Annotated in this window: 49 protein-coding genes (2 of these 49 cut by a window edge); 20 read left to right on the forward strand and 29 right to left on the reverse strand. The window is 62.7% G+C overall.

What is annotated here, in order from left to right; all coding sequences use genetic code 11:
• The 3 genes in view from lpxA to lpxB are tightly spaced (each overlapping or abutting the next) and all read left to right on the forward strand, a layout consistent with a single transcriptional unit that may run on beyond the window.
• On the forward strand, positions 1–441 hold the 3' portion of the coding sequence (gene lpxA, locus AC3CCE_RS18360) for an acyl-ACP--UDP-N-acetylglucosamine O-acyltransferase (RefSeq protein ID WP_352459336.1). The gene continues 393 nt to the left of window position 1, outside the view; the window shows 441 of its 834 coding nt (coding positions 394–834); the start codon falls outside the window, past its left edge; its stop codon occupies positions 439–441.
• The gene (locus tag AC3CCE_RS18365) at positions 428–1,330 is read left to right on the forward strand and encodes an LpxI family protein (RefSeq protein WP_023824869.1); all 903 of its coding nucleotides are present in this window, start codon (positions 428–430) and stop codon (positions 1,328–1,330) included. Before lpxA ends, AC3CCE_RS18365 begins: the two co-directional genes overlap by 14 nt.
• Positions 1,320–2,498 (forward strand): lipid-A-disaccharide synthase, encoded by a 1,179-nt coding sequence (gene lpxB, locus AC3CCE_RS18370; RefSeq protein WP_352459335.1) that lies wholly within the window; start codon positions 1,320–1,322, stop codon positions 2,496–2,498. Before AC3CCE_RS18365 ends, lpxB begins: the two co-directional genes overlap by 11 nt.
• Positions 2,499–2,613: 115 nt before the next feature.
• Here the strand turns inward: lpxB and gltA are convergent, their stop codons facing one another.
• Positions 2,614–3,945 (reverse strand): citrate synthase, encoded by a 1,332-nt coding sequence (gene gltA, locus AC3CCE_RS18375; RefSeq protein ID WP_023671037.1) that lies wholly within the window; start codon positions 3,943–3,945, stop codon positions 2,614–2,616.
• A 181-nt stretch (positions 3,946–4,126) separates the two neighbouring features.
• Positions 4,127–5,551, reverse strand: coding sequence for a glutamate--tRNA ligase (gene gltX / locus AC3CCE_RS18380; protein WP_352513707.1), 1,425 nt, complete (start codon positions 5,549–5,551; stop codon positions 4,127–4,129).
• 462 nt (positions 5,552–6,013) lie between these two features.
• Here gltX and arr point away from each other — a divergent pair, with 462 nt between their 5' ends.
• Together arr and AC3CCE_RS18390 are read left to right on the forward strand one after the other, a co-directional pair.
• The gene (arr, locus tag AC3CCE_RS18385; RefSeq protein ID WP_023696562.1) at positions 6,014–6,430 is read left to right on the forward strand and encodes an NAD(+)--rifampin ADP-ribosyltransferase; all 417 of its coding nucleotides are present in this window, start codon (positions 6,014–6,016) and stop codon (positions 6,428–6,430) included.
• 106 nt (positions 6,431–6,536) lie between these two features.
• A complete protein-coding gene (locus AC3CCE_RS18390) occupies positions 6,537–8,993 on the forward strand; it encodes a ComEC/Rec2 family competence protein (RefSeq protein ID WP_352513706.1) in 2,457 nt (818 codons plus the stop codon).
• Here the strand turns inward: AC3CCE_RS18390 and lexA are convergent.
• Complete coding sequence (lexA, locus tag AC3CCE_RS18395; protein ID WP_023715817.1) at positions 8,987–9,769, reverse strand: transcriptional repressor LexA; 783 nt, start codon at positions 9,767–9,769, stop codon at positions 8,987–8,989. The genes AC3CCE_RS18390 and lexA overlap by 7 nt on opposite strands.
• A gap of 205 nt (positions 9,770–9,974) precedes the next feature.
• A complete protein-coding gene (locus AC3CCE_RS18400; protein WP_352513705.1) occupies positions 9,975–10,739 on the reverse strand; it encodes a GntR family transcriptional regulator in 765 nt (254 codons plus the stop codon).
• 167 nt (positions 10,740–10,906) lie between these two features.
• On the opposite strand from AC3CCE_RS18400, the gene kynU reads away from it, so the two are divergent.
• Positions 10,907–12,154, forward strand: coding sequence for a kynureninase (gene kynU / locus AC3CCE_RS18405; RefSeq protein ID WP_352513704.1), 1,248 nt, complete (start codon positions 10,907–10,909; stop codon positions 12,152–12,154).
• A gap of 105 nt (positions 12,155–12,259) precedes the next feature.
• Here kynU and kynA read toward each other — a convergent pair whose 3' ends face one another.
• Both kynA and AC3CCE_RS18415 read right to left on the reverse strand, forming a co-directional pair.
• Positions 12,260–13,096, reverse strand: coding sequence for a tryptophan 2,3-dioxygenase (gene kynA, locus AC3CCE_RS18410; RefSeq protein WP_027049448.1), 837 nt, complete (start codon positions 13,094–13,096; stop codon positions 12,260–12,262).
• A complete protein-coding gene (locus AC3CCE_RS18415) occupies positions 13,093–14,718 on the reverse strand; it encodes an AMP-binding protein (protein WP_352513703.1) in 1,626 nt (541 codons plus the stop codon). The genes kynA and AC3CCE_RS18415 overlap by 4 nt, the downstream gene beginning before the upstream one ends.
• Before the next feature lie 166 nt (positions 14,719–14,884).
• Here AC3CCE_RS18415 and AC3CCE_RS18420 point away from each other — a divergent pair, with 166 nt between their 5' ends.
• Positions 14,885–15,715 carry an alpha/beta hydrolase gene (locus AC3CCE_RS18420; RefSeq protein WP_352513702.1) on the forward strand — a complete coding sequence of 277 codons (831 nt, stop codon included), beginning with the start codon at positions 14,885–14,887 and terminating at the stop codon, positions 15,713–15,715.
• Positions 15,716–15,759: 44 nt separating this feature from the next.
• Here AC3CCE_RS18420 and AC3CCE_RS18425 read toward each other — a convergent pair whose 3' ends face one another.
• From AC3CCE_RS18425 to AC3CCE_RS18445, 5 genes are read right to left on the reverse strand one after another with little or no spacing between them, the layout of a single operon-like run.
• A complete protein-coding gene (locus AC3CCE_RS18425) occupies positions 15,760–16,965 on the reverse strand; it encodes a molybdopterin molybdotransferase MoeA (protein ID WP_352513701.1) in 1,206 nt (401 codons plus the stop codon).
• Positions 16,966–17,448 (reverse strand): cyclic pyranopterin monophosphate synthase MoaC, encoded by a 483-nt coding sequence (gene moaC, locus AC3CCE_RS18430; protein ID WP_023738722.1) that lies wholly within the window; start codon positions 17,446–17,448, stop codon positions 16,966–16,968. It lies immediately after the preceding gene.
• A 2-nt stretch (positions 17,449–17,450) separates the two neighbouring features.
• Positions 17,451–18,263 (reverse strand): indole-3-glycerol phosphate synthase TrpC, encoded by an 813-nt coding sequence (gene trpC / locus AC3CCE_RS18435; RefSeq protein ID WP_352513700.1) that lies wholly within the window; start codon positions 18,261–18,263, stop codon positions 17,451–17,453.
• A gap of 3 nt (positions 18,264–18,266) precedes the next feature.
• Positions 18,267–19,277, reverse strand: coding sequence for an anthranilate phosphoribosyltransferase (gene trpD, locus AC3CCE_RS18440; RefSeq protein WP_023684712.1), 1,011 nt, complete (start codon positions 19,275–19,277; stop codon positions 18,267–18,269).
• A 31-nt stretch (positions 19,278–19,308) separates the two neighbouring features.
• Complete coding sequence (locus AC3CCE_RS18445; protein WP_352513699.1) at positions 19,309–21,204, reverse strand: peptidylprolyl isomerase; 1,896 nt, start codon at positions 21,202–21,204, stop codon at positions 19,309–19,311.
• Between the two features lie 147 nt (positions 21,205–21,351).
• Here AC3CCE_RS18445 and tpiA point away from each other — a divergent pair, with 147 nt between their 5' ends.
• From tpiA to AC3CCE_RS18470, 5 genes are all read left to right on the forward strand, one after another.
• On the forward strand, positions 21,352–22,122 hold the full coding sequence (gene tpiA / locus AC3CCE_RS18450; RefSeq protein ID WP_023671052.1) for a triose-phosphate isomerase: 771 nt from the start codon (positions 21,352–21,354) through the stop codon (positions 22,120–22,122).
• A gap of 196 nt (positions 22,123–22,318) precedes the next feature.
• On the forward strand, positions 22,319–22,807 hold the full coding sequence (gene secG / locus AC3CCE_RS18455) for a preprotein translocase subunit SecG (RefSeq protein WP_023724397.1): 489 nt from the start codon (positions 22,319–22,321) through the stop codon (positions 22,805–22,807).
• Between the two features lie 201 nt (positions 22,808–23,008).
• On the forward strand, positions 23,009–24,127 hold the full coding sequence (locus AC3CCE_RS18460) for a L,D-transpeptidase (RefSeq protein WP_352626154.1): 1,119 nt from the start codon (positions 23,009–23,011) through the stop codon (positions 24,125–24,127).
• A gap of 154 nt (positions 24,128–24,281) precedes the next feature.
• Positions 24,282–25,919, forward strand: coding sequence for a CTP synthase (gene pyrG / locus AC3CCE_RS18465; protein WP_084014310.1), 1,638 nt, complete (start codon positions 24,282–24,284; stop codon positions 25,917–25,919).
• A gap of 24 nt (positions 25,920–25,943) precedes the next feature.
• On the forward strand, positions 25,944–26,489 hold the full coding sequence (locus AC3CCE_RS18470) for a DUF1697 domain-containing protein (RefSeq protein WP_352626155.1): 546 nt from the start codon (positions 25,944–25,946) through the stop codon (positions 26,487–26,489).
• 83 nt (positions 26,490–26,572) lie between these two features.
• Here AC3CCE_RS18470 and AC3CCE_RS18475 read toward each other — a convergent pair whose 3' ends face one another.
• From AC3CCE_RS18475 to AC3CCE_RS18495, 5 genes are all read right to left on the reverse strand, one after another.
• Complete coding sequence (locus AC3CCE_RS18475; RefSeq protein WP_023688556.1) at positions 26,573–28,030, reverse strand: NCS1 family nucleobase:cation symporter-1; 1,458 nt, start codon at positions 28,028–28,030, stop codon at positions 26,573–26,575.
• A 199-nt stretch (positions 28,031–28,229) separates the two neighbouring features.
• Positions 28,230–29,018 carry a trehalose-phosphatase gene (gene otsB, locus AC3CCE_RS18480; protein WP_032998676.1) on the reverse strand — a complete coding sequence of 263 codons (789 nt, stop codon included), beginning with the start codon at positions 29,016–29,018 and terminating at the stop codon, positions 28,230–28,232.
• The gene (locus AC3CCE_RS18485; RefSeq protein ID WP_352513696.1) at positions 29,015–30,796 is read right to left on the reverse strand and encodes an alpha,alpha-trehalose-phosphate synthase (UDP-forming); all 1,782 of its coding nucleotides are present in this window, start codon (positions 30,794–30,796) and stop codon (positions 29,015–29,017) included. The genes otsB and AC3CCE_RS18485 overlap by 4 nt, the downstream gene beginning before the upstream one ends.
• Positions 30,797–30,939: 143 nt before the next feature.
• Positions 30,940–33,102, reverse strand: a complete 2,163-nt coding sequence (locus AC3CCE_RS18490; protein WP_352626156.1) for an amylo-alpha-1,6-glucosidase — start codon at positions 33,100–33,102, stop codon at positions 30,940–30,942.
• Positions 33,103–33,145: 43 nt separating this feature from the next.
• On the reverse strand, positions 33,146–34,207 hold the full coding sequence (locus AC3CCE_RS18495) for a glycosyltransferase family 4 protein (RefSeq protein ID WP_352626157.1): 1,062 nt from the start codon (positions 34,205–34,207) through the stop codon (positions 33,146–33,148).
• On the opposite strand from AC3CCE_RS18495, the gene AC3CCE_RS18500 reads away from it, so the two are divergent.
• Positions 34,193–34,699 (forward strand): DUF982 domain-containing protein, encoded by a 507-nt coding sequence (locus AC3CCE_RS18500; protein ID WP_488377175.1) that lies wholly within the window; start codon positions 34,193–34,195, stop codon positions 34,697–34,699. The two genes, AC3CCE_RS18495 and AC3CCE_RS18500, sit on opposite strands and share 15 nt — an antisense overlap.
• 185 nt (positions 34,700–34,884) lie before the next feature.
• Complete coding sequence (locus AC3CCE_RS18505; RefSeq protein WP_352626158.1) at positions 34,885–35,043, forward strand: hypothetical protein; 159 nt, start codon at positions 34,885–34,887, stop codon at positions 35,041–35,043.
• Positions 35,044–35,643: 600 nt separating this feature from the next.
• On the opposite strand, the gene AC3CCE_RS18510 is transcribed toward AC3CCE_RS18505, so the two are convergent.
• The 5 genes from AC3CCE_RS18510 to AC3CCE_RS18530 all read right to left on the reverse strand — a co-directional run bounded on the left by AC3CCE_RS18510 (position 35,644) and on the right by AC3CCE_RS18530 (position 40,680).
• On the reverse strand, positions 35,644–35,844 hold the full coding sequence (locus AC3CCE_RS18510) for a hypothetical protein (RefSeq protein ID WP_352626159.1): 201 nt from the start codon (positions 35,842–35,844) through the stop codon (positions 35,644–35,646).
• 2 nt (positions 35,845–35,846) lie between these two features.
• The gene (locus AC3CCE_RS18515; RefSeq protein ID WP_023682450.1) at positions 35,847–36,032 is read right to left on the reverse strand and encodes a hypothetical protein; all 186 of its coding nucleotides are present in this window, start codon (positions 36,030–36,032) and stop codon (positions 35,847–35,849) included.
• A 655-nt stretch (positions 36,033–36,687) separates the two neighbouring features.
• Positions 36,688–38,160 (reverse strand): protein adenylyltransferase SelO, encoded by a 1,473-nt coding sequence (locus tag AC3CCE_RS18520; RefSeq protein ID WP_352626160.1) that lies wholly within the window; start codon positions 38,158–38,160, stop codon positions 36,688–36,690.
• A gap of 285 nt (positions 38,161–38,445) precedes the next feature.
• On the reverse strand, positions 38,446–39,822 hold the full coding sequence (locus AC3CCE_RS18525) for an NAD(P)/FAD-dependent oxidoreductase (protein WP_352626161.1): 1,377 nt from the start codon (positions 39,820–39,822) through the stop codon (positions 38,446–38,448).
• A 30-nt stretch (positions 39,823–39,852) separates the two neighbouring features.
• Positions 39,853–40,680 carry a DUF2243 domain-containing protein gene (locus tag AC3CCE_RS18530; RefSeq protein WP_023738736.1) on the reverse strand — a complete coding sequence of 276 codons (828 nt, stop codon included), beginning with the start codon at positions 40,678–40,680 and terminating at the stop codon, positions 39,853–39,855.
• A gap of 311 nt (positions 40,681–40,991) precedes the next feature.
• Between AC3CCE_RS18530 and ctaD the strand changes: the two genes are divergently transcribed.
• Positions 40,992–42,650 carry a cytochrome c oxidase subunit I gene (ctaD, locus tag AC3CCE_RS18535; RefSeq protein WP_352626162.1) on the forward strand — a complete coding sequence of 553 codons (1,659 nt, stop codon included), beginning with the start codon at positions 40,992–40,994 and terminating at the stop codon, positions 42,648–42,650.
• A 104-nt stretch (positions 42,651–42,754) separates the two neighbouring features.
• On the opposite strand, the gene sdhD is transcribed toward ctaD, so the two are convergent.
• Positions 42,755–43,144: a succinate dehydrogenase, hydrophobic membrane anchor protein gene (gene sdhD, locus AC3CCE_RS18540; protein ID WP_027050929.1), complete on the reverse strand. Its 390-nt coding sequence runs from the start codon at positions 43,142–43,144 to the stop codon at positions 42,755–42,757.
• 656 nt (positions 43,145–43,800) lie between these two features.
• Here sdhD and cphA point away from each other — a divergent pair.
• Genes cphA through AC3CCE_RS18555 form a run of 3 tightly spaced genes read left to right on the forward strand, consistent with a single transcriptional unit; the run spans position 43,801 to position 48,298 of the window.
• Positions 43,801–46,578: a cyanophycin synthetase gene (gene cphA / locus AC3CCE_RS18545; RefSeq protein WP_352626163.1), complete on the forward strand. Its 2,778-nt coding sequence runs from the start codon at positions 43,801–43,803 to the stop codon at positions 46,576–46,578.
• Complete coding sequence (locus AC3CCE_RS18550; RefSeq protein ID WP_352626164.1) at positions 46,578–47,477, forward strand: isoaspartyl peptidase/L-asparaginase family protein; 900 nt, start codon at positions 46,578–46,580, stop codon at positions 47,475–47,477. Before cphA ends, AC3CCE_RS18550 begins: the two co-directional genes overlap by 1 nt.
• Positions 47,474–48,298, forward strand: coding sequence for a cyanophycinase (locus AC3CCE_RS18555; RefSeq protein ID WP_352626165.1), 825 nt, complete (start codon positions 47,474–47,476; stop codon positions 48,296–48,298). Before AC3CCE_RS18550 ends, AC3CCE_RS18555 begins: the two co-directional genes overlap by 4 nt.
• A gap of 227 nt (positions 48,299–48,525) precedes the next feature.
• On the opposite strand, the gene AC3CCE_RS18560 is transcribed toward AC3CCE_RS18555, so the two are convergent.
• Both AC3CCE_RS18560 and AC3CCE_RS18565 read right to left on the reverse strand, forming a co-directional pair.
• Positions 48,526–49,023, reverse strand: coding sequence for a metallophosphoesterase (locus AC3CCE_RS18560; protein WP_352626166.1), 498 nt, complete (start codon positions 49,021–49,023; stop codon positions 48,526–48,528).
• 39 nt (positions 49,024–49,062) lie between these two features.
• Positions 49,063–49,233, reverse strand: coding sequence for a hypothetical protein (locus AC3CCE_RS18565; protein WP_023672674.1), 171 nt, complete (start codon positions 49,231–49,233; stop codon positions 49,063–49,065).
• A gap of 933 nt (positions 49,234–50,166) precedes the next feature.
• On the opposite strand from AC3CCE_RS18565, the gene AC3CCE_RS18570 reads away from it, so the two are divergent.
• Complete coding sequence (locus tag AC3CCE_RS18570) at positions 50,167–50,991, forward strand: SIR2 family NAD-dependent protein deacylase (RefSeq protein WP_352626167.1); 825 nt, start codon at positions 50,167–50,169, stop codon at positions 50,989–50,991.
• Positions 50,992–51,120: 129 nt separating this feature from the next.
• Here AC3CCE_RS18570 and AC3CCE_RS18575 read toward each other — a convergent pair whose 3' ends face one another.
• The 3 genes from AC3CCE_RS18575 to AC3CCE_RS18585 form a co-directional block, all read right to left on the reverse strand.
• Positions 51,121–52,188: a M42 family metallopeptidase gene (locus AC3CCE_RS18575; RefSeq protein WP_352626168.1), complete on the reverse strand. Its 1,068-nt coding sequence runs from the start codon at positions 52,186–52,188 to the stop codon at positions 51,121–51,123.
• 46 nt (positions 52,189–52,234) lie between these two features.
• Positions 52,235–52,663, reverse strand: a complete 429-nt coding sequence (locus AC3CCE_RS18580; RefSeq protein ID WP_050485925.1) for a GFA family protein — start codon at positions 52,661–52,663, stop codon at positions 52,235–52,237.
• A gap of 69 nt (positions 52,664–52,732) precedes the next feature.
• A complete protein-coding gene (locus AC3CCE_RS18585) occupies positions 52,733–53,344 on the reverse strand; it encodes an ATP-dependent Clp protease proteolytic subunit (protein ID WP_352626169.1) in 612 nt (203 codons plus the stop codon).
• Between the two features lie 481 nt (positions 53,345–53,825).
• On the opposite strand from AC3CCE_RS18585, the gene AC3CCE_RS18590 reads away from it, so the two are divergent.
• Positions 53,826–55,190, forward strand: a complete 1,365-nt coding sequence (locus tag AC3CCE_RS18590) for a Do family serine endopeptidase (protein WP_352626170.1) — start codon at positions 53,826–53,828, stop codon at positions 55,188–55,190.
• A gap of 201 nt (positions 55,191–55,391) precedes the next feature.
• Here AC3CCE_RS18590 and AC3CCE_RS18595 read toward each other — a convergent pair whose 3' ends face one another.
• Positions 55,392–56,357: an ABC transporter permease gene (locus AC3CCE_RS18595; RefSeq protein WP_023672667.1), complete on the reverse strand. Its 966-nt coding sequence runs from the start codon at positions 56,355–56,357 to the stop codon at positions 55,392–55,394.
• Between the two features lie 3 nt (positions 56,358–56,360).
• On the reverse strand, positions 56,361–56,783 hold the 3' portion of the coding sequence (locus AC3CCE_RS18600; protein WP_023726632.1) for an ABC transporter permease. Its footprint extends 582 nt past the window's final position; the window shows 423 of its 1,005 coding nt (coding positions 583–1,005); the start codon falls outside the window, past its right edge; its stop codon occupies positions 56,361–56,363.

Here is a 56,783-nt window from a genome sequence, read left to right on the forward strand (position 1 = left end):
GCCACCTTCGCCAATGGCGCGACCCTGGGCGGCCATTGCGAGGTCGGTGACAGCGTCTATATTGGCGGCCTCAGCGCCGTTCATCAGTTCGTGCGTGTTGGTGACAACGCCTTTCTCGGCGGCTGCTCGGCTTTTGTCGGCGATGTCATTCCCTACGCCATTGCGGTGGGCAATCGCGCCAGCCTGCGTGGACTCAACATCATCGGCCTGAAGCGCGCCGGGTTGCCGCGCGCCGAAATCTACCTGCTGCGCAAGGCTTACAAGACCATCTTCGACCGCTCCCGCACTGTCGGCGAGAACATCGAATTCGCCAAGGCCGAGTTTGAGTCGTCGCCGACGGCCATGAAAATCATCGATTTCATCACCAGTCGCGGCAAGCGGCATTTTGCCGTCCCGTCGCTTAAGGGTGGCGACGGCGACGATGCCGATGACGAAGGCTGAGGCCACTTCAACGGGCCTCGATCTTGCGCCGGACGCCAGGGTCGGCATCATTGCCGGCGGCGGTAGCTTGCCGGTCGAAGTTGCCGCCGGCCTGGCGGAGGCCGGACATCCGCCCGTCATCATCCTGGTCGAAGGTCAGGCCGACCGTCAGTCCGACCTCACAATCTATGAGCATGAAAGCCTTGCGCTGGAAGACATCGGCTCGCTGGTTGCGTTGCTGAGGCGCCGGCGGATCACCCATCTTGTGCTTGCCGGCGAGATCAGGCGCAGGCCGCGGTTGGTCGACATGCGTCCGAACCTTGGGCTACTGGCACTTATACCCTCGCTCGCCATGGCGCTTGCCCGCGGCGATGACGGGCTGTTGAAGATATTGACCCGCGGCCTGGAGGCACGGGGCGTCAAGGTTGTCGGTGCGCATGAAGTCGTGCCCCGGCTCGTCGCGGCCGAAGGGCCGCTGACCAAAGCAGTGCCGCGAAAGTCCGACTGGCGCGATATCGAGGCGGCACACGCGGCGGCAAAGGCCATCGGCGCGCTCGACATTGGTCAGGCGGCAATTGCCATCGGTGGCCGCACTGTTGCCCTGGAAGGCGTCGAGGGCACCCACGGACTGCTCGAGCGGACGCAGCAGTTGCGCGGCCATGGCAGGCTGGCCGGCAAGACGCGCGGTGTCCTGGTCAAATGCGCCAAGCCTGGCCAGGAATTGCGTGCCGATCTGCCATCTATTGGCCCCCAGACCGTCGAGGCGGCGCATGCCGCGGGGCTCGCCGGCATTGCCGTCGAAGCCGGCCGTTCGCTCATCCTCGAAGGCCCCGCCGTTCTCGCGCGCGCCAATGCGCTCGGCCTGTTCGTGTTCGGCCTGCCGGCTGCGGAGTCTGTCCATGGCAGCTGAGAAGCCGCTGAAGATTGCCATCGTCGCCGGCGAAGAATCCGGCGACCTGCTGGGCGCCGACATCGTGCAGGCGCTGAAGCGCATGACCGGGCGCGAGGTGCAACTCGTCGGCACTGGCGGGCGGCATCTGCAGGCGCTCGGACTGGCGCCGCTGTTCGACGGCGCCGAGATCGCGCTGATGGGGCTCAGCGCCATCCTGCGTGACTTGCCGCGCCTGATGCGGCGGATCAGCCAGACCGCAAGTGCTGTCGCCGCCGAAAAACCCGACTGTCTGATCACCATCGACAGCCCCGATTTCTCGCTGCGCGTCGCCAAAAAGATCCGCGCCGCCGATCCGTCGATCCCGATCGTCCATTATGTCTGCCCGAGCGTCTGGGCGTGGCGGCCGGGTAGGGCGGCAGCGATGAAGCCCTATGTCGACCACATACTGTGCATCCTGCCTTTCGAGGTAAAGGAGCTCAGCCGTCTCGGCGGCCCGCCTGGCACTTACGTCGGACATCGCCTCACGCATGATCCAGGCGTGCAGGGCGCGGCCAGGGCGCAAGCCCAGCCGCGCGGTCTCTCGGCCGATCGCGTCAAGACGCTGCTCGTCCTGCCGGGGTCGCGGCGCGGCGAGGTCAGCCGGCTTATCGGTCCGTTCGGCGAGACGGTGTCGGCGCTGCGCGCGCGCGGCCACCGGCTGCGGCTGTTGCTGCCGACGGTGCCGCACGTCGCCGAACTGGTCAAGACATCGGTGGCGCGCTGGGACCAGGAGCCGGAAATCATCCTCGATCCCGAGCGCAAATGGCAGGCCTTCGGCAAGGCCGATGCGGCGCTGATTGCGTCTGGAACGGTGTCACTGGAACTGGCGTTGTCGGGTGTACCGATGATCTCTTGCTACAAGTTCGATCCGATCATGCTGATGGCGCAGAGCCTGATCACGGTGTGGAGCGCTGCTTTGCCCAACCTTATTGCCGACCGGCCGGTCGTGCCGGAAAGCTACAACCAGTATGTGCGGCCGCACTATCTGGCGCGGCAGCTCGAGGCACTGTTCTCAGACACCGCCTACCGCGCTTGGCAAAAGGACGGCTTTGGCGAGGTTGCCAGACGCATGGCCACCGACAGGCCCTCCGGCGACATCGCCGCCGATGTCGTTCTTCGCCACATCGGGAGAGCGAATAGGCCTTAGTGAATGGTGAATAGTGAATAGTGAATAGTGAATAGGATTAACGCGCTCTCGCCTATAATCAAGCTGCTACTTACTACCTGCTATTCACTACTTACCATTCACCATTCACTCTCTTTCACCTTTTCGCAATCGGCACGTAGTCGCGTTCCGGCGCGCCGGTGTAGAGCTGGCGCGGACGGCCGATCTTCTGGTGGGGATCCTCGATCATTTCCTTCCACTGCGCGATCCAGCCGACGGTGCGCGCGACCGCGAACAGCACGGTGAACATGGTGGTGGGGAAGCCCAGCGCCTTCAGCGTGATGCCGGAATAGAAATCGACGTTCGGATAGAGCTTCTTCTCGATGAAGTAGGAATCCGTCAGCGCGATCTTTTCCAGCTCCATGGCGATGTCGAGCAGCGGATCGTCCTTGATGCCGAGTTCGCCGAGCACCTCATGCGCCGTCTTCTGCATGATCTTCGCGCGAGGATCGTAGTTCTTGTATACGCGGTGGCCGAAGCCCATCAGCCGGAACGGATCGTTCTTGTCCTTGGCGCGGGCGATGAATTCCGGGATGTGGTCGACATGGCCGATCTCGCCCAGCATGTTGAGCGCGGCCTCGTTGGCGCCGCCATGCGCCGGGCCCCACAGGCAGGCGATGCCGGCGGCGATGCAGGCGAACGGATTGGCGCCCGACGAGCCTGCAAGCCGCACGGTCGAGGTCGAGGCGTTCTGTTCGTGGTCGGCATGCAGAATGAAGATGCGCTCCATGGCGCGCGCCAGCACCGGATTGATCTTGTATTCCTCGCACGGCACCGCAAAGCACATATGCAGGAAGTTGGCGGCGAAGTTCAGCTCGTTCTTCGGGTAAATGAAGGGCTGGCCGATATGGTATTTGTAGGCCATGGCCGCAATCGTCGGCATCTTGGCGATCAGCCGCATCGAGGCGACCATGCGCTGATACGGATCCGAAATGTCGGTGGAGTCGTGATAGAAGGCCGACAGCGCGCCGACCACGCCGCACATCACAGCCATCGGATGCGCGTCGCGGCGAAAGCCGGTGAAGAAGCGCGACATCTGCTCGTGCACCATGGTGTGGCGCGTTACCCGGTAGTCGAAATCGTCCTTCTGCGCCTTGGTCGGCAGTTCGCCGTAGAGCAGGAGGTAGCAGACTTCGAGGAAGTCGCCATGCTCGGCCAGCTGGTCGATGGGATAGCCGCGGTGAAGCAGGATGCCGGCATCGCCGTCGATGAAGGTTATCGCCGACTCGCAGCTCGCCGTCGAAGTGAAGCCGGGATCGTAGGTGAAGGCGCCGGTGGTGTTGTAGAGCGCACCGATGTCGATGACGTCGGGCCCGACCGACCCGCTTCGCACCTTGAATTCATGCGTCTTGCCGGCCAGTTCGAGCGTGGCAGTCGACGGGTGCGTCGTCTTGCTGCCGGTTTCCAGTCTTGTCGCAGCTTCGCTCATTCTCAAACTCCTTCATGTTCCTCATGCCGGCAAGGCAATTCCTGCAAACGACACGTCGAAATCACCGGAATGCGCGAACTCGCCACCGCATTTTGGGAGGTGCGTGCCTGATTGGGCCAAGGCCTAATGTTGCACTGCGAAACCCGCCTTTCAATGCCAATCTTTTTGGGCCAGCTCGCTCCTAATCGATTTGATCCGCAATCCGGGCCAGGCTTTCCTCGCGGCCAAGCACGGCAAGCACGTCGAACACGCCGGGCGAGGTGCTACGGCCGGTCAGGGCCGCCCGGAGCGGTTGGGCCACGGCGCCGAGCTTGTGGCCGCCGGCCGTTGCGAACTCGCGCACCGCGGCTTCAGCCGCGGCAGCCGACCAATCGCCCGAAACAGTCTGCAAAGCGGCATGTGCGCCGCGCAGGATCGCGCGCGCGTCGGCACTGAGCAGTGCTGCCGCCTTCTCGTCGATCGGCAGCGGCCGCTCGACGAACAGGAAGGCCGCGCCATCGGCCAGTTCCACCAGCGTCTTGGCGCGCTCTTTCAGGCCCGGCAAGGCGGCCAGCAGCTGCGCCTTCCTGGCGTCGTCGAGACGGGCGGCGATAGCAGATCCGCTTTCCAGGTATGGCAGAGTGGCGACGAAAATGTCGAACAGCTCGGTATCGGCCATCTTGCGCATATGCGCGCCGTTGATTGACTCGAGCTTGGCGAAGTCGAAGCGCGCCGCACCCTTGTTGACATCGCCGATGTCGAACCACGAAATCATGTCCTTGATCGACATGATCTCGTCGTCGCCATGGCTCCAGCCGAGCCGCGCCAGATAGTTGAGCAGTGCCTCGGGCAGATAGCCCATGGCGCGATAAGCCTCGACACCGAGTGCGCCGTGCCGCTTCGACAGCTTGGCGCCGTCGGCGCCGTGGATCAGCGGGATATGCGACATCGACGGGACGTCCCAGCCCATGGCGTTGTAGATCACCGTCTGGCGCGCGGCGTTGGTCAGATGGTCGTCGCCACGGATGATGTGGGTGACGCCCATGTCATGGTCGTCGACGACGACGGCATGCATGTAGGTCGGATTGCCGTCCGAGCGCAGGATGATGAAATCGTCGAGGTCCTTGTTGGGGAAGCGCACCTCGCCCTGCACACGGTCGTGCACCACGGTTTCGCCCTCGGTCGGCGCCTTGATGCGGATGGCGCCCTTGACGCCGGGAGGCGCCTCCGAGGGGGCACGATCGCGCCACGCGCCATTGTAGCGCGGCGGCAGGCCCTTGGCGCGTGCGGCCTCGCGCATCGCCTCAAGTTCGGCAGGCGTCTCGTAGCTGTAATAGGCCTTGCCCAGGCGCACCAGCTCCTCGGCCACCTCACGGTGGCGCGGCGCGCGCTCGAACTGCGATATGGCCTCACCGTCCCAGGAAAGGCCGAGCCAGGTCAGCCCATCCAGAATGGCCTGTGTCGCCGCCTCGTTGAAGCGTTCGCGGTCGGTGTCCTCGATGCGCAGCACCATCGTGCCGCCGGTGTGCTTGGCGTACAGCCAGTTGAACAGCGCCGTGCGCGCGCCGCCGATATGCAGATAGCCGGTGGGCGAGGGGGCAAAACGGGTGACGACTGTGTCGGACATGGAATTCTCGGGAACCTTGGAAAGCGGGGCGTGATCGCGCGGACTTTCGCGCTTTGCGCGTTCATGTAGCATAGGGGGTCTGGGGCGCAAGGGGCAGACCCGATGGCTGGACGTGGCCGGGGCACGTCGGCAATTATCGGTTGCGTCAACTGGCGCTGGAGCCTTGTAGCACAAAATCTGTTCGCACCTCCGCGCAACCTCGTTTGGCAGCAGCGTCAATGTCTGGGTTTCATTCGGCTGCAGCGTCCGTCACAGTGCCTGGAACATCGCTGCGACGGTGGTGCCCCCTCTGACGAGCGGACATTTCTTCACGGAGGCGGCACTGCCCGACTACAACGCCGCCGTGACAGCGTTGGCTTGGTCACGCATATTGACCTTTCTGCAATCATTATCGTGAACACCGCAACCTGTGTGCAGTCCGGTCTCGCCACTAAGGAGGCATGATTGAAAGAAGGACTACCGATGACCAGAAACGCCGACCATACGGAGGGTGATCCGTTCTACCATGGTACCCGGGCGGATTTGAAACCCGGGGATCTGCTGAGCGTCGGCCACCCTTCTAATTTCAGAGGTAAACCACTGTCATGGATCTATTTCACCCAGACACTGGAAGCCGCCATCTGGGGAGCAGAGCTTGCAACGGGTGACGGTCGTCAAAGGATTTACATCGTAAAGCCGACGGGGTTTTTTATGGATGACCCTAACCTGACCGATAAAAAATTTCCCGGTAATCCGACGAAATCCTACCGCTCCCGTGATCCGTTACTCATCCTGGGGGAGCTCGCTGAATGGCAGGGTCATACACCCGAACAATTGAAGGCAATGCACGATGGGCTTGCTCGCCTGAGGGCGGAGGGCCGAGATATGATTGAGGATTGAGCGTCCTTGGCGGGTCAATTCCGGCGCGGTGGACGCGACCGCACGGACTTTCGCGCTTTGCGCGTTCATGTAGCATAGGAGGTCTGGGGCGCAAGGGGCAGACCCGATGGCTGGACGTGGCCGGGGCACGAAGGAAGGCGAAGGCGCCGAGGCAAGCGTCAGCGAACGCTCGCTGTTTGCCGATAGTCCCTATGCCGAGCCGCTGCCCCTCGCGCTGCCTGAGCCGCATCCCGGCGTCGCTCCTGCGCTGCCCGGTCACGCGTTGCCGGCGCAAGTCACAGCGCCCGGATCTATCGCCCGTCTGCGCAGACGGCTTCGCCGTCCGTCATGGCCCGCGCTCCGCCGCAGCCTTGCCGTGGCCGCCAACACGGAGCTCGACCGGGGCGTCGCCTTCCTGCTGGTGCCGGTTTTCCTGGCGGCCGGCGTCATCATTTATTTCTCGCTGGCCGGCGAGCCCGGCTTTGCGCAGCCAATCGCCATTGTGGTGCTGGCGACATGTTGCGCTGTCGCCACGCGACCTCGGCCGAGGACGCATCTGTTCTGCATGGCCGCGATGCTGTGCGCGCTCGGCGTCGTCGCCGCCAAAGTCGAGACCTGGCGCGCCGGAACGCAGATGCTCGGCTCCGAGATCCAGACACGGCTGACCGGCCGCGTCGTCAGTCTCGAACAGATGGAGAGCGGGCGCATCAGGCTGACGCTTGACGTGGTTTCGACCGCTTACCCCAAGCTGCGCTACGCCCCGGAGCGGGTCAGGCTCTCGGCGCGGACCGTTCCCGCCGATATGACCGCCGGCTCCCTGATCACCGGCTATGCCAGGCTGTTGCCGCCGACCGGTCCGGTGCGGCCGGAGAGCTACGATTTCTCCTTCGACAGCTATTTCACCGGTATCGGCGGCAGCGGCTTCTTTCTCGGCAATCCGAAAACCATTGCTACGCAGGGACCGCCGCCGCTGACCGCGCGGCTTTCCTCGGCAATCGAGAACGCGCGCGAAAACATTGCCGACCATATCAGGGGCAAGATCGGCGGCGCCGAAGGCGAGATTGCCGCGGCGCTGATTGTCGGCGTGCGCGCCGGCATCCCGGACGAGGTCAACGAAGCGATGCGGCGCACCGGCATCTACCACATCATCTCCATCTCCGGCCTGCATATGGCGCTGGTTGCCGGCACCATCATGGCGTTGCTGCGCGGCGCCTTTGCGCTGTTTCCGGATTTCTCCTCGCGCCGGCCGGTGAAGAAATATGCAGCAGTGGCAGCACTCGTCTCCATCGCCGCCTATCTCGTCATTTCAGGCATCGTGGTGGCTGCCGAGCGCAGTTTCATCATGCTGGCGGTCATGCTTGTCGCCGTGCTGTTTGATCGCGCCGCACTCACCATGCGCAATCTGGCGATCTCCGCCATGGCCGTCATCCTGGTGTCGCCGCACGAGGTGGTCGGTCCCAGCTTCCAGATGTCGTTTGCCGCCACTGCCGCCCTTGTCGGCGCCTATGCCGGCTGGGCCGATTACCGCGCCGACAAGGTGAGAACGCCACCGGCAAAGCGCTCCTTCGTCGGCTTCCTGTCGCGAAAATTCGCGCTGGCCATGGGCGGCCTCGCCATGACCTCGATCATCGCCGGCAGTGCAACCTTGCTGTTCGCCATCTGGCATTTTCAGCGTGTGTCGCCGCTCAGCCTGATCGCCAATCTGGCCGTGATGCCGATTGTATCGTTGATCGTCATGCCGTTTGCCGTGCTCAGCGCGCTGGCGATGCCGTTCGGCGCCGACGGACCGTTCCTCTATGTGATGGGCAAAGGCCTGACGGCGATGATCGCCATATCGGCCTGGATTTCCGAGCGCTCGCCGGTCGATGCCGTCGGGTTGATTTCCATCCGCTCGGTGCTGCTGGTGACGGTCGCCCTCGTCATCGCCACCATGGCCACCACCTGGCTCAGGCTGGCGGCCGTGCCTTTCGCGCTGGCCGGCCTGTTGACGGTGCCGCAGGTGCTTACGCCCGACGTGCTCATATCCGAGGATGCGCATCTGGTGGCCATGCCGATCGGTGGCGGCGAACTCGCCCTCAACCGCGAACGCTCCAACGAATTCACCACGGACAATTGGAAACGGGCGCTGCGGGCCGAAACCATTATCCCACCTGAGATTTTCGAGGCAACAGATACGCGGTTCGATCTCGATCCGCTCGATCTGCCGCCCGGCTCGCCCTTCTATTGCACCGGCGATCTCTGTATCGCCCGGCACCCTTCCGGAGCCATTGTAGCGCTTGCGAAAGACCGCAAGACGGCGCGGCCGGCCTGTGCCTTCGCGAGCCTGATCGTCATCGATGACGCCACCGCCTACAATCCGTGCCGCGACCCGCTGGTCTTGGTCGTGACGAAGAAACAACTCGCCCGCGACGGCAGCGCCGCCGTCTTCTTCGATCCACAATCGGCAGCGATAGCGCCAACGATCCACTTCGCCGTCGACAAGCCTTATCGCCCCTGGCACGAGCAGCGCCGCTTCTCACGCGAAGCCCGAGGCCTGCCGCCCTACAAGCAGCGTGAAAAGTACAAACCTAAGCCGGCTCAGTAACGCCTGATCAGCCCCACCAGCTTGCCTTGCACCTTGACCCTGTCGGGGCCGAAGATGCGGGTTTCGTAGGCCGGGTTTGCGGCTTCCAGCGCGATCGAGGCGCCCTTGCGGCGGAAGCGTTTCAGGGTCGCTTCCTCGTCGTCGACCAACGCCACCACGATCTCGCCGGGGCTGGCAGTGTCGGCATTGCGGATGATGACCGTATCGCCGTCGAAAATGCCGGCTTCGATCATCGAATCGCCCTTGACCTCGAGCGCGTAGTGTTCGCCGCCCATGATCATGTCGGGCGGCACCGAGATCGAATGGGTCTGATGCTGGATGGCGTCGATCGGCACGCCGGCGGCGATGCGTCCCATCACCGGGATTGAAATCGAGGAAACGGCATCGTCATTGCCGGCAGACATCGAACGCGACGGCGAGCCCGGCTTGATCTGGCGGCCGAGACCGCCTTGGCCCATCCCGCCTTGTCCCTGGCCGCCTTGCCCTTGGCCGGCTTGACCAAGACTGCCCTGAATGACGCTCGGTGAAAACTTCCTCGCCGCGTTGAGGCCTGGCGCGATCGAGTCGGGTAGCCGCAGCACTTCCAGCGCGCGCGCCCGGTTCGGCAGCCGGCGAATGAAACCGCGCTCCTCAAGCGCTGTGATCAGTCGGTGGATGCCGGACTTGGAGGCGAGGTCGAGCGCTTCCTTCATCTCGTCGAAGGACGGCGGGATTCCGCTCTCCTTCAGGCGTTCATGGATGAACATCAGAAGCTCATGTTGTTTGCGCGTCAGCATCGCGGCCCCCAAGGGTTCTGAAACCAGAATCAGAAAAAACAAACCCAGAACAAACACTATCTGTTCCAGTTGTGTTCCGCAACCTTTTAAAGTTTAATGAATGTGTTGACGTTTTGTTCAGCGTAACGTTCGGCACCGCGAGCGGCGCTCGTAGTCGTTGGCCGGCAACGCGGTGAAACGAAGACAAAGTGCCCTGCGTCGTCGGCTATGATCGCCGCTTCCCTTTCGGACGGGGCTGCGCAGCATCCGCGCCGGGTTCGCTCTGGGCATAGACCTGCAGCGTGTAGCCGATGTGAGCGGTCATCAGAGTTTTCGCACGTTCGACGTCGCGATCGAGGGCCGCTTCCATCAGGGCGGTATGGTGTTCGATCGCCACGGCGTCGCGCAGGGCCGCCACGGCCTTCCGGTGTCCATCCGTGCGGCCGGCGGCGGCGCGCAGCGTCGGGGCCAGACCCAGAAAGCGGTGATGGCGATGCAATTGGTCGGAAATCGTTGCATTGAAGCGCAGCAGCCAGCTGGATGTCGCGGCACTGAGCAGCGCCGCATGGAAGGCATCGTGTTTTTCGTACCACCCGTCGACCGCATCATCCGATGGATCGTCGAGAACAGACCCGCACCGTGAGAGACGATAGTGGGCGGCAACGACCGCGTCTTCCCACTCACGGTCGCCCTTCTCGATCGATTCCACCAGCAGGGGCAGTTCGACCACCAGCCGCGCACGCGCCAAATCCTCGAGCTCCGCCCGAGAGACGGGAGCGACCGCAAACCCGCGGTTGCTGATGGCGGTCACAAGCCGTTCCGCCTCCAGCCGCGACAGCGCCTCGCGCAACGGCGTCCAGCCGATGCCGTAGGTGTTGCGCAGCGTGCTCAGCTTCAACGGCGCGGCAGGCGCCAGCCGGGTCGCAAGAATATCGCGCCTGAGCAGGCGATAGGCCACTTCCGTCTTCGAGGTCTGCTCGTCATCCAGCATCGTGATCCATCAGACATAAACGCTCGGCGGATCATTATATATCAAAGCCTTTCAATGGGTGAATTATATATAATGTTTGACAGCTCAAGGGCGACCACTCAAGATCGCCGGCATGTTTGGGCGGCAGGCTCCGCCGCGCGCGTTTGTCCATGGAGGGGCGCCGGATCATGAGCACGACACCCGATCTCGCTACAATCGAAGCAATGGATGCCGCCGATCCGCTGCGCTCCATGCGTGAACGCTTTGTCTTGCCGCAAGGCGTGATTTATCTCGACGGCAATTCGCTGGGTGCCGCGTCACCAGCCGTCTTCAGCGAATTGCAACAGGCCGCCACGCAGGAATGGGCGCACGACCTCATTCGCGCCTGGAACACGGCTGGCTGGTTCAACATGCCGGTGGAACTGGGAGATCAGCTCGGACGACTGATCGGCGCGGCTGACGGGCAGACGGTGGTCTGCGACACAACCTCGATCAACATCTACAAGCTGCTGCACGCCGCGCTCGGCATGCGGCCGAATCGGTCGGTCATCGTTGCCGAGGGCGACAGTTTCCCGACCGACCTCTACATGGCCGAAGGCGTCGCCTCGACCCGGCCGGGAACGCGGCTGCGGCTGGAGGGCGTCGACGCGGCCGCAATCGAGGATCTGATCGACGACAGCGTTGCCGTCATCCTGGTCAACCACGTCAACTACAAATCCGGCCAGTTGCGCGACATGGCGGCGCTGACGCGCAAGGCACATGACGCCGGCGCGCTGATCATCTGGGATCTCTGCCACACCGCCGGTGCCTTGCCGGTCGAACTCGACCGTGCCAATGCCGATTTCGCTGTCGGCTGCACCTACAAATACCTCAATGGCGGCCCGGGCTCGCCGGCCTTCATCTACGCGGCCGAGCGCCACCATGGTGACATCAGGCAGCCGCTCAGCGGCTGGTGGGGCCATGCGCGGCCGTTTGCCTTCGAGCAGGGCTTTGCCGTTGGGAGCGGGATCCGCCGCTTCCTGTGCGGAACGCAGCCGGTGCTGTCGATGCGGGCGCTCAAAGGCGCGCTCGATATCTGGAACGACGTCGACATGGCGGCGGTGCGCAGAAAAAGCATCGCGCTGACCGACCTGTTTATCCAGCTCGTCGAAGCCAGATGCGGCGCCTACGGGCTTGAACTGGAAAGTCCTCGCGACGGCAGCCAGCGCGGCAGCCAGGTGTCGTTCCTCCACCCGCATGGCTACCAGGTGATGCGGGCGCTGATCGAGCGCGGCGTGATCGGCGATTTTCGGGCGCCGTCGACCATCCGTTTCGGCTTCACGCCGCTCTATGTCGGTTATGGCGATGTCTGGCAGGCGGTCGAAGCGCTGGAGGATATTTTGCGCACCGGCGCCTGGCAGGACGCCCGCTTCGCGGTGAAGACCGCGGTTACCTGAGAAACTAGAGCAATTTCAGGAAAAGTGTGAAGCGGTTTTCCGTCCGAAATTGCGTCAATCAAAGAGCTAGAGCATTTCGCCGTTTCCGTTAAACGGTGAAATGCTCTAGAGCCGGGTGCGGACCGTCCAGAGCTCCGGAAACAGCACGACCTCCAGCATCTTCTTCAGATAGGAGGCGCCTGAGGTGCCGCCCGTGCCGCGCTTCAAGCCGATGATGCGCTCGACCGTGGTGACGTGGTTGAAGCGCCAGCGGCGGAAATAATCCTCGAAGTCGACCAGCTTCTCGGCCAGTTCGTAGAGCATCCAGTAGCGCTGCGGGTCGCGGTAGACGGTTTGCCAGGCAGCCAGCACTTCTTCGTTCTCGACGCGCGTCTCGCGCCAGTCCGTGCGACTGGCGTCGGCGCCGATGTCGAAGCCATTGCGCGCCAAAAGCAGAAGCGCCTCGTCATAGAGCGACGGCGTGGCCAGGATGGCTTCCAGCCTGTCCGTAAGGTCGGGCCGGTGCTTGTGCGGCCCGAGCATGGCAAGGTTGCGGTTGCCGGCCATGAACTCGATAGCGCGGTACTGCCACGACTGGAAGCCCGAGGATTGGCCGAGCGCGTCGCGAAACTCGGTGTATTCGCTTGGCGTCATCGTGCGCAGCACGTCCCAGGCATTGTTGAGCTGCTCGAAGATGCGCGCGACGCGAGACAGCATCTTGAAGCTCGGTTCGAGGCGGTCGGCGCGGATAGAGCGGATCGCGGCGCCGATCTCGTGCAAAGCGAGCTTCATCCACAATTCCGATGTCTGATGCTGGATGATGAACAGCATCTCGTCATGGGCCGAAGACAGCGGCGCCTGCGCATCGAGCACCTTGTCCAGCTGCAGATAGTCGCTGTAGGACATCCGCTCCTTGAACGACATCTGCGCGCCATCGGACGCCGGATCGTGCGGCTTAATCAATTGCTCTTCTCCGCGCGCAACCGGAATCGCTGGATCTTGCCGGTCTGGGTTTTGGGCAAGGCGTCGATGAACTTCACCGAACGCGGATATTTGTAGGGCGCGATCGTTGCCTTGACGTGGTCCTGCAGGCGTTTGACGGTCAATGCGTCCGGCGAAACACCTTGCACAAGCACGATATGCGCCTCGACGATCTGGCCGCGTTCACCGTCGTCGGCGCCGGTCACCGCGCATTCGGCGACGTCGGGATGCGAGAGCAGCGCCGCTTCGACCTCGGGGCCGGCGATGTTGTAGCCGGCGCTGACGATCATGTCGTCGGAACGCGCGGCGAAGTGGAAGAAGCCATCCTCGTCCTGCGTGAACGTATCGCCGGTGAGATTCCAGCCGTCGCGGACATAGTCCTTTTGCCTGGCATCGGCCATGTAGCGGCAGCCGGTCGGGCCGCGCACCGCCAGCCGGCCAGTAGAGCCGCGCGGCAACTCCCGCATCTCGTCATCGACGATGCGTGCCTGATAGCCGCCGACGGGTTTGCCGGTGGAGGCCGGCTTCATGTCGTCGAAGCGGTTGGAGATGAAGATATGCAGCATCTCGGTGGCGCCGATCCCATCGAGGATCGGCTTGCCGGTCTTCTCAGTCCATTCCTCGAAGACAGGCGCCGGCAGCGTCTCGCCCGCCGAAACCGCGACGCGCAGCGAGGACAGGTCAGCGCCTTGATCCATGGCCTTGAGCATGGCCCGATAGGCGGTTGGAGCGGTGAAGGAAATGGTCGCTTTGTAGGTCTCGATGATGTGGATCATGTTGGGTGGCGTCGCCTGTTCCAGCAGCGTCGCCGCGGCGCCGAAACGCAGGGGGAAGATGGCGAGCCCGCCAAGACCGAAGGTAAAGGCAAGGGGCGGGGAGCCGACGAAGATGTCGTCGGGCGTCACCTCCAGGATTTCGCGGGCATAGGCGTCGGCGACGATCAGCAGGTCGCGGTGGAAATGCATCGTCGCCTTCGGCACGCCGGTGGTGCCGGAGGTGAAGCCGAGCAGCGCGACATCGTCGCGGCCGGTGTTGACGGCAGTGAAGGTGACCGGCTTGTCGAGGGCGGCTCGGTCGAGTTCCGCGTCATGGTTGGCCGTGCCGTCGAAGCCAATGACCTGCTTGAGATACGCATTGCCCTTGGCGCAGGCGGTCATCTCGTCCATCAGCCTCGTATCGCAAAGTGCGACCGTGATTTCCGCCTTGTCGACGATCTTGGCGAGTTCGCCGGCACGCAACATCGGCATGGTGTTGACGACCACCGCGCCCACCTTGGTGGCGGCCAGCCAGCAGGCGACCATGGCCGGATTGTTGGCCGAGCGGATCAGCACCCGGTTGCCCGGCTTGACACCGTAATTCTCGACCAACGCATGGGCGAGCCTGTTGGTCCAGTCGGACAGTTCCTTGTAGGTGCGGCGGCGGCCATTGCCGATCAGCGCGGTGTGGTCGCCGAGGCCTCTTTCGACCAGCCTGTCGGTCAATTCGACGCCGGCATTTATGTGGTCGGGATAGTCGAAGCCGTCGAGCAAAAACTCCGGCCATTGCTCCGGCGGCGGCAGGTTGTCACGCGTGAATGTGTCGATATGCGCTGATGGCCCAAGCATTTTCGGCTGCCCCTGTCTGCCTCGCGCCCATGGCTGAACAAGGCGCAGGATCGCACCAGTCGAAATTTGTTTCAAGCCTAAAATGTTTTTAGGTCGCAGCATTGACGCCGCCCTGTTCGGCGGCCATTCCTGTCGACTGAACTGAAGCCATCCGGGAGGGATGCAGATGCTCCAACATCGTGTTGCCGATTGGGACAATGCCTACGCCAACGGCGACAACATTGCCGGCAGCAATCGCTGGCCGGCCGCGTGGGACACACCGGCACAGGGTTTTCGCGACACAATGTCGGCGTCCGGTCGGGCCAAGCTCGACATCGCCTATGGCGACAGCCCGCGCAACCGGCTCGATCTGTTCCTTCCCGATGTCATGCCCAAAGGGCTCGTCGTCTTCATCCATGGCGGTTACTGGAAGGCGTTCGACAACAAGCCATGGTCGCATCTGGCCAACGGCGCGGTTGCCAATGGCTTTGCCGTGGCAATGCCGACTTACACGCTTTGTCCCGACATACGCATTTCCGGCATCGTCAGGGAAATCGCGGCGGCGATCGGCAAGGCGGCGACGATGGTCGGCGGGCCGGTGATCCTGACCGGGCATTCCGCCGGCGGCCATCTCGCCTCCAGGATGGTGACGACAGCGACGCCTCTGGCCGCCGATGTGGCCGGCCGCATAAGCAATGTCGTCTCGATCTCCGGGGTTCATGATCTGCGGCCGATCATGCGGACGGGGATGAACGCGACACTGGCCATCGATGAAGCGGAAGCACTGGCCGAAAGCCCGGTTCTGCTGCGCCCCATGCAGGGCGCGCGCATCACCTGCTGGGCCGGCGGCGGCGAGCGGGCGGAGTTCCTGCGCCAGAATGCGCTGCTTGCCAACATCTGGATCGGCCTCGGCGCCACGACCAGCACAGTGGTCGAGCCGGACCGGCATCATTTCAGCATTGTCGACGGGCTGGCCGATCCGACACATCCGCTGACGCGGACATTGCTGGCGGAGTGATAACCGGTTTATCTGTTAGAATTAAAGCCTTGAATGCGCGACCTTCAGCGCAACATCAGAACGCTGCAAGCAGCGCCTGCTTCTGCCGCCGGAGCGAAGGGCTCGCGCACGATCAGGCCGTTGGCGTCGGCCAGCATTCTCAGCATCGAGGAATCCTGGATGCCGAATGGCGTCGCCACCAATGCGCCGGCTTCTTCCCGGACCACGGCGCGCACATAGTCTTGCCTTAGATCATTGGCCGGCATCGCGGCGCCAAGCTGAGCCTGGCGGATGTCCTGCCGGTGGGGACGGCCGCCGAGCTGCGCCAACAGCGGCTTCAGGAACAATTGCGAGCAGACCAGGCTCGCCACCGGATTGCCGGGCAGGCCGATGCACCTGATATCGCCCAGCCGCCCGAACATCAGCGGCTTGCCCGGGCGCATGGCGAGCTTCCAGAAGTCGAGCTTCATGCCTTCGCCGGTCAGCACGTCATGAATGAGATCATGGTCGCCGACCGAGGCGCCGCCGAGCGTGACGATGACGTCGGCTTTCGCATCGACCGCCTTTTTCACCAGCGCCGCGATCGCTTCCTTGCGATCGGCCGCTATACCGAGATCGAGCGCGCGAGCGCCGACCGACTGCGCCACAGCAGCGACGCCATAGGCGTTGGACGAGATGATCTGGTCGGGGCCAGGTTCGCTGCCCGGTGGCAGCAATTCGTCGCCGGTGGCGATGATGGCGACCAGCGGCCGTTGCACCACGTTCAACCGGGGATGATTGGCCGACGCCGCCAGCGACAATGCAGCCGGATCGAGCACGCGGCCTTTCTCCAGCAGCACGTCGCCTTGCGCAAAATCCAGTCCAAGGCGGCGGATATTGCGGTTCTTCGCCGTCGGCTCGGTGACCTCGATCCGGCTACCGCCGAGATCGCGGACATTTTCCTGGATGACGATGGTGTCTGCGCCTTCCGGCAGCGGCGCGCCGGTGAAGATGCGCACGGCTTCCGCCTTACCTACAGTGCCGTTAAAGCCCCGCCCTGCGGGCGCCATGCCGATCACCGAAAGCCTCGCCGGAGCGGACGCCACATCCTGCGCCCGTGCGGCATAGCCGTCCATGGCAGATGCATTGAAAGGCGGCTGGGTACGCAGCGCCACGACCGGCTCCGCCATCACCCGGCCGGCCGCATCCGCCAGCGCGACGCTTTCACCGGGCAACGCCACAGCGCCGTCGAGTAGGCGTTGAAGCGCCTCGGCGACCGGAACCAGCGCCATTTACGAACCCGCCTTGTAGCCGCCTGACTTGCCGCCGGTCTTTTCCACCAGCTTTATACCGGAAATCACCATGGCGCGGTCGACCGCCTTGGCCATGTCGTAAATGGTCAGGCACGCGACAGATGCCGCGGTCAGCGCCTCCATCTCGACCCCGGTCTTGCCTGTGACGCGGGCGAGCGCGGTGACCCTGAGGCCGGGCAGCGTGGTGTCCGGTTCGATGTCGACCGACACCTTGGTCAAAAGCAGCGGATGGCAGAGCGGAATCAGCTCATGCGTCTTCTTGGCCGCCATGATGCCGGCAATGCGCGCGGTACCCAGCACATCGCCCTTCTTGGCGTCGCCGTCGAGGATCATCTTCAGGGTTTCGGCCCGCATCGAGACAAAGCCCTCGGCGACCGCCGTGCGCGTCGTCTCCGCCTTCTCGCCGACATCGACCATGTTGGCCTCGCCCTTGGCGCCGAGATGGGTGAGGGCGGCTGCCATCCTCAGATGGCCTCTGCCTTCGCCTTGCCTGTCAAAAGCAGCCGCGTCGCCGCAGCGACATCCTCTTGCCGCATCAGGCTCTCGCCGACGAGGAAGGTGCTGATGCCGGTCTTTTGCATCCTGAAGCAATCGTCGTGGGTGAAAATGCCGCTCTCGCTGACCAGCAATCGGCCGCCCGGCACCATCGACGCCAGCCGTTCCGAGGTCTCGAGGCTGGTCTCGAATGTTCTCAGATTGCGGTTGTTGATGCCGATCAGCTGCGACGAGAGTTTTACCGCGCGCTGCGTCTCGGCCTCGTCATGCACCTCGATCAGCGCGTCCATGCCGAGTTCGAACGCGGTCGCTTCCAATTCGCTCGCCAAGGCATCATCGACGCTGGCCATGATGATCAGGATGGCATCGGCGCCCCATGCGCGAGCCTCGTAGACCTGGTAAGGGTCGAACAGGAAATCCTTGCGCAGCGCGGGCAGGGACACTGCGTTGCGTGCATTGGTGAGAAATTCCGGCGCGCCCTGGAAGGATGGCGCATCGGTCAGCACCGAAAGACAGGCGGCACCGCCTTTCTCATAGGCCTGCGCCAGTGCGGGCGGGTCGAAATCGGCACGGATCAAGCCTTTGGATGGGCTTGCCTTTTTGATCTCGGCGATCAGGCCGAAGCTGCCCGATCTGCGCTTCGCCTCAAGCGCCCTCCGAAAGCCACGCGGTGCGTCGGCATCCTTGGCTCGCGCCTTGATCTCGGCCAACGGTATCCGCGCCTTCGCCGCCGCGATCTCGTCGCGCTTGTAGGCCTCGATCTTGCGCAGAATGTCAGCCACGGCTCATCCGTTCGAAATCTCGACCAGCCTGTCGAGCACGCCCAGCGCCCGGCCGCTGTCGATGGCCTGTGTGGCCGCGGCCATGCCGTCGGCAAGCGTCGTCGCCTTGCCGGCCACCACCATGCCGGCGCCGGCGTTCATCAGCACCGTATCGCGATAGGCCCCGGCAGCACCTCTCAGCATGTCGCGCAACGCCGTGGCATTGTAGGCGGCGTCGCCGCCGCGCAACTCGTCCTTGGTGTGGCGCTGCAGGCCGACGGCTTCCGGGGTGAGCGTGAAATGGCGGATCTCGCCGCCGGCCAGTTCCGCCACCTGCGTTTCGCCGGTGGTGGTGATTTCGTCATAGCCATCCCCATGGACCACCCAGGCATGCTCGGTGCCCAACGCCTTCAATGTCTCGGCCACCGGCACGATCCATTCCGGCAGGAACACGCCGACCATCTGCCTGCTGACGCCAGCCGGATTGGACAGCGGTCCGAGCAGGTTGAAGATGGTACGCGTGCCGAGCTCGACGCGGGTCGGGCCGACATGCTTCATCGCAGGGTGGTGCGCCGGCGCGAACATGAAGCCGACGCCGGCCTCCTGGATGCAGCGGCCGATCACCTCTGGCAGGATATCGATCTTGACGCCGAGCGCGACCAGCACATCGGCAGCGCCCGTCAGCGACGACAGGCCGCGATTGCCGTGCTTGGCGACCGGCACGCCGCAGCCGGCAATGACGAAGGCCGAAGCGGTCGAGATGTTGACTGAATGCGAATTGTCGCCGCCCGTGCCGACAATGTCGATGGCGCCCTCAGGAGCTTCGACGCGCAGCATCTTGGCACGCATGGTGGCGACGGCGCCGGAAATCTCGCTCACGGTCTCCCCGCGCACGCGCAACGCCATCAGGAAGCCGCCGATCTGGCCCGGCGTCGCGTCGCCAGACATGATGATGTCGAAAGCTTCGCGCGCTTCCTCGAAGGTAAGCCCGGTTCCCGTGGCGACCTTGGCGATATGGGTCTTCAGGGCGCTCATTGGGCCAAGACGTTCATTGGGCTAAGGCCATTCATTGGGCGAGGGCTTGGGAAACGGCGGCCTGGTCGACGCTGACGGCGTACTGCGTCTGCAACTGCGCCACCAGCTGGTCGAGCAGATCGTCGGACATGCCTTGCGTGAAGGATTTTTGCGCATCGTCGGGTACCGAGCTGGCGTCGGCTCCGGCCGGCTCGAACACTTCGGCGACCTTGAACAGGATCTGGCCGTCGCCGGTGGGCGAGGGGATCAGCCCGGTGCCGCCTTCGCCGACCCCGAACATCGCAGCAGCACCCTCCTTGCCGAAATCGACATCGTCGGCCTCGCGCTTCACGCCGCGCTTGGTCTGCTTTTCAAGCTTCAGTTCGCCGGCGATGACGTCGAGTGTGGTGCCAGCCTTGAGGCGCTTGTCGAGTTCGTCTGCTTTCGCGGTCAGCCGCTTGGTCGTTTCCTCTGTCGTCCAGTCCGCCACCACGCGCTGGCGGACTTCGTCCAGCGTGCGGTCGCGAGCCGGCGTGATCGATGTCAGTTCATAGAACACGAAGCCGTTGTTAGGCGTGGTCAGGGCTTGATTCTCGGTGTTGGGCTCGGCCTCGAACACCGCCTTGATCAGGTCCGGCGATGCCGGCAGGTCCTTGATGATGGTGCCGTCCGGCTTGAGGCCGGTGCGGTCTATGGCCTCGACGGTGACGTCCTTGAGCTTCAGTTTGGCGGCGGCTTCGGCCAGCGTGCTGCCGGCGGCGCGGGTGTCTTCGTAATTGTCGTGCACGTCGAGCAGGATGCGGCTTGCTTCGCCGAGCGCCAGATCCTTTCGGATCTGGTCTGACACTTCCGCCAGCGGCTTCACCGTTTCCGGTTTGATCTCGGTGACGCGCAAAAGCACCGGACCGAACGCGCCCTGGACGACCGGGCTGACTTCGTTGACGGCAAGCGCGAATGCGGCATCGGCGACCGCCTTGTCGGTAATCTTATCCTTGGAGAGCGTGCCGAGCAGCGTGTCGGCCGGGGTCTTGCCCTGCGCGGTGACGATCTTGTCGAAAGTGGCGCCCGTCTTCAGCGAATCGGATGCCGCCTTGGCGGCGTCCGCGGAAGGGAACACCAGCTGTTCGATGGTGCGCATTTCCGGCGTGGTGTAGCGGCCCTTGTTCTTGTTGTAGTCGTCGCTGACCTGCTGGTCGGTCACGGCGCTGACATCCATGATGTCTTCGGGCTCGAGCCGGACATAGGAGAATTTGCGGTATTCTGGCGCCGCGTAGGTTTTCTTGTTGGCCTCGAAATAAGCCTGAAGCACGCTGTCGGATGGCGCCTCGATCGGCTCCACCAACGCCTTTGGCAAGATCAGATAGTCGATGGTGCGGTCTTCGCCGCGATAGAGCGCAACTGCCTTGAAGAAGGTATCCGGAGCCTTGAGCCCGTCCGAAACCGCTTCGACGATCTGCTGGCGCACCGCCACCTGAGCCCGGTTCTTCAGATAATCCTCCGGCCGCATTCCCAGTTCGCGCAGGCGGGATTCGAACAGCCGGCGGTCGAACTGGCCATTCGGGCCCTGGAAGGCGGGTTCCTGCCGCGTCAGTTCGGCCAGCCTGTCCTTGGAGAAGCCAAGCCCGAGCTTGCGCGCCTGTTCGTCAAGGACGGCGCCGGACACCAACTGAGCCAGCACCTGGTTGTCGATGCCATAGGCCTTGGCCTGGTCGCGGCTGATGTGCTGGCCGATCTGCTGCTGCAGCATGGCGATCTGGCGATCATAGGCGAGGCGGTACTCGGTGATCGACACTGTGGTGCTGCCGGCGGTGATCACCGCATGATGGCCAGCCAGGAAGCCGCCCGTCATCCGCGTGGTGACGCCCCAGGCAAGGAAACTCAACACCAGCAGCGACAGCAGGGCTTTCGCGACCCAGGTCCCTGCCGCGCTTCTTAATATACCAAGCATTGTTACTTCCGATTTTTGCGCAGTTTTGCGTGCGCCCGAGTCTGAAACAAGCGCAATAGCGCCCTTCCGGCTCACTGTCGATTGCTTTGTGGCCTGATTTTGATAGGGAGGGCGAGACCCCAATGTCGCCCGGAGAACCAGATCCCCATGACGCCAGGAATTCGACCGCTCGTTGCCGGTAACTGGAAAATGAACGGCACCAGCGCTTCGCTGAACGAGCTCAGGATGATCGGCAACGGCTTCATGAGCGGGCTCGATGCCGAGACCGAAGCATTGGTCTGCGTGCCGGCGACCTTGCTGTCGCGCGCCGTCGAAATTCTGTCGCGCACGCCGGTGCGGGCCGGTGGCGAGGACTGCCACATCAAGGAAAGCGGCGCCTTCACCGGCTGTGTCTCAGCCGAGATGCTGAAGGATGCGGGCGCCAGCCACGTCATTGTCGGCCATTCCGAGTGCCGCGAACAGCGTAGCGAGGACGATGCCATCGTCCTCGCCAAGGCCTCGGCGGCGTGGCGGGCAGGGCTCGTCGCCATCATCTGCATCGGCGAGACCAAGGCGGAGCGTGAAGCGGGCACAGCACTCGACGTGTTGTCGCGGCAGGTCGCCGGCTCGGTGCCACCGAGCGCAACGCCCGCCAACACCGTTATCGCCTACGAGCCGGTATGGGCTATCGGCACCGGCCTGACGCCGACCGCCGAAGACGTGGCGGAGGCGCACGCGCATATCCGCCAAAAACTGGCGGAAGCGCTCGGCGCAGCCGTGGCCGGCAAGATGCGCATCCTCTATGGCGGCTCGGTCAAGGCGTCCAACGCGGTCGAACTGCTGGGCGTCAAAAACGTCGATGGCGCGCTGGTTGGCGGCGCCAGCTTGAAGGCGTCCGACTTTCTCGCCATCGCCGAGGCATACCAGAATATCGCGTAGGCCCCGGAATATCGTTGCCGACCAGTTCCGTCATCGACTTATGAACGCAGCAGTTCGGCGGAAATCGTTGCAAAGGGCGCATTGCTTCCCATATTCCGGCCACGGGCTTGGAAATGCCGTTAAAGCATTGTATGGAGCCGCCTCCAAATCACCGGCCCTGATCGCCAGGGAGCGGCAGGGCTTGCCAGGATAAAATATGGAAACCGTACTGATCGTCATCCACCTCATGGTCGTGCTCGCCCTTGTCGGCGTGGTACTGCTGCAACGCTCCGAAGGCGGTGGTCTCGGCATTGGCGGCGGTTCCGGTTTCATGACCGCGCGTGGCGCCGCCAATGCGCTGACGCGGGCGACGGCGATCCTGGCCGCGGCCTTCTTCGTGACGTCGCTGACACTCTCGATCGTTGCCCGCTATGGCGAAAAACCGATCGACATTCTCGACCGCGTGCCGGCCGACAGCGGCAACGGCGTGCTCAATCAGTTGCCCGGCACGACGGCGCCGACGCCGCCTTCGGGCAACACCGCACCGGCCGCGCCCGCGGCCAACGGCGCCGCCACGACGCCGCCCGCCACCACAGCCCCGGCGACGGCTCCATCTCCGGCGACGCCACCTGCAACCGATTCGGCTGCGCCGCCGGCTACCAATGGCGTTACCTTGCCGGTCACGCCGCAGGTTCCGAACCAGTAGTCGGTAGGGTCGGATGCCGCGATCTGTTGTTGTTTCAACACAGTCGCGGCAAATGGCACACGATCACGAAGATTCGACCGCACCCCGTGCTTGAGGCCCGTACGCCACTTCGATTATAGATTGCCGGCGGCACTTTCTGCGCCCTTGGGGGGCGCCGGGCGACGCCGTGGGCAACAAGCATTGAACGATCGGATCTTCGCCATGCAGCTTCGCAGCTTCATTTTCATGGGGTTTTGTGCCGTATTCGGCATGAGCTCCGCGGCCTTCGCCGGCACTCCGGCAATGACCTCACCGCAGGCGGTTGGCAAAACCGCTGTCATCAACGTCGCCGCCAAGAGCGATGCGGCGCAGCTGAAGCTTCTCAAGAAGAAGAAAAACCCGAGCCCGGACGATCTGGCTCAGATCAGCAAGCTCGAAGACAAGATCGCCGCCGACAGGGATCTCGCCCGCGTCAAGGCGCTCGAGGCCCGCAAGGTGGCAATGCGCGATGCGGCGAAAGCCAGGGCCGATGCCCAGCGCCAGGCGTTCCTGGCCAGCAAGGGCAAGCCGGTGGTGATCGCTGACGCCAAGCCAGGCAAGAAGACCACCAAGATCATCGCTCCGGTTGACCCGATCGCGCCGATCGAGCCGATCGAATCGGCTGAACCGCTTCCGGCCGAAGCGATGAATATCGCGCTGACCGGCAACAATGGCGAATTGCGCAGCGAGGCCCCAGGCCAGAAGCCGACGAGCGGCGGACTGTTCGCCGGCCTGTTCGGCGGCACGTCCTCTGCCTCGTCGATTGCCTATCTCCCCGAAACGCGCGCGCTCGACCAGGCTCTCGCCAAGCGGCAAGCCAAGAAACAGTTCAAGGTGAAGCCGGAATTCGTGCCGCAGGACGTCGAATTCAGCGGCTATGAGCCGGGTACGATCGTCATCGATACCAGCGCGCGCCGCCTCTACCTCGTCGAATCGGCTTTCACCGCCCGCCGCTATGCGATCGCGGTCGGCCGCGAAGGCCTGCAGTTCAAGGGCAAGGTTGCCGTTGGCGACAAGCAGGAATGGCCGCGCTGGATCCCGACGCTCGACATGCAGAAGCGAGAACCCAAGCATTATGGCCAGTACAAGGACGGCATGCCCGGCGGCGGCCAGAACCCGCTCGGCGCCCGCGCCATCTATCTCTACGACGGCAAGAAGGACACGCATCTGCGCATCCACGGCACCATCGCGCCGCAGTCGATCGGAACCAGCGCCTCCAATGGCTGCTTCCGCATGATCAACGAGCACGTCATGGACCTCTACAGCCGCGTCAGGGTCGGCACCAAAGTCGTCATCATCTGACGCTTTCACAAACCTGCCGAAAGGGCCGGCTTTTGCCGGCCCTTTTGTTTTGACCAAAACACCAGTCTCGAACCTCGGGACTATCGCCCCTTCTATGGAAAAAGCCTCAGCGGCGGTTTTTTCTCTGGCGGAATCAATTCGGCCGCGTTAAGCGATGACTCCCATGGCGCGATATGTATTCATCACAGGCGGCGTGGTTTCCTCACTTGGAAAAGGCATCGCTGCAGCGGCCCTTGGGGCTCTCTTGCAGGCGCGAGGCTATCGCGCACGCATCAAAAAGCTCGATCCCTATCTCAATGTCGATCCCGGAACGATGTCGCCTTACCAGCATGGCGAGGTTTTCGTCACCGATGACGGCGCCGAGACGGATCTCGATCTTGGCCATTACGAGCGCTTCACCGGCCGCTCGGCCAACCAGCAGGACAACATCACCACCGGCCGCATCTACAAGAACATCATCGAGCGCGAACGGCGCGGCGACTATCTCGGTGCCACCGTGCAGGTCATTCCGCATGTCACCGATGAGATCAAGAATTTCGTGCTCGACGGCAATGACGACTATGATTTCGTGCTGTGCGAGATCGGCGGCACGGTTGGCGATATCGAGGCGATGCCGTTTCTCGAGGCGATCCGCCAGCTCGGCAACGATCTGCCGCGCAACAACGCCGTCTATGTCCACCTGACCTTGATGCCTTACATCCCCACGGCCGGCGAGTTGAAGACCAAGCCGACCCAGCATTCGGTCAAGGAACTGCGCGGCATCGGCATCGCGCCCGATATCCTGCTGGTCCGCGCCGACCGCGCCATCCCCAAGGAAGAGCGCAGAAAACTGTCGCTGTTCTGCAATGTGCGCGAGAGCGCCGTCATCCAGGCGCTCGACGTGCCCCACATCTATGACGTGCCGATGGCTTACCACAGGGAAGGGCTCGATTCGGAAGTGCTGGCCGCCTTCGGTATCGATCCGGCTCCGAAGCCGCGTATGGAGCCCTGGCAGGCCGTGTCCAACCGCATCCACAATCCGGAGGGCGAGGTGACGATTGCCATCGTCGGCAAATACACCGGCCTCAAGGATGCCTACAAATCGCTGATCGAGGCTTTGTCGCATGGCGGCATGGCCAACCGCGTCAAGGTCAAGCTCGACTGGATCGAGAGCGAGATTTTCGAGAAGGAAGACCCGACGCCGTGGCTGGAAAAGGTGCATGGCATCCTGGTGCCCGGCGGCTTCGGCGAGCGCGGCTCGGAAGGCAAGATCCTGGCGGCGAAATTCGCCCGCGAGCGCAAGGTGCCGTATTTCGGCATCTGCTTCGGCATGCAGATGGCCTGCATCGAGGCAGCGCGCTCGCTGGCCGGCGTCGAACACGCCTCGTCGACCGAATTCGGTCCGACCGACGAGCCGGTCGTCGGCCTGATGACCGAATGGCTGAAAGGCAACATGCTGGAGAAGCGCCGCGAAACGGGCGATCTCGGCGGCACCATGCGGCTTGGCGCCTATCAGGCTGAACTCGCCGAGGGTTCGAAGATCGCCGACATCTATGGCGACACCCAGATTTCCGAGCGCCATCGCCACCGCTACGAGGTCAATATCGACTACAAGGAGCGGCTCGAAGATTGCGGCCTGGTGTTTGCCGGCATGTCGCCCGACGGCGTGCTGCCGGAAACGGTCGAATACCCCGACCATCCCTGGTTCATCGGCGTCCAGTACCATCCGGAGCTGAAGAGCCGGCCGCTTGAGCCGCATCCCCTGTTCGCCAGCTTCATCTCGGCCGCGGTGGACCAGTCGCGACTGGTCTAGGGCCACGGTGAGGTTTCGCAGTTGATGCAGACCTATGTTGCGCTGCTCTACAGCATTATCCTCGGCGAAGGCCGCCGGGTCGTCATGGCCGACCTCAAGGCGATGGCTGAACAGCTTGGGCTGAAGAACCCGCGCACCCTGGTGGCGACCGGCAATCTGGTCTTCGAGACACGGGCGACTGGCATCGCCAAGCTGGAACAGCGGTTGGAAACGGCCTTCGAAAAAACCTTCGGCCGCAATGTCGTCATCATCGTGCGCACTGCCGAGGATTGGCTGAAACTTGCCGCCGGCAACCCATTCCCGGCCGACTCTGCCGAGGCAGGCGATCAGGTGGCCGTGCGGGTGATGCGCGAGCCAGCGCCAGCGGATGGTGTGGCCGCGCTCCAGGCCTATGCCGCCGAGGACGAGAAGGTGGCTTCGGTCGACGGTGACATCTGGGTCGTCTTTTCGCGCCAGCGACCAAGCTCGCGGCTGCTCGCTGCCATGAACCACAAGCGCATGGGCATCGGCACCGCACGCAACTGGAACACGGTGCGGAGGTTGGCTGGGATGGTAGGGAGTAGGGAGTAGGGAGTAGGGAGTAGGGGTTATACTATTCCCTACTGACTACTGACTACTGACTACTGACTACTGACTACTCCCTATCTCTCATTTCACGCCTTCGCCGTCCTTGCCCCTGCGCCAAGGGCGGCGGTGCGAAGGACGTAGTAGATGACCCCTGCAATGCCGACGCCGAAAAACCAGCCATAAACGCCCCACCATGCCGGCAGCAGGTTGGTGAAGTTCGGCAGGACCGAGGAGAAGATGGCGCCGATGCCGGCGGCTATGAAGGCGTTGACGTGCCAGCCGCCCTGGAAGCGGAACTCGCCATCTTCGCGGTACAGTGCCTCGACGTCGACCTCGCCCTTCCGGATCAGATAGTAGTCGACCATCATCACCCCGAAGATCGGCCCCATCGTCGCGCCGATGACGTTGACGAAAGACGCGGCACTGCCTTCCCACGGCGCGAAGGGATAAAGCACCAGCGCGATCACAGCTGCGATATAGCCGCCCTTCTTGAAGTCGATCTGCCGCGGAAAGACGTTGGAGAAGTCGAAGGCCGGCGAGACGAAGTTTGCCACCACATTGATGCCGAGCGTCGCCACGGCAAAAGTCAGGGCTGCAAGCGCTGCCAGGAACCAGCTGTCGAATTTCGCCGAGATCTGGTCGGGATGCAGAAGCACTTCGCCATACACGTCGAAGGCAGCGATGGTGGTCACGCCGGCGACCAGCGAGAACAGGATGAGATTGATCGGCAGGCCCCAGATGTTGCCCTTGCGCAGCGATGCCTTGTCTGGGGCATAGCGGGCGAAATCGCAGAAATTGAGATAGAGCGCCGAGAAATAGGTGACCCAGATCGCCGCCACCGCAAACAGCGACGTCCAGGAGCCAGGGGTTCCGGGTACGCCGGCATCCTTTGTCTTGTCGAGCAGCACATCCATCGGGATGTCGCTGGTGAAGGCAAATCTCCCGGATTTTACACAGAGATAGATCGCCAGGATCAACATCATCACCCACACCGCCGGGCCGGCCCAATCCTGGAAGCGGCGCACCGTTTCCATGCCGTTCTGGATGATCAGCAATTGCAGTGCCCAGATGACCACAAAACAGATCACTTCCAGACCCGTATGGCCGAGGAAATGCGTGTTGGCGTTGAAATCGGCGAACCATTGCGAGCGGATCAGCAACGCCACGATCGCGCCCGATGCCGCCGCCGTCTGCGCGCCGTACCAGAAGCAGGCTACGATGGCGCGCACCAGGGCCGGAATGTTGGCGCCCCAGATGCCGAAGGAGGCGCGCGCCAGCACGGGGTAGGGCACGCCGGTCTTCACGCCGGCATAGCCGACCATGTTCATCAGCGCGTAGATGATCAGCGAACCGATGCCGATGGCGATGATGAAATTGACGAAGCCGCCGCAAAACAGGAACAGGCTTGCGGCGAGATAATAGCCCCAGAGGCTGTGGACGTCCGACGTCCAGACGTTGAAGATAGAGAACGGCCCCCAGTTTCGGACTTTGGCCGGAGCCAGATCCTCATTGTATAGATCAGGTGATGCGCCTTGTATGGTCACTGCGATGTCCTCCCCTTGATGCCGCACGCGCCCTCACGCGTCGACTGCGCAGGTTATGCCTGACGCAGGGGAACCGGCAAGCAATCCATTTGCCGGCTTTGGCCTTAAAGATATTCAATGAGAACAGCGCTTATCGATCGGCTTTTGGCGAAGGTCGGCGCAAACGCGGCGATCTTGATTCGATCCGCAGGGGCAGCGATCAGGACGCTTTGCGGTTGAGGGCCGGTGATGCGTCGAAATTGGCGGCAAGCCAAGCTATCGCGCAGGTGACATCATCGAGCCTGTATTGGGCCACGGTCGGCCCACGCGGCTTGACCCGGATCGAGATGCCGCCGGCCTCGTTGATCGCCTCGAAACCGTTTTCGTCGGCGGTGTCGTCGCCGAGAAAGACCGGCCGCCGTCCGGCAAAGGGCGGGATTGCCATGAAACGCCGCACGGCAGCGCCCTTGGCCGCTTCGAGCGGCATGAGTTCGACGCCGGCGTTGCCCGGGATAACCCGATAGCCCTTGGGAAGCTCGGTCAATGCCTGTTCGGCGAGATGCGTTGCCCTGGCCAGCAGATGCGGCGCCGCACGCGTATGGATGGCGAGGATCGGACCCTTGCGCTCGATATGAACAAGGCCATCATCCAGTTCGGCTTCGATGGCGTCGGCAAGGGCAGCGATATCGGCGGGAGCATCGGCGGTAACGACCGGGCCGTCCGGCGTCAGCCGGTGTTCCAGCCCATAGAGACCGGCAACACGCAGCTTCAACGGATGAAACAGGCGGTCGGCGCCTTCGACCGAGCGGCCGGTGATAAAGGCGACGGCGCCGTCCAGCCGTTTGTCGACGGCGCCTAGGAGGTTGCGCAGTTCGTCGCTCACGGACACGGCGTCGGGGTGCGCGGCGTGCGCCAGCAACGTGCCGTCGATGTCGAGGAAAAGCGCCCATTGTCCTTCCGGCAGGTCGGGTGCGGTTGGCAGGCCCGGTGCTTTCGACAGGCTATTCATGACGCCACCTTCCGCATGCGGTCGAACAGCGAGACGATGTTGCTGCCGGTGTTTGCGGGCCGCTCGGCGACACTTGTCGCTCTTTCGAGGTCGCCGCGTTTGCGCAGGCGCGCCGCATCGAGCAGCATGCTGCCGGCCCAGCGAAAGACATTGTTGTCGCGCACTATTTCGCGCATCGGGCGCATGCGCTCGCGTTGTTCGTCCGGTGACATGGTCAGCGCCTGGAACAGCACCTGGCTCATCATCGCCGCGTCGTAAGGATTTACGATGAGCGCTTCCAGCAGTTCGCGCGACGCGCCGGCAAACGTGCTGAGCAACAGCACGCCCTGTTCGTCGTCACGCGCGGCGACGAATTCCTTGGCTACGAGGTTCATGCCGTCATGCAGGCTGGTGACCATGCAGATGTCGGCGGCGCGATAGATCTCATAGACCTGTTGCTGCGAATGGTGCTCAGCCACCATGACCACGGGCCTGTAGCCGTCATGACCGTAGCGCTGGTTGAGCTCGTTGGCATAACGCAGGCATTCATCGTGCAATTGCTGGTAGGCCGGCAACGTGCCGCGGCTTGGGGCAGCAATCTGCAGGAACACTACCTTGCCGATCCACTCGGGGTGGCGCGTAAACAATTCGTCCAGCGCATGGAAGCGGTCGAGGATGCCCTTGGTGTAGTCCAGGCGCTCGACGCCGACGCACAGCTTGACGTCCGCCGACAGGCCGAACCGCTCACGCAGGCGGGCGCGGCTTTCCTCGACCGGTGGCAGTTTGGCCAGGAGTTCGGCCGGCCATTCGATGGAGATGGGATAGGCGTGCACCAGTGTCGTCCGCCCGCCATACGAGATCGCGGCGTCGGCGCGCTCGATCCGGCTTTCCAGGAACCTGTCTACGCTTTCAGTGAAATTATTGGCATGAAACTGGGTGTGAAACCCGATGATCGAGCTCCCGAGCAGTCCATCAAGAACGCGTTCGCGCCATGGGCAGATGCTGAACACTTCGGAGTTCGGCCACGGGATGTGCCAGAAGGTGATGATGATCGCCTCCGGCAGGCGCTCGCGGATCATGCGCGGCAGGAGCGCGAAATGGTAATCCTGAACCAGCACGATCGGCCGCTCATTGCGAGCCTCGGCAACCACCGTATCGGCGAATTTGCGGTTGACGGCCTCATAGGCCTCCCAGTCAGAGGCACGAAAGACCGGCCGGGTGAAGGCGATGTGGCAGAGCGGCCAAAGCCCTTCATTGGCAAAGCCGAGATAATAGCCCTGATATTCGTCGTCGCTCAGCCACACGCGGCGCAGCGTGTAGGACGGATTGTCCGGCGGCACCTGAACCCGATCGTTGCTGTCGACCGTCAGACGATCCGCTGATCCGCCACCAAAGGCGATCCAGGTGCCGCTGCAGGCGCGGGTGATAGGCTCAAGCGCCGACACCAGGCCGCTGGCCGGCACCAGAAGCTCGACGCCGTCGTCCTTGATGTTGTGGATATAGGGTTCTCGGTTCGAGACGACGATGACCTGCGCGTCCGGCAGGTCGTCGGCAAGTATCTTGCGCAAGGTGTCGGGCGACCAGTTCACCAGCGCCGCGTCGGGAGATTGTCCGTTCTTCTCGAACTCCCGCAAGACCTTGCGCGTCGCTTCCGATGCGACGTCCTCGCCGGCAGTCGGTGCAACCGTCAAGCTATGGCTACGACGTTGCCTGGAGATCGATAACAGAACGGCTAGAATCGAAAGGCCAAGGCTTGCAAGGATCAAGACCCAGAGCAGGGCCATGCCATAATCAGTCATTCCAATTCCAACTCAATTTTGGCCGTCAAGGCCATTTTCTTCATGGTTCGATTTGAGTGTTCGCAGCCGACGATCGCCCGTGAGAACCTGTGTTTTTGCAACGCACAAACCCTGGGATCGGTTCCCGTTGAAAGCCGTTCCGATCATGTCCGCACGATCAGCGGAACCAGCCCTTCATGGCGGTCGGCGAGAAAGGCGACGACGCGGTCGCCGACGCGCTGGAAGGTAAGATCGACCCTCTTTTCGCAGACACCCAGATGCCTGAGCGTCAGCGTATCGATGCCGATCGGCAAACGGGGTCGAGTGACGTGGATTTCGCCGTTCCAGCCGTCGATTTCCAGACCGAGGCACGCTTGCATCAGCATGAAGGCCGAGCCTGCCGACCAGGCTTGCGGCAGGCAGGCGACGGGGTAGGCGATCGGCGCTTCACCCGGCGAGCGGGTAAAGCCGCAGAACAGTTCCGGCAGCCGCATGTTGAAGTGCACGGCGGATTCGAACGTGCCGCTCATCAGCCGCACCACGCTGTCACGCTCGCCGAACCGCGCCAGGCCGGCGCCGCACATCGCCGTGTCATGCGGCCAGATGGAACCATTGTGGTACGACATCGGGTTGAACAGCACAGCATCGTCGGAAAGCGTTCGCACCCCCCAGCCGGAGTGGAAGGAGGCCGAAAGCAACTGGTCGGCGACCATCTTCGCCCGCGCCGGTTCGGGCAGGCCGACATAGAGCAGGTGTCCGGCATTCGACGTGCGCACCTTGCACGGCTCTCCGGCGCCGTCGATCGCCAGCGCATAGAAGCCGAGATCGTCCAGCCAGAAATCACGCTCGACGGCGATCCGCATCTCTTCGGCGCGATTTTCCCAGTGCTCGGCCTGCGCGAACTCGCCCCGGCGGCGGGCGAGAGCGGCAAGGCCCCTGAAGGCGGCGAAGACATAACCCTGCACTTCGACCAGCGCGATCGGCCCCTTGGGAATGCGGCCGTCGGCGTGGAAGACCGAGTCGAAGCTGTCCTTCCAGCCCTGGTTCGCAAGGCCGGATTCGGCAGCGCGCTGATAGGTGACGAAGCCGGTTGCGCGGCTCGCCTCTTCCGTCCACTTGGCGGCGGCGCAGAGAGACGGCCACAGGCTGGCGATGAAGTCCATGTCGCCGGTGCGCTCGGCATAGGCGCAAGCGAGGTGGATGTAGAGCGGCGTGGTATCGACGCCGCCATAGTAGCGGCCGAAGGGTAGCTCCTGCAGCGCCACCATCTCGCCCTTGCGCGTCTCGTGCATGATCTTGCCGGGCTGCGAGTCGCTGAAAGGCGATGTCTCGGTCGCCTGGTGCTGGGCGAGGAAGGCAAGCACGCCGCGCGCCAGGCCGGGGTTGAGCCATAGCATCTGCAGCGCCGAGATGACGCCGTCACGGCCGAAGGCCGTCGAAAACCAGGGGATGCCGGCATAGGGGTAGGGGCCGGTCGACAGCTCGGTGGTCAGCAAGGCGACATCGGCGCGAGCGCGTTCGACCCAATCGTTGAAGACGCGGCCCGAACTGTGCACCGTCGCTCCATGGCGGCGCTTGGCCCGCATGCCGAAACGGGCGCGCGCCGCGGCCGCCCGGAAGCGGTCGCGGTCGGGCGTTTCGGTCAGTTCCGCGCCGACCTCGACGTAAAGCATCTTGCTGCTGCGCTTGGTCACTGCGATGAGGAAATCCGCGCGCTCGGCGCTCAGCTGGTCCGGCGGCTGCGAGAACGAGATCGCAGACACCCGCGCCAGCCCGTCCAGTCCGTCATAGCGCAGCAGCACCGAGGCAGGCTCGATCTCCGCTGCATGCGCCATTCCGCGCTTCGGCCGGGTCGAACCGCGCACCTCGAACATGTCGCGGAAATCGGCGGCAAAATGCAGCGAGACGCGGATTGCCGAATGCTCCTGGCTGTAGTTGGAAAGGGTGATGCGCTCGAACAGCCGGTCCTGCCACAACAGCCTGACGCGCTCGATATGGATGGCGCCCTGGGGGATGTCGCGGCCACCGACGCTTTGCATCGGCAAATTGGTCATATTGCTGGTGAACAGCACATTGTCCTGGCTGAGCGAGGCGCCGAGCAGCGATGTCTGCCGGCCGCCGACGGTGAGCCTGAACTCCGACAGCACCCGGGTGTCGTCACGGAAGAAACCGTCGCCCGCACCCCTGATATCGCCGTAGGCATCGGCCACGGCAAAACAGTCGCCTTGCTTCAGGGCAAACAGCCGGTGCGGCTCGCGCGGCGCGGTTTCGTCCAGGGAGGCAAGGGCCACGGCAGGGTCGAGCTTGCGCTCGTCAAGTTCGGTCATCAGTCACAAATCTCTGTTTCGGGCTCGGAACGTCAGCCGTCGTTCACGATGCTTTCGATTCAGCCGGGGCGCCGATGAGACGCGCATAGGCAGTGAGATAGTCGCGCGCCATCCTGTTGGCGGAGAACCGACTTTCGAAGACGGCGCGCACCTTTCGCCGGTCGAGTTGCAGCAAGGCCGGCACCGCGGCGACAGCGGCATCGAGAGAATCGACGACAAATCCGGTAACGCCATGGTCGATGACTTCCGGCAACGCACCGCAGTTCCAGCCGATGGTTGGCGTACCGCACGCCATCGCCTCGATCGCGGCAAGGCCGAACGGCTCGGGCCAGTCTATCGGAAACAGCAGACCAGCGGCATTGCCGAGGAATTCAGTCTTCTCACCCTCGGCGATCTCGCCGACATAGTCGATGCGGTCGCCATCGATCAAGGGCTCGATCGTCTCATGGAAATAGGCGCGGTCATCGTCGCCGATCTTGGCCGCCAGCTTGAGCTTCATGCCCGAGCGCAAGGCGATGTCGATGGCCCGGTCCGGCCGCTTGTCGCGCGAAAGCCGGCCGAGAAAGGCAAGGTATGGTTCGCCCGCCGCCGTCTCGAAGGTCGGCTTATAGAGACCCGTCGGCAGCCCGTGATGGATGGTGGCCAGCCAATTGGCATTCGCAAGCCCGGTCTTCTGGCTATGCGAGATCGAGATCAGCGGAAAGCGCGGAAAACGCTGATAGGCTGGCGCCAGGTCGACATAATCGAGCCGGCCATGCGGCGTCGTCACCGTCTTGTCCGGCATGGTCTCGAAGAACGAGAAATGCAGGAAATGACTGAGGTGAAAATGAATGATATCAAAGTCGTGGGCTCGGTTCCTCACATCGGCAAGCATCGCAAGATGCGCCGCCGTGTCCGATTTCAGCGGGCGCGGATCGAGGCGTAGCGCGCGTTCGCGTCCTGGTATCAGTCTGGCCGACGTCCGGCTGTCGCCGCTGGCGAACAGCGTCACCTCATGGCCGAGTTCGACCAGCCCTTCGGTCAGATAGGAAACGATGCGCTCGGTGCCGCCATAGAGAAGGGGTGGCACCGATTCGTGCAAAGGGGCGACATGGGCTATGCGCATGGTTTGAACGTGTCCCTCAAGGCAATCACGAGAGCGAAATGCATCAGCCGGCCTAACGTTCCGGACAAAAGCGGGCGTCGGCAACCCAAGCCCACCGGCGCAGATTTTTTTGCAATAAGCGGAACAAACGCGCTATCCGCGAATTTAGTAGGGTTGGTCCGCGCTGCGGCCGACCAGGGAGAGAACAAAATGGACCGCTTGCATTTCTTTACGCCCGTGCGCATTGCGCGCGGGCAGGGACACCCCGTCGAGGAAGTCGATAGCGTTGCCGAAGCGATGGTCTTTTTGCAGAAATGGCCATTGGGACGGCGTGGGCCTGTGTATCAGTGCGCCGTGAATTGCTGCTCCGCGGCCCTGTCGGGCAGAATGTCGGCCGAAGCAGCCAGGAAGGCGTTTACGGGCTTTGCCCGCATCACCCGGCTGCTCGATGATGACATGGCCCTTCCGATGGGCGGCGAAAGCATGGCGGAAGTCCACGCGCTGAGGCGCTAGGCGCCGGTCCAGCCATTTGGCTATTGAACACCCGGGCTTTGGCGGCGCGGGCATCATCTTTTCCGCACCGGAGTATTCCGGCGCGGCCCTTCACCTCATGGACCACACTGTGCTTTCATGCGGCGTTTCGCATGACCGGTGGGTGACGACCATCCACGGGCGGCCCGAACGTGGAGGGGTAGACAATGTCGAGACTGATCCTGGGAACACTCGGCGCTATCGTCATCGCCCTCATCTGGGCGGTCTTTGCCAGTTTGATGGGCGCGCCATCGATCGTGATCACGGTCGGCGCGGTCGCCATTGGGGCCGGCGTCTACACCTACGTCGACCGACGCTCGACTTGACGCGTCCCCGGTCTGCCGCGCGCTCGACCAATTGCACGCCGGTGTTTGACGCGCGCGGCAGTCGCGGCGGGCATTCTTCAAAGATGAGCTTGCTGGCCGCATAGAGAGCCAAGGCGCAGACAGGGCGCCACACGTCGGACCGGGCTCCGCGAGAACTTGGGAGAGATCGTCAAAGATCTTTCAATCCGGCCAATGTAGATCGAAACGGCGAATCTGTGGATTTCCGGTGGAACATCGTCGCCTCGAAACACTTCGGGCGTTGCACTGCCCCATCAGTGCACGTTCCCTTGTTCTGTTGGAACTGGCCGGCTGCCGAAAGGTGGCCGGCTTTTTTGTATATTAGCGGAACCTGAAATTACGGGGCTTGTTCTGCATGCGGCAGCGAGCCCTCGCTGCTGGTCGAGGGCCGTAACCCTTGGCCGGGCCCGCATCGCTCCGCCAGTGGTGCGGGCCCACGGCCTCCGGTTTTTCCGGGCGTCTCGACTCGCTGATCCTCACCCTGGTCCGGCTAATGCATGTCACTCAAAAAAAGGCTCGGTTGTGAGACAATGACATGCACACGCGGCGCGCTTTAGCACAATCATTCACAAAGCCGTGGGTTCAACTGTTGCTACCCTTCTTGGCTGGATTGTGCGAATGATGACTGTCCTTTTCACCACCACCCCCTGAAACTCGGCTTTTGGATCGACGGTCTTCATCCGCCGGGGGGTTGTTGACCTGCAGGGGTTTTCTGGCGTTCTCGTGCGATGCGCCTGGCCCGCCCTGCCGGATCGTGTTCGGGTGTTTCTTCGATGTGGACATGATCACCGATCCTGCTGACGGCCCTGATGAGTGGTGTTGACCTTGGTGTTGGCTTGCTGCCCTTGGCGCTCCGGATCCGGCGCTCCGTGAGTGCCGTGCTGGGCATCATCGTGGCTAATCTGTCGCCCTTCTCCTCGACCCTTCTGGCTCTGGTTCTCAGGCGGCACGGGCGGCATTTTGCTCGACATCTGCATCTCCTTGGGTTGGTCTCGTGACTCCAAACCGTGATCGTGGGGGGAAGTTCCGTCTGCTTCATCAGCACCTGTGCTTTTCGGTGCCGACGGTGACTCCCAACAGCGGCCCGCGTTGCTGGTCGAGGACAGGCAATCTCTGGGCGGGCCGCGTCGCCCGCCAGTGGTGCGGGCCTGCAATATAAATCCTAAGCTAGTTTATTGCGAGCTTCCGGCGACTTGCGTAGCGGGCCACAGTGGCTTTCAGGAGAGCAGCGTGTTGTATCCGGTCGATTTGGAGCGACCGAAATACAGTGCTTGACCACGTTGCTGACATGATCGGTGACGAGCGCGGTGTCGCGCCTGGATCGCGGCAGCAGCCTCTGGTCCGATCTGCCCGCAGCTGGTGGCAGCTAAAACGACGTCAAAAGACCTAAGTCTCTTTGATCGCCCTCGCTGCTCGCACGAGCGATGACCAGTCAGCTCCCATGGCTGCGACAAGGTCTCGAGCATCTTCGTCTGATATTCCGGTACGGTCTACGAGCTTCCGTGCCAGCAATTCGAATGCCAATTCTATGATCGTCATAGCTCAGCCCTTACGAGAGTGCCCGTGATGATAGCTTGCAAATGGGTCTTCCGCATTTGCACATGTTAAGCGACCATCACGAATGTCTCATGTACCGCAGAATGTCTGCAGGACGCGCTCATCCGGGCGTGGCGGCTCAGCAAAGCGTTCCATTCCCGGCTGCTCATCGAAGGGACGGCTGACGACCGCCAGGATCTCCTCGAACGGTCTAAAGTCGCCGCCCAACGCCGCCTGGATCATCGCCTCGATGCGATGATTGCGGGGGATGAATTTGGGATTGACCGATTGCATGGCAGAACGGCGCGTGGCCGTGTCGGCTGCTTCGCTTGCAATGCGCTGGCGCCACCGCGCCGACCAGGCATCGAATGAGCTTGGATCCTTAAACAACTGCCGCGCCGTGCCTTGGCCGTCCGCAGCGTCGAGGTCATCGCCCACGCGCCGAAAGCCGAGCGTAAAGTCCGCTTCGCCGTGAGCCAGCACGTCCAGAAAGTCGGCAGCGAGCTGCAAGTCGCCTTCCGCTTCGGTCAGCAGTCCGAGTTTTGTGCGGAAGCCGCGCTGCAACACAGCCCCATAGGAGGCCTGGAACGACCTCAGCACCTCTTCCGCTTCAGACACTGCTTCATTCTCGTCCGTGCTCATGAGCGGCAGCAGGGTCTCGGCAAAGCGCGCAAGGTTCCATGTGGCGACACGAGGCTGGTTGGCATAGGCATAGCGACCGGCGCGGTCTATCGAACTGAACACCGCGCTGGGGTCGTAAGCGTCCATGAAGGCGCATGGGCCATAGTCGATCGTCTCGCCCGAGATCGACATGTTGTCGGTGTTCATGACGCCATGGATGAAGCCGACCAGCATCCAGCGCGCCACCAGATCCGCCTGTGCGGCGACAACGGCCTCCAGCAAAGCCCGGTACGGCCGTGCTTCCCCCGCCAGCTGTGGGAAGTGACGCTGAATGGCATAGTCGGCCAATATCTTGAGCGCCTCGGTGTCGTGGCGCGCGGCGAAATATTGGAACGTGCCGATCCTGATATGGCTTGCCGCCACCCGTGTCAGGACGGCGCCGGGCAGCCGGACCTCGCGATAGACCGCGTCGCCGGTGAGCACCGCCGCAAGGCTTCGCGTCGTCGGAATGCCGAGCGCCGCCATCGCTTCGCTGACGACATATTCGCGCAGGACAGGGCCGAGTGCGGCGCGGCCGTCACCGTTGCGCGAGAACCGCGTTGGTCCCGATCCTTTCAGCTGGATGTCACGGCGAACGCCGTTGACGTCCACCACTTCGCCAAGCAGCAGGGCGCGCCCGTCGCCGAGCTGAGGCACGAAGCTTCCGAACTGGTGGCCCGCATAAGCCAGAGCGATTGCCTGCAAGCCTTCCGGAAATTTGTTGCCGGCCAGCATCGCCACTCCATCCGGGCTGGTAAGCAGGTCGGCATCGAGCCCGAGTTCCTCGGCGAGGGGCCGGTTGAACCGGATCAGCCGCGGTTCGGATACCGGCTTCGGATGTGTTTGCGCGAAGAAGCGCTCCGGCAGTTGCGCATAGCTGTTGCTCAGGGCAGGAAGCCCCATCTGAATGACCGGGGTTTGTTCAGCAGTCGCAGGTGACGTCATGACGAGCTGTCTCTGAAGAGGAGGGGTTCAACAGATCCCGTTTCGAGGAGCCTGTGTTCATTTGTTCATATAGGGACGCAACGTCGTTGGTGCCATCCGGATCCATCAGGCCGGCACCGGATACAAGCTGGGAACCACCCGCCTCAACTATCGAGGTTCGGGCTGCCGTGGGACGACGGGCCGTGGCGGAATCCAGAGCTGACCCCCGCATCGCCACTGTCTCCGAACTGGGCACCCGGCAATCTAGTCAGTGCGGGCGTGCAATGCCGGGGCGGCGTCTGCCTTGGTTGGCAGCGGCTCTCTCGGGGCCGCTCCCGGCGACGATGTCGAACCCGGTTCGACTCGCTCCTCGGCGATGAGCCGGGCGCCACGCTCATAGGTCAGGTAGCGCCAGAGCCACTGGATCGAGACCTGAACGCGGTGCTGAAAACCGACGAGCAGGTAGACATGGATGAGCGCCCAGGCACACCAGGCGAACCAGCCTTTCAGTTTCAGCCTGCCCGATTCGAACACGGCAGCGTGGCGGCCGACAATGGCCGTGTTGCCTCGATTGCTGAAGACAAAAGCGGGCAGCGTATCGCCAGCATCTATCCGGCGTGCCAGTGCCTTGCCGAGGTGCTCGCCCTGCTGCTTGGCGACTTGGGCAAGACCCGGCAATGGCTGGCCGTTCCCATCGACGACCAGTGCGACGTCGCCAAGCGCGAAGACATCGGGATGGCCGACGACCTGCAGGTCGGATTCGACCTTCACCCGACCGCCGCGGTCGAGCCCGACACCAAGCTGGGCGACCAGCGGAGAAGCCGCCACCCCGGCGGCCCAGAGCGTCAAGGCCACCGGGATCACCTGGCCGCCGACGGTGATCTGATGCGCTTCGATCGCCTCGACCCGGTTGCCGAGCGCGACCTCGACGCCCAGGCTTTCAAGGCGCAGACGTGCATATCTGGAAAGCTCCGGGGCGAATCCGGCGAGCAGACGCTCGCCGGCTTCTACCAGTATGATCCTTGTCTTCTCGGGCCGGATGTTGCGGAAGTCGCGCGCCAGTGTGTGCCGGCTGAGTTCGGCGATCGAGCCCGCCAGTTCGACACCGGTCGGGCCGCCGCCGATAATGGCGATCGTCATCAGCCGGGATTGCTCGACTGGATCGGTGGTCCGTTCCGCGTGCTCGAACGATAGCAGCAGCCGTGACCGGATCGTGCGCGCGTCCTCGATGGTCTTCAAACCGGGACAAACCCGAGCCCAGCTCTCCTGGCCGAAATAGAATGGCTGCGAACCAGTGGCCAAGACCAGGATGTCGTAGGGGACCGTGGTCCCATCGGCCAGCACCAGTATCCTGGCCTCGGTGCCGATCTCGGTGACATCGCCGAAGAGGACCTGAACCGAGGGATAGCGGCCCAGGATCTTGCGGATGGGCTCGGCGATATCAGGCGCCGACAAGGCGGCGGTTGCAACCTGATAGAGCAAGGGCTGGAACAGGTGGTGATTGTGGCGGTCGATGATCGTCACCCCGATTTCCGCCTTGCCAAGCGCCTTGGCAACCTCCAGGCCGGCAAAGCCTCCGCCGACCACGACGATGCGCGGTGTTAGGCTCCGGCCGTGGCTGCTCTCGGTGGCGAACTGCATGCTTGATACTCCCCTATCCCTGTCCGGAAGTCATAGCCTGGCAGGAGTGCCTCGCTGCTGGCTGGAGCTACTGCTCATTCCGGCGGCATCGGTCCAGGCGAGGCATCCGGCAATGACAGGCGTCGTGCTGACCACAAGGGCGCCGCGCGCGTGAAGGGATACCAACCCGCGCCATGAGACGCGGTCGACCGCCCAGATGGTGCCGCTGGCGTCGACCCATTTGAGATGGGCGTCGGCGACTTCAACGGCCCGCATCATCGCCGCCGGTTCCATCCCGGCCCGAAAGACGATGATGGAATTGGCGGCACCGTTGAAGAACGGGCCGGCGCCGGCTGCCAATCCCGCGAGCAGGACGATGCTGGTCAGCGCTGCCGAAGCACCGCGTGCCGGTCCGCCGCGGTTGGGCAGCACCAGCACCAACACCAGCGGCACGATGCCGAAGATGACCAGCCACGCGATATCCCAGGCGAGCGGCAAGTCGCTGTTCATCTTGATCCGGTGCAGACCCAGCAGCCAGTGAAACACGACAGCATCGACGACATGCCAGACGCCGAACCCTGCGAAGGCGAGCCGCAGGATCTCCGTGGTGGTCCCGGGCCGCGCGCCCGCCGCCCTCGCGGCCACCAGCAGCACCGTGCCGGCGACGGCGAGCACATACATGAAAAGATGGAAGAGGCCGTCGGCCATGATCTGGAAGCGCAGGTCGGAACCCGCCGGATCGGCGACGCCCGAGAGAAGATGATGCCATTGCAGGATCTGATGCAGGACGATGCCGTCGAAGAAACCGCCGAGCGCGAAGCCGAGCAGCAGCCAGCCGGCTCGCGTCCTCGGGTCGAGTGTCGCGGTGATCGCGTCCATGTCAGGACCACCGGCTCCAGGCCGGGGCGTTCAGTTGCCTGGGCACCGACATGTCCGGCGGCGTGGGGTCATGGAGACCATGACGCGCCTCGAGCCAGAAGGCGGATATCAGCCCACCAACCACCGTCGTCAGAACCAGGGTCGCAGCAATTATCGCCAGCATGGACGTCGATCCTCAGCCGCGCAGGGTCGGCCGCGCGGAACCTAACCGCGGCTTCCGTGGAATGTTCCTACCGCCGGTTCGGTGGAGGGAACAATCAAGTTCCAGCACGGTTCGATGCTGGCGACGGACGGCTCAAGCGGAGAAGGTCATGAACGAATATACGGCGGCAGATCCGGACGGTCTCGACAGCCACCAGCCGACCGGCATCACCCGATGGCTGTTTTCGACCAACCACAAGGACATCGGCACACTCTATCTGGTCTTCGCTTTCATCGCGGGGGTGATCGGCATGCTCTTGTCGGTGAGCATGCGAATCGAGCTGCAGCAACCCGGGATCCAGTTTTTCCCCGGACTGGCGTCGATGATCTACGGTTACCAGGGCGACGCGGCGATCGACGCCGGCAAGCAGCTTTACAACGTCTTCACCACGGCCCACGCGCTGATCATGATCTTCTACACTGTGATGCCAGCCCTGATCGGCGGCTTCGCCAACTGGATGGTTCCGATCATGATCGGCGCCCCCGACATGGCCTTCCCGCGCATGAACAACATCTCGTTCTGGCTGCTGCCGCCGGCATTGATGTTGCTTTTATTGTCGATCTTCATGCCCAGCGTCCCCGGCGGCTATGGCCCTGGGACCGGCTGGTTCCTGTACCCGCCGCTGTCGACCTCCGGCCATCCCGGTCCCGCCGTGGATCTGGTCATCCTGTCTCTGCACATTGCGGGCGCCTCCTCGATCCTGGGAGCCATCAACTTCATCACCACCATCTTCAACATGCGCGCGCCGGGGATGACCCTGCACAAGATGCCCCTGTTTGTGTGGTCGATCCTCATCACCGCCTTCCTGCTGCTGCTGGCTCTGCCGGTGCTGGCCGGCGCCATCACCATGCTCCTGACCGATCGCAATTTCGGAACCACGTTCTTCGCGCCGGACGGCGGAGGCGACCCGCTGCTGTACCAGCATCTCTTCTGGTTCTTCGGCCACCCGGAAGTCTACATCATGATCCTGCCGGCGTTCGGCATCGTCAGCCAGGTGATCTCGACCTTCTCGCGAAAGCCGATCTTCGGGTATCTCGGGATGGTCTACGCAATCGTGGCGATCGGGGTGATCGGCTTCGTCGTCTGGGCCCACCATATGTACACCAGCGGGATAGGCCTCGACACGCAGCGCTACTTCACCTTCGCCACGATGGTGATCGCAGTGCCGACCGGGATAAAAGTGTTCTCCTGGATTGCAACCATGTGGGGCGGTTCGGTCGGCCTGCGGACGCCGATGCTCTGGGCCCTCGGCTTCATATTCCTGTTCACCGTAGGCGGGGTGACGGGCGTTCAACTCGCAAATGCCGGCCTCGACCGTGAACTGCACGACACATACTTCGTCGTCGCGCATTTCCACTACATACTTTCACTGGGAGCGATCTTCGGCATCTTCGCGGGCTGGTATTACTGGTTTCCGAAAATGACGGGATATCTTTACAATCCGCTTCTGGCTGGGGTCCATTTCTGGACGACCTTCGTCGGCGTGAACCTCGTCTTCTTCCCCCATCACTTCCTTGGATTGGCGGGCATGCCGCGTCGCTATGTCGACTATCCCGACGCATTCGCCGGCTGGAACATGGTGTCCTCTTATGGATCGTACATGTCGGCCGCGAGTGTCGTGATTTTCCTCTTCGGCATCTTGGAAGCTTTCTACCGGCGAAGAGCCGCCGGCATGAACCCGTGGGGGCCAGGAGCTACCACATTGGAGTGGGAGTTGACCTCTCCACCCCCATTCCATCAATGGGACAGGCTGCCGCAAATCAGATGAGGCCGGGTTGTCCAACTCCTTTGCGCAAGCCAGCCCGGTTCCCCGCTGAGGGCGAACTTCAGCCTGCCGGTGGCAGACGCTGGCTGCAGTTGAGAACCGGATCGCTATCTGAAGCTGATTAACAGCACAGCGAACAAGCTTGCGAGCGCGACTGCCCAGCAGAACAACCAATTTGCGATCAGAAGAAGCGATTTGAGCACGGTGGCATGGCAGTAATCTTCGATAATCGATTGCATTCCAAGCCGCATGTGAACGCAGCTTACGAGAATGAAGCCAATAAGGGCTGGCGCGACATAGATCGATCCTACGACGCTGAGGACGGCGTCTCGAGGCTCACCGACCAGCATTATAACGACCGCGACGATGTAAATGACAAGGATCAACAGGGCAGCAGATGTCAGCCGCTCCAGCATGAACGTTTCGGTTCCGTGTTTCGCCGATCCAAGGCCCCGCACTCGAGCTAGCGGAGTTCTGATTGAGGGTCTGTCAGCCATGGCGTTTCCCCAAAATTACTTGGTTGCCTTGCGCGCAACTCAAGCTGTTGCTGTTTCGATGCCCGGGCCGCCGGTGCCGACGGATAATGGGCAAGCACGGTCTCCAGTCGAGCAAGGCGGGCTTTGTGGGCGTTCAGTTCGTATCCTGAACGCCATCCAATTTGCCTGGGTCTGCCATCTCTGCATAACTCGCTTTCAAGCAGCGAGATACGAAGGCGGACCGCGTCGATCTCCTTGACAAGCGCGGCCTTCACCGATTTTCGACTCTGCATGGCTGTAGTTCCGGTGCAAGGATGGTTCCAAACCTGACGCGTCTGGAAATGTTCCCGGGTGCCGAAGGCGTGCTGAAGATTAATGCCTCAGTGCTGGACCCGCACAATGGGTCGCCATGAGCTAAATCCGGGCACTAGCTCAACGGCCGCGATGTGCCCGGCGAATGCTTGTGAAAACGAGCGAATGCCTGGCCGCCTCGTCACGAGAGATAAGTAGCCCTCAGAACAGTGACCGCACGTGGCCGAGATGACCAGATGGTGTTCTTGGGCCAACATATGTTAACGCCCACTTTTGTTGCTCTCTCCTGCAAAAATATTTGGGCTTAAAGGCCGGGAACTAACCGATCCTCCGGATGTTGCGGAATTAGTCAGGAGAAACGGACTATGTCGGACAAAGAAATTCATCGGGGCGCCTCGCGTTTTCGCCCTATCCGCGTCGTAGACGCCCGCGTGTTTCGCGGGCCGCACCTCTATAGCATGACGCCAATGGTCCAGATTCGGATCGACCTCGGAGCCCTTGAGGCGTTCCCGACAGACAAACTGCCCGGGTTTTCCGAACAAATCGTCCGACTGTTGCCCGGCCTTGCGGGCCATGGCTGCAGCTATGGCGCCGCCGGCGGCTTCGTCCGCCGCATGCAGGAAGGAACCTGGCTCGGCCACGTCGTCGAGCATGTCGCCCTGGAACTGCAGAGCATGCTCGGTCACCGAGTAACACGAGGAAAGACACGGTCGGTCAAAGGCAGTCCCGGCACTTATAACGTCATGTTCGCCTACAAGGATGAGCTTGTCGGGCTGCTCGCCGGACGCGTCGCGCTCGAACTGGTGGACAGCCTGCTGCCGGCCAATCTGCATGGTGTCGAGGGGCTCGGCGAAATTGCGGAAACGCAGGGGCCATTCGAGTTCGCAGCCAGGCTTCAGCAGCTCAAGCGTCTGGCCGCCGAACGTGCCTTGGGGCCCACGACTGCTTCCTTGGTGCGCGAGGCCGAGAGGCGAGGCATTCCCGCGGCGCGGATCGACGACAGCAGCCTCGTGCTGTTTGGTCACGGAAAGCATCAGAAGCGCATCCGCGCCAGTTGCAGCGATCTCACTTCCGAGATTGCGACCGAGATCGCCTCGGACAAGGACTTGACCAAATTCCTGCTGCAGCAGGCCGGCTTGCCGGTGCCACGCGGGGAACTGGTGCGATCGGCGCAGGACGCAGTCGCGGCAGCAGCACGGCTGGGCTACCCCGTGGTCACCAAACCACTCGATGGCAATCATGGAAGCGGCGTCAACATCGGTTTGGCAACAGAAGACGAGGTCCGCTGGGGCTTCGAACAGGCGCGAGAATACAGCCGCAGCGTTATCGTCGAGCAGCATTTCGTCGGCTCGGACCACAGGATCCTGGTGATCGGTGGAAAGGTCGTGGCGCTTGCCGAGAGGGTTCCGGCCCATGTGGTCGGCGATGGCCGGAGTTCTGTCGCCGAGCTCGTCGAGGAGACGAACCGCGACCCACGAAGGGGAGAGGGCCATTCCTCGGTATTGACCCGCATCGAGATCGACGAATGTGTCGAGCATTTCCTGTCAAAATCGCAGCTCACCCTGGCGAGCGTTCCAGCGCCGGGTCAAATGGTGCTCTTGCGGCCCACCGCCAATCTCTCCACCGGTGGGACCGCGATCGACCGAACGGAAGAAATCCATCCCGAAAACGCGCTGATCGCCAAGCGGGCGGCACAGATCGTCGGTCTCGACATTGCCGGGATCGACTTCGTCTGTCCCGACATCTCACGGCCGGTCAGCGAAACCGGCGGCGGCATCATAGAGGTGAATGCCGGTCCCGGCTTTCGCATGCATCTCGAACCCTCGTCGGGGCGCGCCCGCAACGTCGCACGGCCCGTGCTCGATCTTCTCTTCAAAGGCGGCAAGGACGGCCGGATTCCGATCTTCGCGATCACCGGGACCAACGGCAAGTCGACCACTGCCAGAATGCTGGCGCACATCCTGCAGGCGAATGGCGCAACCGTCGGGCTCACCTCGACCACCGGCGTCTACCTGAACGGCGAACGAATCATCACAGGCGATTGCTCAGGCCCGCAGAGCGCCAGGATCGTGCTGCGCGAGCCAGGTGTCGATGTCGCGGTGCTGGAATGTGCACGCGGCGGCATCCTGCGCGAAGGGCTTGCCTTCGATGCATGCGATGTTGGCGCGGTGCTGAACGTCCACGGCGATCATCTCGGGCTGAGGGGCATCGACACGATCGAGGACCTGGCGGAGGTGAAATCTGTCGTGGTCGAGTCCGTCCGCCGCGGCGGATGGAGCATTCTTAATGCCGACGACGTCCACACGTCCGCAATGTCGCGAGATGCCGGCGGCAGGATCTGCTACTTCTCGCTGGCGAGCAGGAGCGAGTGGCCCGATTTCTTGCGCAGCCACCTGGCGGAAGGCGGCCGCGCCGTGACGCGGGAACCCAGCAGCGACGGCTGGGACATTTTCATCCACGAGGATGGGGAATCGATGTTCCTGATGAGCGTCGACGAAATTCCCGCGACCTTCGAGGGTTCGGCCGAATTCAACGTTGCCAACAGCCTGGCAGCCGTCGCCATGGCGCATTGCCACGACGTTCCGGCGGCAACGATCCGGGCGGCGCTGGCCGAGTTTGGCACCTCGTTCGAGCAATCTCCCGGTCGCCTCAACGTCTTCGACGGGCATGGTTTCCGCACGATCGTCGACTATGCGCACAATCCGGAGGGGCTGAAGGCGCTCGGAAAGCTGGTTTCCCACATGAGGCGCGGCTATCAGCGCACGATCGGCCTGGTCGCCATACCGGGCGACCGCCGCGATTGCGACATCCGCGAGATGGGCGCGATCGCTTCGCGGATATTCGACGTCATCGTCTTCAAGGAGGATGAGCAGGAGCTGCGCGGCCGAGCCCCCGGAGCGATCGCCGGCTTGCTGCGGGAAGGTGCCTTGAACGCCGGCTGCGCCCCAGGCCGCATTCACGCCGTCTGTCCCGAGAAGGAGGCCGTCGACGTGTGTCTCAGGCTTGCACGGGAGAACGACCTTGTCGTGCTGACCGTCGACGACGTTGAAGCCGTGTGGCGGCAGGTAACCGGCTTCGGAGGCGCGACGCCTTCGAGGGGAGGGCCCGATCAGACCCATATTCGCCATCTGAGGGCTGGCTGATGTGGTCGCTGATCCTGCACGGCGGCGCCAAGGAGATCGATCCGCAAGAGGAGGAGGCGCATCGCAACGGATGCATCGAGGCACTCGAGGCAGGTCGGGCCGTCCTGGCCGGCGGCGGAACCGCGGTCGATGCCGTGGAAGCGGCCGGTCGCATCCTCGAGGCGGACCCGACGTTCAATGCGGGATATGGAAGTGCCCTCAATTCGGACGGCGAGGTCGAGATGTGCGCTGGCCTGATGGAGGGCAGGGACTTCAATGTGGGTGCCGTCGCAGTGATCAAGGGCGTGCGCCATCCAATCAGTGTCGCGAAGGCCATGCTGCATGAGGAGCCGATCCTGCTGGCGTCGGAGGGGGGCCGGCGTTTCGCCGCCGAGAAGCAGCTGGAGCTTTGCGATCCGGCGGATTTGATCACGCCGCAGCAGCGCGACGCCTCCAGCAAGTCGGAGGCGAAGGATACGATCGGTGTGGTTGCCCAGGATCAATACGGGGACATCGCCGTCGGCACTTCGACCGGCGGACTGGACGGCAGTGCTCCCGGTCGTGTGGGGGATTCTCCGCAACCCGGCTGCGGCTATTATGCCGACAACCGGTTGGGAGCCGTCGCCTTCTCGGGAGACGGTGAGCATATCGCGCGAAAGGCTCTCGCGGCCCGTGTCATGCAGGCACTCTCGGCGCGGCAGGCATTGTCTTCGGGACAGGCTGAAGGCGGCCTGGAGCAGGTGCTGAATCCCGCGCTCAAGGAAGTCGAGGCGATCGGCGGCGAAGCCGGAGCCATCGTGCTTACCGCGACCGGCGTGTCTGGATGGGCGCATAACAGCAGGGAGTTCGCAGTCGCTTTCATGACCAGCGAGGACAACCACCCGCACGTTTTCCTGCGCAAGAAAGACGTGGGCAAATGACCGACAAGAAGAAAAAACGATCCTCGAACGGTAAAGCTGGAACGCTCGTCATCATCGGCGGCCACGAGGACCATGATGGCGATCGTGTCATCTTGAAGGAGGTAGCGAGCCTGGTTCCGAACGGCCGCCTGGTGCTTGCCACCATCGCGTCTCATGAGCCGGATGGCTATCTCGAGAAGTATCAGAGGTCCTTCGGTGAGCTGGGCATCAAGGATGTCATCGAACTCTACGTCAACGACCGCCTCGAGGCAGCTCATGAAAAGAAAATAAGTGCGCTCGCAAACGTGAGCGCGGTGTTCTTCTCCGGCGGCGACCAGCTCCGCATCACCAGCCAGATCGGCGACACGCCCATCGACGAGCGGGTGCACGAAATCTATGAAGCCGGAGGCGTCATTGCCGGCACCTCCGCGGGCGCGTCGGTCATGAGCGACACGATGATGGTGAAGGGGCCGAACGCAGCCTCCTTTCGGATCGGCCACATTCGGATGGCGCCGGGACTGGGCCTGCTGCCGAATGTCATTATCGACCAGCACTTTGCGGAACGGGGCCGCATTGGGCGGCTCATCGGGGCGGTGTCGCAGAACCCGCGCGTACTCGGCATCGGCATCGATGAAGACACCGCGATCGTGGTGAAGGGCGAGATGTTCAAGGTCATCGGCAGCGGCGCTGTCTATCTGGTCGATGCAGCCGGCGTGACCCATTCCAACATCGCGGAAGGTGAGCCTGATGCCGCCCTTTCCATCCATGATCTGAGGGTTCACGTGCTGAGCTCAGGCGATGCGTTCGATCTCGCGCTGCGACGGCCGGTAGGGCTTCCGTAAGACTCCGCCACACTCAAGTTGATGGTGTGGCGCGGTCCGCGTACCGGCCCCTCGAGCGGTGCCGATCCACGCGCGAAAGGCGCTATATATGTGAAGCTGTTCTCCTATCTGAAGCGGCCCAACTTGGATTGTCGCATTGTTGCGGGTCCGGCAGGATTACAGACGGCCTCTCGTCGGCTCCAATCCCGCTAAGCTGAAGACCTTCGCTCGCCCGGCGTTCTGTCGGGCTAACCCCGCCGGCGACTGCCCTGAATGGCAGCAAAGGTTACCGGACGAAACCCCCATGCGTCGACGCCGACATCATGCTGGCGCGTCATCGGCTTCAGACGACCGTGCGAATGACCGTGCAGGTTTACCGATCTCTTGCCGATCTGATTCCAGGTGCGAAAAGGATAGTGACACAGAACCAGCAAGCTGCCCTCGACAAGAAGCTCCATATAGTGGTGCACGCTCGCCCAGGCCGGGTCGCCAATGGTGGCAGCGCCATCATTGTTGCCAATTATCAGGTGCTTGGACCCGTTAAGAGACGACAGCAGTGAAGAGACGGTCTCGGCTGGACCCTTGGCGAAATCGCCGAGGTGCCAGACCTCGTCGTTCGGGCCAACCGTTTCGTTCCAAAACGCAACCAGCGCCTGGTCATGCTCGACCAACGAGGCGAAGGGACGCCGGTCGAGGCGCAGAATGCGCGGATCGTTGAAATGCGTATCGGAGGTGAAGAAGATCATGCGCCGCGGCCGGCTGCGACGCGCGAATGGCGGTCGCCTCTAACTGCCGGAGCGCTCTTCGGCTTCATCATCGATCCCGATCGGGGCTTCCCTGAGCATCTTGAGTGCCTCTTCCTTCGTAAGGCCGCACTTGCGCGCGAAGTAGAGCGCCTCGATCGCCTTTTCGCGATCCGCCGTGGATTTTGCGTGCTGTTTGGGCTTTTTGCCCATCGTTCTCTGCCACCTTCCGAGGCCACCAAACCATCACAGTGCCGCGTTGTTACCGTGCATCGGCTGACCTGCCGGACTGCGCGAATGCCGATGTCGCCGACATCCCGCGAGCCCCGGACAGCGCGTATATCAGCCGGCTCGCGACAACGGCGGAGCGACTCCAACCCCGACAGCGTGAATTCAAACGAAAGCCCGCGCCGTGGGAGGGGCCGGCGCGGGCGATCGGGCTACCGATCTTGCAGCGCGGGGGTCGACCGCTGCATGGCTCGAACTGTGCAAGCGAGCATTTGTTCCGGGGCGCATCCAAAGCATCGGCGTTTCATTGCATCCTGGGGGACACAACCAGCATTTCGCTTCAGTCCGCCGCCGATGTGGGAGGATGAATACCGCCTTGCGCTAATTCGTCCGCCCTGGACACGAAACCAACCGCGCATTGAGCGCGTAGCTTCGGCGATTTAAAACACCTGCACTGGAATATTTCCGGGCGCATGGAACATCTCCGGTCGCTGATGTTTAGGCCGGAATGACGATGATCTCTGTTCTTACAATGATTTACTCTCTCGCCATCTTTATCGGCGCGAAGCGGCGCAACCTCTTGGTGAATGCGAAACTCGATAGAGTTTTGCGCAATATGGCTGGCGCAGAACTGAATCAACGTGGCCAGTAAACCGCAACAGCGCCGGTTCCAGTTCACAGCCAGTGTCCTCGCGGCCGCTACCTCGGTTCGGGTGGCAAGCGGCTCGGCAGGACTGCAAGGGCCGCCCCCTCTGGGCTGGCTGGTGCACGGTCGATCCGATTTAGTCGATGACGGCGGGGCACGATGCTCCCGCAGTGCGCCGTGCTGGCTCGAATTGCGGCGCCGCGTCCAAGATCCGCGCACGGGGCACGCACCTTTAGGTCCGGCCCACGCGAGTGGCTTCGGAGGACCTATCCATGAACGATGATGATCCTATAGATTCGCTCGCCAACGCAATTCGTCATCGCAGCGCAATTTTGTTTGTGGGGGCGGGGGTATCGATCAGCGTCGGACTTCCGTCTTGGGAGAAGCTCATCGAGCGAATGGCAAAGGAGCTCGGCGTCGACGATGAATTTTCCACGCGACGCGATCGTTTTCAGACCTTGGCCGAATACTATCGGATCAAGCATGGCAGCATCGGACCACTTCGCAGTTGGATGGACAGAAACTGGTCTGTCGCCAAGGAACGGATCGAGAAATCGGAATTGCACCGTCTCATCGTGACGCTCGATTTTCCCGTCATCTATACGACGAACTATGACCGGAACCTGGAACTCGCTTTTGAAATCCACGGTCGAGAGTACGTGAAAGTGGCCAACGCACGGCACGTTGCGCAGGCCCGTCGAGGCGTAACGCACATCGTGAAATTTCACGGCGACTTTGACGAGGACGCTTCCCTTGTCCTCACCGAAACCGACTATCTTGACCGCCTGTCCTTCAATTCTCCCCTTGATGTCCGCTTTCGCTCCGATGCTCTCGGCAGCACGATCCTGTTCATTGGCTATAGCCTCTCCGATCCAAACATCCGGCTGCTGTTGCACCGGCTTTGGCAAACCTGGCACCGGTCTGGATATGAGAAAGATCGTCCCCCTTCGTTCATCTTCATGCCCAGCCGCAACCCTGTGGAGGAGGCCGTGCTTGGGCGCTGGGGTATTTCGGTGCTCGTTGGCGCAGGTGATGATCCTGAAGCCGGTCTGACGGATTTCCTCAGGCGTTTGGTGGAAGCGGTGACGGTGACCTGAGGCGCGCTCCCTGGTGGACCGCAGTTGGGTTTTCTCAGGTGCGCGGTGACCGACGCACTAGGCGGTGGCCGACAGGCGCCAGATCGGCGACTGTTGGAGCCACGACTTCCACAATCAATCCCGCCGCTCTCATCTTGGCGTGAAGTCGATCTCCGGCGTCAATTGCCGGCAATATGCACAAACCAGGTCAATCGTCGTTTGCACATCATCCAGGCAAACAACTTCGGACGGGGTATGCATGTAACGCAAAGGCACGGAGAGCACCCCACTTGCGACGCCGCCGCGGTTCTGCTGCATGACACGCGCGTCGGTAGGGCTTGAGCTGCCCACCGCCTGAAACTGATAAGGCAGGCCCTCTTTCTCGGCCACCGACTTCAGCAGATTGAACACCACCGGGTTGGTGTTCGCGCCTTGAGTGATTGCCGGCCCTTTCCCAAGGTCCAGTTTGCCCTGATCCTCGGCGCGAGCGCGCGGATAGTCCATCGCCACGCCCATATCGATTGCGAGGCCGGTTCGAGGCGCGATATTGAACGCCGAGGTCATCGCGCCTCGGGAACCGATTTCCTCTTGAACCGTACCCAGGATATAGAGCCCCACGCCGGGGTGAACGCCTCCCTCCTCAGAGAGGCAGCGCAGCACCTCGGCGCCGATGAGGAGGCCGACCTTGTTGTCGAACGCTCGTCCGACAGCAAGGTTGCCCTGGAGCGCTGCAAACTCGCCATGGATAGTCACCGCGCTGCCGACCTCTACGACCTTCAACGCTTCCTCTCGCGAACTCGCGCCGATATCGATCCACAGTTCCATCAGCGAGGGTGTTTGAGACGTGTCAGAGGCTTTGAAGGTCTGGATTGCTTTGCGACCCACGACCCCCAGGATCGGCTCTTTGCCGTGCACCCAGACACGCTGGCCGATTTCAGTGGCAACGTCCGTTCCACCTATGGTGCTGAAGAACAGAAAACCGTCATCGTCGATGTAGTGGACGATGAAGCCGACCTCATCCATGTGCCCGGCATACATGAAGCGCATAGACGCCTCAGGATTGATGATCGCTGTGACATTGCCCATGACGTCCGTCGTCAACCTGTGGGCATACGGACGAACATACTCGCGGAAAAGCTCCGCTACAGGTTGCTCAAAGCCGCTCGGCGACGAGGTCGCCACAATTTTCTTCAAGAACTTGAGTGATTCATCGCGCATGAAGCTGACTTTCACAGTTCATGGGTGGAGGGCCATTCGAGCATGGTCATACTCGTCGGGCTTCGCGCCAATTTTGGCCTTCTTCGGTGCGATCGCCCGCGAATTGGTCAGCCCAAGGCAGGTTGTGGAGCCAGGCTTCGCGCCGGGGGGTCCAAAGCTCGTATGCCGGGAGAAGGTCGTTTGGCGCATCATCGAGAGTGCCGATCATGATCTCGGCTTCGTCGTCGCGGAGGTTCACCACGCGCGACCCGCATGCCGGACAAAAACCTCTGCCGTTGAATGCAACAAGCTCGCCCTTGCACTGGTAAGCCGACCGCGGCCACACGGCAAAGGCACTGTAGGTGCTGCCGCTGGTTCGCTTGCAATCCTGGCAATGACACAAGCCAACGCGCAACGGCGCGCCGGTGACAACATACCTCACAGACCCGCAAAGACAGCCGCCGGTCCGCTCTATCTTTTCAACCTTGCCGTTCATGGTCGCCGGAGCCATGAGTGAGGGAAGCGTGTTGGACTCGGCTCTGCCGTTTGCATCCGAGGCGTCAAGTTAATCGGCGATGTCTTCAACAAGGCCCAACTCCAAAGCTCTGGCTGCCATCAGGTAGCAGTTGGTCAAGGCATGGTCGCGCAGCTCTTCCAGCGATGTTCGAGAACCTTGGACGAGATCGGCGAACCCTTCATTCTCGAGTCGCTCTGCCGTTTCCAACAGCGCAAGTTGTTCGCGAACGATCTGAAGACAGCTTCGAATTGGTCCATTCAGAACCAAGTCTTTCTCAAGCCTTCTTTCATGAATCAGCAGGACTGCTTGCGGGCAAAGGAACCTGCAGGCTTTCGGGAAAGCGGCAAGGACCGTTACCCCGGCAGAGTAAACCGTATTCTTGCCAATGATGTAGCCGTTGCGGCCCGAGTGTTTCAGAAAAAGTTTGAACTCTAGAGCTAGACGTCGCGCGCCGTCGGCGTCGCCTCCGGGCGTGTCGATTTCAACGTAGAGATCGTCTTCCCCGGAACGCACGGTTTTCAAATCGTCCAAGGCTTTGGTGACGACAGTGTCATCAATCAAGCCGTGTATACGCAAGTTTGGATCGAACAAAAGCCGGTGAAGGTCTGGAGCGGGCGGCGGGGAGACGGTGTGTTCGGCTGACCGGGGCAACAGGTCCATATAGGCATCCTCATTATGGGGGCCGAACTTAGTTGGTACCCTTTTGTTCCCTTGAGGGAGTTCGAGCGGTGGTGATCACAGCCGCGTCTCTCGGCGGCTGTTGAGCTCCCTCTTGCATTGCAGATCGTTTTCGCACCAGGCCCGGTAGAGGCACCTCAGCCGCTGGGTTGGCTCCATGGGCATATCGGGCATTTGCCGGAACTGACGCAGTCGCTTTGCTGACTTCTGCCACGTCCGGGACCAGTCCTGTGGACGGTTGAACTCGACGGCCTCAATGGTTCCCGGCTGCTGCCTTCCGGACCCCCGCGGTCGGGCTGTTTTTCCTGGCCGTGCCATTTTTCCGGGGGGCTGAAACAAACAGCTTTGTTGGCAGTTCTAGCGTCCGGAGCACCGGCTCCGCCCGGCGCGGCCGAGCGGCCGGGGCGGTCCGGCAGGAGGTCCAGCAATGTCTCACGATATGCAAAGACGATTTGCAACGCGCTTGATCGCGGTTGCGCTGATGCTCTCGGCCAGTGGCGTGGCGCCTGTCCTGGCCCAGGATACCCCGACCGACTTCACGGCGATCATTCAGCAGAAATTGCCGGCCGTGGTCGCGATCACAACCCGGGAGGTTGTCCAGGACCAGACGACGGCGGGCGACTTTACAAGTCCGTTCGACGGCCAGGGCCTCGGACCCGTTCAGCCACAGGTGAGGGAGGCGCTTGGCTCCGGATTTGTGATCAGTCCCGACGGCTACATCGTCACCAACAACCATGTCGTTGCCGATGCGACAGAGATCCATGTCGTATTTTCAGACAAGGAAACGGCGCCGGCGCAATTGGTCGGCCGTGACCCCGCCACCGAAATAGCGGTGCTGAAGGTCGACCCGCGGCCCAACATGACCACGACCAAATGGGGTGACTCGGATGCAATGCAGCCGGGCGCATGGACAATCGCGATCGGCAGTCCCTTCGGGCTCGGAGGGACTGTCACTGTCGGCGTTCTTTCGGCCCGCTCGCGAGACATTCAAGCCGGGCCGTACGACGATTTTCTCCAGACGGACGCGTCGATCAATCGAGGCAACTCGGGCGGTCCGCTGTTCAACGCACGTGGCGAGGTGATCGGCGTCAACACCGCCATCGTCTCACCGTCGGGCGGCAGCATCGGAATCGGGTTTGCGGTGCCATCGCGTACCGCCCAGAGCATCGCCGACCAGTTGATCCGAACCGGCCGGATCGAGCGCGGCTTCATCGGGGTCCGCCTGCAGGACATCACGCCGTCGCTGGCTGAGGCCCTCGGGATGAAGGATGACAAGGGCGCGCTGGTTGCTTCGGTCGAGCCCGGCAGCCCGGCGGAGAAAGCCGGCTTGAAGCCGGGTGACGTGATCACACGGTTCAACGGCAAGGGCATTGAGGGTGTCCATGACCTCACGCTTGCGACGGCTAGCCAGAAGCCTGGCAGCAAGGCCACTCTGACACGGAGTAACGGCGGCAAGGACCAGGAGGTCGCGCTTGTCATCGGTGAGCGCAAGGATGCGGAGGTGAAGACCGGCGCTGTTCCCGACAAGAAGTCGGCGGCCGAAGGCCTCGGCCTATCCCTCAGCCCGATTCCGGATCAGGCGCGTCAGCAGCTAGGCATCAAATCGGGAACGACCGGTGTCTTCGTCGTGGAAGTGGTTCCCGATGGCCTTGCCGCCCGGAGCGGATTGCAGCCGGGCGATGTCATCATATCGGCCAACAATCGCCGCGTGACGGAGCCTTCGGATATCGTCGACGAGTGGGCGAACTCTCGCCGGCAGAGCAAGCCCATCCTGTTTCGGCTGGAAAGGCAGGGGCAGTCCGTGTTCGTGGCGGTCGCCGGGAAATGACCGTCTCCAGGACGACCATGTGACTGCACCACGATCCGCTTGCGGATCCCGCCCCAAAGGCGCCGGACGCCAGGCGCAACGGGGGAGCATCGCCGCAGAAAGTCTGCGGGATGCGCTCATTGGGCCGGGCGCGCAACGCGCACCTATTCTGGAGCGCCAGAGCTCTTTTGAGCTCATCGTGCTCGAAGGCGCTTGCCATCCTCAGGCAGTTTCGCGCCTTGCCGTAAGCCGTGCCTGGAGAAGGACGACGACGAGCAAAAACAGCCCGCGGATCACCGACTGCCAGTAGGCTGACAGCGAAATCCAACCCATGCCGTTTTCGAAGTTCAGGACGTTGAAAAGGATCCCGAGCAACAGCACGCCGGCCAGCGTGGTCAACACCGAGCCCGAGCCGCCGGTCAGCAGCGTCCCGCCCACGACCACGGCTGCGATGGCAAACAGCTCCCAGCCGACGCCCTCGATCGGCTGGCCTGCGCCGAACTGAGAAGCGAGGACGACGCCGGCGAGCCCGGCCAGGCACCCGCTTGCGACATAGACGAGAAATTTGACGCGATCAGTGCGCAGCCCCATCAGCCGCGAGGCATCCTCGCCACCGCCGATGGCCAGCACCGTCCGTCCCGTGCTGGTGTAGTTCAGGACCACTGAGCCGACGGCATAGGCAACCAGGGCGATGACTGCTGGAATCGGGAAAATCCAGAAATTCCCCTGGCCGATGGCGGTGAAACCCGAATCATAAGACACCGAAACGGTCTGGTTGCCGGCCAGAAGCAGCGCCGAGCCGCTTGCGGCCAGCATGGTGGCAAGCGTGGCGATGAATGGCATCAGGTTGCCGCGCGTAACCAGGAGCGCGTTGATCAGCCCGGCTGCCAGGCCGGCGCCAACGCCCGCTGCAAGGCCTGCCACGATGCCGTGCGGGCTCGCCAGGGCCGACGCGACGCTGCCCAAGGCGGCGACGGAGCCGACGGACAGGTCTATGCCGCCGGTCATGATCACGAAGCACATGCCGAGCGCGACGAGCGCGAACATCGAGTTGTAGCGCAGAACGCTCATCACGTTGAAGAGGCCGAGGAAGCGGTCGTAGCGCAGGAATCCGAACAGGACGAGGGCTGCAAGCGCGATGACGACACCGTAAGTGCCGATGATGCGAACCAGTCTGGCACTGTTCATGGATTACACCCGGTGTTGCTGCTGCAGCCAGACGGCGAATGCGATGATGCCGGCCTTGACGACGAGCGCAGCGGCGTCGGGCACGCCATTGGCGAGCAGCGTGTAGCGCACCAACTGGATGGTCAGTGCGCCCAGCAGGGTGCCGATGATTGTGGCCTTTCCGCCACTCAACAGCGTGCCGCCCACCGCGACCGCCGCGATGGCGTCGAGTTCCATGCCCAGCCCCACGAGATTGGCGTCGCTGGAGGAGTTGATCGCAATGACGACGAGACCGGCCAGCCCCGCGCACAGGCCGCTGATCGCATAGACAGCGAGCTTGATCCTCGATACGGCGATGCCGGCCAGTTCAGAGGCCTTTTCATTGCCGCCGACAGCCAGGATGCTTCGCCCGAACACCGTGCGGTGAAGGGCCCAAGCGGCCGCCGC

Source organism: Mesorhizobium sp. P160187, from assembly GCF_057766425.1.

Excerpts from the sequence above, each read along its gene's own strand:
- AC3CCE_RS18525 (WP_352626161.1), bottom strand. The coding sequence starts at position 39,822 with ATGCAGTTCGCCACCGAGAGCAGCCACGGCCGGAGCCTAACACCGCGC.
- AC3CCE_RS18530 (WP_023738736.1), bottom strand. The coding sequence starts at position 40,680 with ATGGACGCGATCACCGCGACACTCGACCCGAGGACGCGAGCCGGCTGG.
- pyrG (WP_084014310.1), top strand. The coding sequence starts at position 24,282 with ATGACTCCCATGGCGCGATATGTATTCATCACAGGCGGCGTGGTTTCC.
- AC3CCE_RS18415 (WP_352513703.1), bottom strand. The coding sequence starts at position 14,718 with ATGCTTGGGCCATCAGCGCATATCGACACATTCACGCGTGACAACCTG.
- gltX (WP_352513707.1), bottom strand. The coding sequence starts at position 5,551 with ATGTCCGACACAGTCGTCACCCGTTTTGCCCCCTCGCCCACCGGCTAT.
- AC3CCE_RS18460 (WP_352626154.1), top strand. The coding sequence starts at position 23,009 with ATGCAGCTTCGCAGCTTCATTTTCATGGGGTTTTGTGCCGTATTCGGC.
- AC3CCE_RS18505 (WP_352626158.1), top strand. The coding sequence starts at position 34,885 with ATGTCGAGACTGATCCTGGGAACACTCGGCGCTATCGTCATCGCCCTC.
- AC3CCE_RS18550 (WP_352626164.1), top strand. The coding sequence starts at position 46,578 with ATGTGGTCGCTGATCCTGCACGGCGGCGCCAAGGAGATCGATCCGCAA.
- AC3CCE_RS18500 (WP_488377175.1), top strand. The coding sequence starts at position 34,193 with ATGGGCTATGCGCATGGTTTGAACGTGTCCCTCAAGGCAATCACGAGA.
- AC3CCE_RS18560 (WP_352626166.1), bottom strand. The coding sequence starts at position 49,023 with ATGATCTTCTTCACCTCCGATACGCATTTCAACGATCCGCGCATTCTG.
- AC3CCE_RS18495 (WP_352626157.1), bottom strand. The coding sequence starts at position 34,207 with ATGCGCATAGCCCATGTCGCCCCTTTGCACGAATCGGTGCCACCCCTT.
- AC3CCE_RS18570 (WP_352626167.1), top strand. The coding sequence starts at position 50,167 with ATGAACGATGATGATCCTATAGATTCGCTCGCCAACGCAATTCGTCAT.
- AC3CCE_RS18445 (WP_352513699.1), bottom strand. The coding sequence starts at position 21,204 with ATGCTTGGTATATTAAGAAGCGCGGCAGGGACCTGGGTCGCGAAAGCC.
- AC3CCE_RS18555 (WP_352626165.1), top strand. The coding sequence starts at position 47,474 with ATGACCGACAAGAAGAAAAAACGATCCTCGAACGGTAAAGCTGGAACG.
- AC3CCE_RS18365 (WP_023824869.1), top strand. The coding sequence starts at position 428 with ATGACGAAGGCTGAGGCCACTTCAACGGGCCTCGATCTTGCGCCGGAC.
- AC3CCE_RS18510 (WP_352626159.1), bottom strand. The coding sequence starts at position 35,844 with ATGTCCACATCGAAGAAACACCCGAACACGATCCGGCAGGGCGGGCCA.
- lexA (WP_023715817.1), bottom strand. The coding sequence starts at position 9,769 with ATGCTGACGCGCAAACAACATGAGCTTCTGATGTTCATCCATGAACGC.
- AC3CCE_RS18400 (WP_352513705.1), bottom strand. The coding sequence starts at position 10,739 with ATGCTGGATGACGAGCAGACCTCGAAGACGGAAGTGGCCTATCGCCTG.
- arr (WP_023696562.1), top strand. The coding sequence starts at position 6,014 with ATGACCAGAAACGCCGACCATACGGAGGGTGATCCGTTCTACCATGGT.
- secG (WP_023724397.1), top strand. The coding sequence starts at position 22,319 with ATGGAAACCGTACTGATCGTCATCCACCTCATGGTCGTGCTCGCCCTT.
- AC3CCE_RS18420 (WP_352513702.1), top strand. The coding sequence starts at position 14,885 with ATGCTCCAACATCGTGTTGCCGATTGGGACAATGCCTACGCCAACGGC.
- kynU (WP_352513704.1), top strand. The coding sequence starts at position 10,907 with ATGAGCACGACACCCGATCTCGCTACAATCGAAGCAATGGATGCCGCC.
- AC3CCE_RS18585 (WP_352626169.1), bottom strand. The coding sequence starts at position 53,344 with ATGGACCTGTTGCCCCGGTCAGCCGAACACACCGTCTCCCCGCCGCCC.
- ctaD (WP_352626162.1), top strand. The coding sequence starts at position 40,992 with ATGAACGAATATACGGCGGCAGATCCGGACGGTCTCGACAGCCACCAG.
- AC3CCE_RS18485 (WP_352513696.1), bottom strand. The coding sequence starts at position 30,796 with ATGACTGATTATGGCATGGCCCTGCTCTGGGTCTTGATCCTTGCAAGC.
- sdhD (WP_027050929.1), bottom strand. The coding sequence starts at position 43,144 with ATGGCTGACAGACCCTCAATCAGAACTCCGCTAGCTCGAGTGCGGGGC.
- AC3CCE_RS18425 (WP_352513701.1), bottom strand. The coding sequence starts at position 16,965 with ATGGCGCTGGTTCCGGTCGCCGAGGCGCTTCAACGCCTACTCGACGGC.
- gltA (WP_023671037.1), bottom strand. The coding sequence starts at position 3,945 with ATGAGCGAAGCTGCGACAAGACTGGAAACCGGCAGCAAGACGACGCAC.
- otsB (WP_032998676.1), bottom strand. The coding sequence starts at position 29,018 with ATGAATAGCCTGTCGAAAGCACCGGGCCTGCCAACCGCACCCGACCTG.
- AC3CCE_RS18490 (WP_352626156.1), bottom strand. The coding sequence starts at position 33,102 with ATGACCGAACTTGACGAGCGCAAGCTCGACCCTGCCGTGGCCCTTGCC.
- cphA (WP_352626163.1), top strand. The coding sequence starts at position 43,801 with ATGTCGGACAAAGAAATTCATCGGGGCGCCTCGCGTTTTCGCCCTATC.
- AC3CCE_RS18520 (WP_352626160.1), bottom strand. The coding sequence starts at position 38,160 with ATGGGGCTTCCTGCCCTGAGCAACAGCTATGCGCAACTGCCGGAGCGC.
- lpxB (WP_352459335.1), top strand. The coding sequence starts at position 1,320 with ATGGCAGCTGAGAAGCCGCTGAAGATTGCCATCGTCGCCGGCGAAGAA.
- AC3CCE_RS18390 (WP_352513706.1), top strand. The coding sequence starts at position 6,537 with ATGGCTGGACGTGGCCGGGGCACGAAGGAAGGCGAAGGCGCCGAGGCA.
- AC3CCE_RS18580 (WP_050485925.1), bottom strand. The coding sequence starts at position 52,663 with ATGAACGGCAAGGTTGAAAAGATAGAGCGGACCGGCGGCTGTCTTTGC.
- moaC (WP_023738722.1), bottom strand. The coding sequence starts at position 17,448 with ATGGCAGCCGCCCTCACCCATCTCGGCGCCAAGGGCGAGGCCAACATG.
- trpD (WP_023684712.1), bottom strand. The coding sequence starts at position 19,277 with ATGAGCGCCCTGAAGACCCATATCGCCAAGGTCGCCACGGGAACCGGG.
- AC3CCE_RS18515 (WP_023682450.1), bottom strand. The coding sequence starts at position 36,032 with ATGTCGAGCAAAATGCCGCCCGTGCCGCCTGAGAACCAGAGCCAGAAG.
- AC3CCE_RS18470 (WP_352626155.1), top strand. The coding sequence starts at position 25,944 with ATGCAGACCTATGTTGCGCTGCTCTACAGCATTATCCTCGGCGAAGGC.
- tpiA (WP_023671052.1), top strand. The coding sequence starts at position 21,352 with ATGACGCCAGGAATTCGACCGCTCGTTGCCGGTAACTGGAAAATGAAC.
- AC3CCE_RS18565 (WP_023672674.1), bottom strand. The coding sequence starts at position 49,233 with ATGGGCAAAAAGCCCAAACAGCACGCAAAATCCACGGCGGATCGCGAA.
- AC3CCE_RS18595 (WP_023672667.1), bottom strand. The coding sequence starts at position 56,357 with ATGAACAGTGCCAGACTGGTTCGCATCATCGGCACTTACGGTGTCGTC.
- AC3CCE_RS18575 (WP_352626168.1), bottom strand. The coding sequence starts at position 52,188 with ATGCGCGATGAATCACTCAAGTTCTTGAAGAAAATTGTGGCGACCTCG.